The 55,521-nt window shown below is 65.6% G+C and carries 60 protein-coding genes, 4 tRNA genes and 1 pseudogene; 27 read left to right on the forward strand and 38 right to left on the reverse strand.

Going from position 1 to position 55,521, the window contains the following annotated elements:
* Window positions 1–419 (forward strand): hypothetical protein (locus M1248_RS23100; protein WP_317149827.1); only part of this gene is annotated, 419 nt, incomplete at its 5' end.
* Between the two features lie 56 nt (window positions 420–475).
* Here the strand turns inward: M1248_RS23100 and M1248_RS23105 are convergent.
* Window positions 476–892, reverse strand: coding sequence for a lipoprotein LpqH (locus tag M1248_RS23105; protein WP_317149828.1), 417 nt, complete (start codon window positions 890–892; stop codon window positions 476–478).
* Window positions 893–1,074: 182 nt separating this feature from the next.
* On the opposite strand from M1248_RS23105, the gene M1248_RS23110 reads away from it, so the two are divergent.
* The 3 genes from M1248_RS23110 to M1248_RS23120 all read left to right on the forward strand — a co-directional run bounded on the left by M1248_RS23110 (window position 1,075) and on the right by M1248_RS23120 (window position 3,113).
* Entirely contained in the window at window positions 1,075–1,404 is a 330-nt protein-coding gene (locus M1248_RS23110; protein ID WP_317149829.1) for a hypothetical protein, read from the forward strand.
* Between the two features lie 102 nt (window positions 1,405–1,506).
* Window positions 1,507–2,034 (forward strand): hypothetical protein, encoded by a 528-nt coding sequence (locus tag M1248_RS23115; protein WP_317149830.1) that lies wholly within the window; start codon window positions 1,507–1,509, stop codon window positions 2,032–2,034.
* A 2-nt stretch (window positions 2,035–2,036) separates the two neighbouring features.
* A complete protein-coding gene (locus M1248_RS23120; RefSeq protein ID WP_317149906.1) occupies window positions 2,037–3,113 on the forward strand; it encodes an MBL fold metallo-hydrolase in 1,077 nt (358 codons plus the stop codon).
* A gap of 7 nt (window positions 3,114–3,120) precedes the next feature.
* Here the strand turns inward: M1248_RS23120 and M1248_RS23125 are convergent, their stop codons facing one another.
* Window positions 3,121–4,110, reverse strand: coding sequence for an amidohydrolase family protein (locus tag M1248_RS23125; protein ID WP_317149831.1), 990 nt, complete (start codon window positions 4,108–4,110; stop codon window positions 3,121–3,123).
* A gap of 59 nt (window positions 4,111–4,169) precedes the next feature.
* On the opposite strand from M1248_RS23125, the gene M1248_RS23130 reads away from it, so the two are divergent.
* Complete coding sequence (locus tag M1248_RS23130) at window positions 4,170–4,712, forward strand: hypothetical protein (RefSeq protein WP_317149832.1); 543 nt, start codon at window positions 4,170–4,172, stop codon at window positions 4,710–4,712.
* A 38-nt stretch (window positions 4,713–4,750) separates the two neighbouring features.
* Here the strand turns inward: M1248_RS23130 and hisS are convergent, their stop codons facing one another.
* Window positions 4,751–6,016, reverse strand: coding sequence for a histidine--tRNA ligase (hisS, locus tag M1248_RS23135; RefSeq protein WP_317149833.1), 1,266 nt, complete (start codon window positions 6,014–6,016; stop codon window positions 4,751–4,753).
* Window positions 6,016–6,678 (reverse strand): MBL fold metallo-hydrolase, encoded by a 663-nt coding sequence (locus tag M1248_RS23140; protein ID WP_317149834.1) that lies wholly within the window; start codon window positions 6,676–6,678, stop codon window positions 6,016–6,018. Before M1248_RS23140 ends, hisS begins: the two co-directional genes overlap by 1 nt.
* Window positions 6,679–6,780: 102 nt before the next feature.
* On the opposite strand from M1248_RS23140, the gene M1248_RS23145 reads away from it, so the two are divergent.
* Both M1248_RS23145 and M1248_RS23150 read left to right on the forward strand, forming a co-directional pair.
* Entirely contained in the window at window positions 6,781–7,659 is an 879-nt protein-coding gene (locus M1248_RS23145; protein WP_317149835.1) for a peptidylprolyl isomerase, read from the forward strand.
* Window positions 7,656–8,684 carry a peptidylprolyl isomerase gene (locus M1248_RS23150; RefSeq protein ID WP_317149836.1) on the forward strand — a complete coding sequence of 343 codons (1,029 nt, stop codon included), beginning with the start codon at window positions 7,656–7,658 and terminating at the stop codon, window positions 8,682–8,684. Before M1248_RS23145 ends, M1248_RS23150 begins: the two co-directional genes overlap by 4 nt.
* Before the next feature lie 12 nt (window positions 8,685–8,696).
* Here M1248_RS23150 and M1248_RS23155 read toward each other — a convergent pair whose 3' ends face one another.
* The 7 genes from M1248_RS23155 to yajC all read right to left on the reverse strand — a co-directional run bounded on the left by M1248_RS23155 (window position 8,697) and on the right by yajC (window position 17,182).
* Window positions 8,697–8,966, reverse strand: coding sequence for a DUF4333 domain-containing protein (locus M1248_RS23155; protein ID WP_317149837.1), 270 nt, complete (start codon window positions 8,964–8,966; stop codon window positions 8,697–8,699).
* A gap of 75 nt (window positions 8,967–9,041) precedes the next feature.
* The gene (locus M1248_RS23160) at window positions 9,042–11,354 is read right to left on the reverse strand and encodes a RelA/SpoT family protein (protein ID WP_317149907.1); all 2,313 of its coding nucleotides are present in this window, start codon (window positions 11,352–11,354) and stop codon (window positions 9,042–9,044) included.
* A gap of 135 nt (window positions 11,355–11,489) precedes the next feature.
* Window positions 11,490–12,062, reverse strand: a complete 573-nt coding sequence (locus M1248_RS23165; RefSeq protein WP_317149838.1) for an adenine phosphoribosyltransferase — start codon at window positions 12,060–12,062, stop codon at window positions 11,490–11,492.
* Complete coding sequence (locus tag M1248_RS23170; protein ID WP_410506725.1) at window positions 12,017–13,648, reverse strand: ABC transporter substrate-binding protein; 1,632 nt, start codon at window positions 13,646–13,648, stop codon at window positions 12,017–12,019. Before M1248_RS23170 ends, M1248_RS23165 begins: the two co-directional genes overlap by 46 nt.
* Window positions 13,649–13,674: 26 nt before the next feature.
* The gene (secF, locus tag M1248_RS23175; protein ID WP_317149840.1) at window positions 13,675–14,952 is read right to left on the reverse strand and encodes a protein translocase subunit SecF; all 1,278 of its coding nucleotides are present in this window, start codon (window positions 14,950–14,952) and stop codon (window positions 13,675–13,677) included.
* 4 nt (window positions 14,953–14,956) lie between these two features.
* Window positions 14,957–16,777, reverse strand: a complete 1,821-nt coding sequence (gene secD / locus M1248_RS23180) for a protein translocase subunit SecD (RefSeq protein ID WP_317149841.1) — start codon at window positions 16,775–16,777, stop codon at window positions 14,957–14,959.
* 72 nt (window positions 16,778–16,849) lie between these two features.
* Window positions 16,850–17,182 (reverse strand): preprotein translocase subunit YajC, encoded by a 333-nt coding sequence (gene yajC, locus M1248_RS23185; protein ID WP_317149842.1) that lies wholly within the window; start codon window positions 17,180–17,182, stop codon window positions 16,850–16,852.
* Between the two features lie 139 nt (window positions 17,183–17,321).
* Here yajC and M1248_RS23190 point away from each other — a divergent pair.
* The 3 genes and pseudogenes from M1248_RS23190 to M1248_RS23200 all read left to right on the forward strand — a co-directional run bounded on the left by M1248_RS23190 (window position 17,322) and on the right by M1248_RS23200 (window position 20,673).
* A pseudogene (locus M1248_RS23190) lies at window positions 17,322–17,734 on the forward strand (extradiol dioxygenase).
* A gap of 145 nt (window positions 17,735–17,879) precedes the next feature.
* A complete protein-coding gene (gene gabT / locus M1248_RS23195; RefSeq protein WP_317149843.1) occupies window positions 17,880–19,220 on the forward strand; it encodes a 4-aminobutyrate--2-oxoglutarate transaminase in 1,341 nt (446 codons plus the stop codon).
* A gap of 19 nt (window positions 19,221–19,239) precedes the next feature.
* On the forward strand, window positions 19,240–20,673 hold the full coding sequence (locus M1248_RS23200; RefSeq protein ID WP_317149844.1) for a gamma-aminobutyraldehyde dehydrogenase: 1,434 nt from the start codon (window positions 19,240–19,242) through the stop codon (window positions 20,671–20,673).
* A 108-nt stretch (window positions 20,674–20,781) separates the two neighbouring features.
* Here M1248_RS23200 and M1248_RS23205 read toward each other — a convergent pair whose 3' ends face one another.
* Window positions 20,782–21,606: an alpha/beta hydrolase gene (locus M1248_RS23205; RefSeq protein ID WP_317149845.1), complete on the reverse strand. Its 825-nt coding sequence runs from the start codon at window positions 21,604–21,606 to the stop codon at window positions 20,782–20,784.
* 59 nt (window positions 21,607–21,665) lie between these two features.
* Here M1248_RS23205 and M1248_RS23210 point away from each other — a divergent pair, with 59 nt between their 5' ends.
* Window positions 21,666–22,130, forward strand: coding sequence for a MarR family transcriptional regulator (locus M1248_RS23210; protein WP_317149846.1), 465 nt, complete (start codon window positions 21,666–21,668; stop codon window positions 22,128–22,130).
* On the opposite strand, the gene M1248_RS23215 is transcribed toward M1248_RS23210, so the two are convergent.
* Both M1248_RS23215 and M1248_RS23220 read right to left on the reverse strand, forming a co-directional pair.
* Window positions 22,127–22,411 carry a hypothetical protein gene (locus tag M1248_RS23215; RefSeq protein ID WP_317149847.1) on the reverse strand — a complete coding sequence of 95 codons (285 nt, stop codon included), beginning with the start codon at window positions 22,409–22,411 and terminating at the stop codon, window positions 22,127–22,129. The genes M1248_RS23210 and M1248_RS23215 overlap by 4 nt on opposite strands.
* A 100-nt stretch (window positions 22,412–22,511) precedes the next feature.
* Window positions 22,512–23,147: a hypothetical protein gene (locus M1248_RS23220; RefSeq protein WP_163727005.1), complete on the reverse strand. Its 636-nt coding sequence runs from the start codon at window positions 23,145–23,147 to the stop codon at window positions 22,512–22,514.
* A gap of 241 nt (window positions 23,148–23,388) precedes the next feature.
* On the opposite strand from M1248_RS23220, the gene car reads away from it, so the two are divergent.
* Window positions 23,389–26,883, forward strand: coding sequence for a carboxylic acid reductase (car, locus tag M1248_RS23225; protein ID WP_317149848.1), 3,495 nt, complete (start codon window positions 23,389–23,391; stop codon window positions 26,881–26,883).
* Here the strand turns inward: car and M1248_RS23230 are convergent.
* From M1248_RS23230 to M1248_RS23250, 5 genes are all read right to left on the reverse strand, one after another.
* Complete coding sequence (locus tag M1248_RS23230; protein WP_317149849.1) at window positions 26,878–27,264, reverse strand: DUF1304 domain-containing protein; 387 nt, start codon at window positions 27,262–27,264, stop codon at window positions 26,878–26,880. The two genes, car and M1248_RS23230, sit on opposite strands and share 6 nt — an antisense overlap.
* Window positions 27,265–27,275: 11 nt before the next feature.
* On the reverse strand, window positions 27,276–28,346 hold the full coding sequence (gene ruvB, locus M1248_RS23235; RefSeq protein WP_163726996.1) for a Holliday junction branch migration DNA helicase RuvB: 1,071 nt from the start codon (window positions 28,344–28,346) through the stop codon (window positions 27,276–27,278).
* Window positions 28,343–28,930: a Holliday junction branch migration protein RuvA gene (gene ruvA, locus M1248_RS23240; protein WP_163726993.1), complete on the reverse strand. Its 588-nt coding sequence runs from the start codon at window positions 28,928–28,930 to the stop codon at window positions 28,343–28,345. The genes ruvB and ruvA overlap by 4 nt, the downstream gene beginning before the upstream one ends.
* Window positions 28,927–29,493 (reverse strand): crossover junction endodeoxyribonuclease RuvC, encoded by a 567-nt coding sequence (gene ruvC, locus M1248_RS23245; RefSeq protein WP_163726990.1) that lies wholly within the window; start codon window positions 29,491–29,493, stop codon window positions 28,927–28,929. Before ruvC ends, ruvA begins: the two co-directional genes overlap by 4 nt.
* A gap of 131 nt (window positions 29,494–29,624) precedes the next feature.
* Entirely contained in the window at window positions 29,625–29,933 is a 309-nt protein-coding gene (locus M1248_RS23250; RefSeq protein WP_163726988.1) for a hypothetical protein, read from the reverse strand.
* A 140-nt stretch (window positions 29,934–30,073) separates the two neighbouring features.
* Here M1248_RS23250 and M1248_RS23255 point away from each other — a divergent pair, with 140 nt between their 5' ends.
* Window positions 30,074–31,297, forward strand: coding sequence for a mechanosensitive ion channel family protein (locus M1248_RS23255; protein ID WP_163726985.1), 1,224 nt, complete (start codon window positions 30,074–30,076; stop codon window positions 31,295–31,297).
* On the opposite strand, the gene M1248_RS23260 is transcribed toward M1248_RS23255, so the two are convergent.
* A complete protein-coding gene (locus tag M1248_RS23260) occupies window positions 31,255–31,878 on the reverse strand; it encodes a TetR/AcrR family transcriptional regulator (protein ID WP_163726983.1) in 624 nt (207 codons plus the stop codon). The genes M1248_RS23255 and M1248_RS23260 overlap by 43 nt on opposite strands.
* A gap of 66 nt (window positions 31,879–31,944) precedes the next feature.
* Between M1248_RS23260 and M1248_RS23265 the strand changes: the two genes are divergently transcribed.
* On the forward strand, window positions 31,945–32,772 hold the full coding sequence (locus M1248_RS23265; protein ID WP_317149850.1) for an alpha/beta hydrolase: 828 nt from the start codon (window positions 31,945–31,947) through the stop codon (window positions 32,770–32,772).
* Between the two features lie 5 nt (window positions 32,773–32,777).
* Here the strand turns inward: M1248_RS23265 and M1248_RS23270 are convergent, their stop codons facing one another.
* From M1248_RS23270 to M1248_RS23280, 3 genes are all read right to left on the reverse strand, one after another.
* Window positions 32,778–33,536, reverse strand: coding sequence for a YebC/PmpR family DNA-binding transcriptional regulator (locus M1248_RS23270; RefSeq protein WP_163685809.1), 759 nt, complete (start codon window positions 33,534–33,536; stop codon window positions 32,778–32,780).
* 70 nt (window positions 33,537–33,606) lie between these two features.
* Window positions 33,607–34,038, reverse strand: coding sequence for a hypothetical protein (locus tag M1248_RS23275; RefSeq protein WP_232076481.1), 432 nt, complete (start codon window positions 34,036–34,038; stop codon window positions 33,607–33,609).
* Window positions 34,039–34,040: 2 nt separating this feature from the next.
* A complete protein-coding gene (locus tag M1248_RS23280; protein WP_317149851.1) occupies window positions 34,041–34,637 on the reverse strand; it encodes a TetR family transcriptional regulator in 597 nt (198 codons plus the stop codon).
* A 62-nt stretch (window positions 34,638–34,699) separates the two neighbouring features.
* Here M1248_RS23280 and M1248_RS23285 point away from each other — a divergent pair, with 62 nt between their 5' ends.
* Together M1248_RS23285 and M1248_RS23290 are read left to right on the forward strand one after the other, a co-directional pair.
* Window positions 34,700–36,418, forward strand: coding sequence for a CocE/NonD family hydrolase (locus tag M1248_RS23285; protein ID WP_317149852.1), 1,719 nt, complete (start codon window positions 34,700–34,702; stop codon window positions 36,416–36,418).
* Window positions 36,419–36,477: 59 nt separating this feature from the next.
* Window positions 36,478–37,689, forward strand: coding sequence for an acyl-CoA dehydrogenase family protein (locus M1248_RS23290; RefSeq protein ID WP_163726972.1), 1,212 nt, complete (start codon window positions 36,478–36,480; stop codon window positions 37,687–37,689).
* 51 nt (window positions 37,690–37,740) lie between these two features.
* Here M1248_RS23290 and pdxT read toward each other — a convergent pair whose 3' ends face one another.
* The 12 genes from pdxT to M1248_RS23350 all read right to left on the reverse strand — a co-directional run bounded on the left by pdxT (window position 37,741) and on the right by M1248_RS23350 (window position 48,677).
* Entirely contained in the window at window positions 37,741–38,325 is a 585-nt protein-coding gene (pdxT, locus tag M1248_RS23295) for a pyridoxal 5'-phosphate synthase glutaminase subunit PdxT (RefSeq protein WP_317149853.1), read from the reverse strand.
* Complete coding sequence (gene tesB / locus M1248_RS23300) at window positions 38,322–39,158, reverse strand: acyl-CoA thioesterase II (protein WP_163685815.1); 837 nt, start codon at window positions 39,156–39,158, stop codon at window positions 38,322–38,324. Before tesB ends, pdxT begins: the two co-directional genes overlap by 4 nt.
* Window positions 39,159–39,202: 44 nt before the next feature.
* The gene (gene pdxS, locus M1248_RS23305; RefSeq protein ID WP_163726966.1) at window positions 39,203–40,111 is read right to left on the reverse strand and encodes a pyridoxal 5'-phosphate synthase lyase subunit PdxS; all 909 of its coding nucleotides are present in this window, start codon (window positions 40,109–40,111) and stop codon (window positions 39,203–39,205) included.
* A 67-nt stretch (window positions 40,112–40,178) separates the two neighbouring features.
* On the reverse strand, window positions 40,179–41,210 hold the full coding sequence (locus tag M1248_RS23310; RefSeq protein ID WP_163726962.1) for an NUDIX hydrolase: 1,032 nt from the start codon (window positions 41,208–41,210) through the stop codon (window positions 40,179–40,181).
* Entirely contained in the window at window positions 41,207–42,400 is a 1,194-nt protein-coding gene (locus tag M1248_RS23315; RefSeq protein WP_163726959.1) for a glycosyltransferase family 4 protein, read from the reverse strand. Before M1248_RS23315 ends, M1248_RS23310 begins: the two co-directional genes overlap by 4 nt.
* Window positions 42,400–43,332, reverse strand: a complete 933-nt coding sequence (locus M1248_RS23320) for a phosphatidylinositol mannoside acyltransferase (protein ID WP_317149854.1) — start codon at window positions 43,330–43,332, stop codon at window positions 42,400–42,402. The genes M1248_RS23315 and M1248_RS23320 overlap by 1 nt, the downstream gene beginning before the upstream one ends.
* On the reverse strand, window positions 43,329–44,030 hold the full coding sequence (gene pgsA, locus M1248_RS23325; protein WP_317149855.1) for a phosphatidylinositol phosphate synthase: 702 nt from the start codon (window positions 44,028–44,030) through the stop codon (window positions 43,329–43,331). Before pgsA ends, M1248_RS23320 begins: the two co-directional genes overlap by 4 nt.
* A complete protein-coding gene (locus M1248_RS23330; protein WP_163685820.1) occupies window positions 44,030–44,608 on the reverse strand; it encodes an HIT family protein in 579 nt (192 codons plus the stop codon). Before M1248_RS23330 ends, pgsA begins: the two co-directional genes overlap by 1 nt.
* Complete coding sequence (gene thrS / locus M1248_RS23335; protein ID WP_317149856.1) at window positions 44,605–46,659, reverse strand: threonine--tRNA ligase; 2,055 nt, start codon at window positions 46,657–46,659, stop codon at window positions 44,605–44,607. Before thrS ends, M1248_RS23330 begins: the two co-directional genes overlap by 4 nt.
* Before the next feature lie 61 nt (window positions 46,660–46,720).
* The gene (locus tag M1248_RS23340) at window positions 46,721–47,155 is read right to left on the reverse strand and encodes a TIGR02611 family protein (protein WP_317149857.1); all 435 of its coding nucleotides are present in this window, start codon (window positions 47,153–47,155) and stop codon (window positions 46,721–46,723) included.
* Window positions 47,152–47,781, reverse strand: a complete 630-nt coding sequence (locus M1248_RS23345; RefSeq protein ID WP_163726942.1) for a PaaI family thioesterase — start codon at window positions 47,779–47,781, stop codon at window positions 47,152–47,154. The genes M1248_RS23340 and M1248_RS23345 overlap by 4 nt, the downstream gene beginning before the upstream one ends.
* A 47-nt stretch (window positions 47,782–47,828) precedes the next feature.
* Window positions 47,829–48,677 carry an aldo/keto reductase gene (locus tag M1248_RS23350; protein ID WP_317149858.1) on the reverse strand — a complete coding sequence of 283 codons (849 nt, stop codon included), beginning with the start codon at window positions 48,675–48,677 and terminating at the stop codon, window positions 47,829–47,831.
* A gap of 76 nt (window positions 48,678–48,753) precedes the next feature.
* Here M1248_RS23350 and M1248_RS23355 point away from each other — a divergent pair, with 76 nt between their 5' ends.
* The 3 genes from M1248_RS23355 to M1248_RS23365 all read left to right on the forward strand — a co-directional run bounded on the left by M1248_RS23355 (window position 48,754) and on the right by M1248_RS23365 (window position 51,119).
* Window positions 48,754–49,251, forward strand: coding sequence for a DUF1990 domain-containing protein (locus M1248_RS23355; RefSeq protein ID WP_317149859.1), 498 nt, complete (start codon window positions 48,754–48,756; stop codon window positions 49,249–49,251).
* Between the two features lie 83 nt (window positions 49,252–49,334).
* On the forward strand, window positions 49,335–50,039 hold the full coding sequence (locus tag M1248_RS23360; RefSeq protein ID WP_317149860.1) for a GAF and ANTAR domain-containing protein: 705 nt from the start codon (window positions 49,335–49,337) through the stop codon (window positions 50,037–50,039).
* 246 nt (window positions 50,040–50,285) lie between these two features.
* The gene (locus M1248_RS23365; RefSeq protein WP_317149861.1) at window positions 50,286–51,119 is read left to right on the forward strand and encodes a L,D-transpeptidase; all 834 of its coding nucleotides are present in this window, start codon (window positions 50,286–50,288) and stop codon (window positions 51,117–51,119) included.
* Window positions 51,120–51,437: 318 nt separating this feature from the next.
* Here M1248_RS23365 and M1248_RS23370 read toward each other — a convergent pair whose 3' ends face one another.
* Window positions 51,438–51,926 carry a hypothetical protein gene (locus M1248_RS23370; protein WP_317149862.1) on the reverse strand — a complete coding sequence of 163 codons (489 nt, stop codon included), beginning with the start codon at window positions 51,924–51,926 and terminating at the stop codon, window positions 51,438–51,440.
* 358 nt (window positions 51,927–52,284) lie between these two features.
* Between M1248_RS23370 and M1248_RS23375 the strand changes: the two genes are divergently transcribed.
* Window positions 52,285–52,695, forward strand: a complete 411-nt coding sequence (locus tag M1248_RS23375; RefSeq protein WP_317149863.1) for a phage holin family protein — start codon at window positions 52,285–52,287, stop codon at window positions 52,693–52,695.
* Window positions 52,682–52,984, forward strand: a complete 303-nt coding sequence (locus M1248_RS23380) for a DUF3618 domain-containing protein (RefSeq protein WP_317149864.1) — start codon at window positions 52,682–52,684, stop codon at window positions 52,982–52,984. Before M1248_RS23375 ends, M1248_RS23380 begins: the two co-directional genes overlap by 14 nt.
* A 16-nt stretch (window positions 52,985–53,000) precedes the next feature.
* Here the strand turns inward: M1248_RS23380 and M1248_RS23385 are convergent, their stop codons facing one another.
* Both M1248_RS23385 and M1248_RS23390 read right to left on the reverse strand, forming a co-directional pair.
* Entirely contained in the window at window positions 53,001–53,309 is a 309-nt protein-coding gene (locus tag M1248_RS23385) for a hypothetical protein (protein ID WP_317149865.1), read from the reverse strand.
* A 54-nt stretch (window positions 53,310–53,363) separates the two neighbouring features.
* Window positions 53,364–53,438 (reverse strand) — tRNA-Val (locus M1248_RS23390).
* A gap of 250 nt (window positions 53,439–53,688) precedes the next feature.
* Here M1248_RS23390 and M1248_RS23395 point away from each other — a divergent pair.
* From M1248_RS23395 to M1248_RS23420, 6 genes are all read left to right on the forward strand, one after another.
* Window positions 53,689–54,108, forward strand: coding sequence for a DUF6636 domain-containing protein (locus M1248_RS23395; RefSeq protein ID WP_317149866.1), 420 nt, complete (start codon window positions 53,689–53,691; stop codon window positions 54,106–54,108).
* Window positions 54,109–54,331: 223 nt separating this feature from the next.
* Window positions 54,332–54,404, forward strand: a tRNA-Gly gene (locus tag M1248_RS23400).
* Between the two features lie 28 nt (window positions 54,405–54,432).
* Window positions 54,433–54,503, forward strand: a tRNA-Cys gene (locus M1248_RS23405).
* Between the two features lie 16 nt (window positions 54,504–54,519).
* Window positions 54,520–54,594 (forward strand) — tRNA-Val (locus M1248_RS23410).
* A gap of 130 nt (window positions 54,595–54,724) precedes the next feature.
* Window positions 54,725–55,021 (forward strand): hypothetical protein, encoded by a 297-nt coding sequence (locus M1248_RS23415; RefSeq protein ID WP_163726795.1) that lies wholly within the window; start codon window positions 54,725–54,727, stop codon window positions 55,019–55,021.
* 132 nt (window positions 55,022–55,153) lie between these two features.
* Complete coding sequence (locus M1248_RS23420; RefSeq protein ID WP_163726793.1) at window positions 55,154–55,333, forward strand: hypothetical protein; 180 nt, start codon at window positions 55,154–55,156, stop codon at window positions 55,331–55,333.
* Window positions 55,334–55,521 lie beyond the last annotated feature (188 nt).

Consider the following 55,521-nt stretch of genomic DNA (forward strand, 5'->3'; position numbering starts at 1 on the left):
GGCATAGCTTCCAATCCTCCTATGAAGATCGGAACAAAACCTGGGGTAGTTCAGTCGAGAACGCCTACATCGTGCCTTCCTACGTTCCCGGCAGTTGCGTGATTCAACTCAACGCCGGCGGCGAGATTCGGTTCACCGTCACGAACAATCGTCCGGCGGAAGCCGAGCGACTTCTAGGGTTGTCGACGTCTGCGGCGGAGCAGGTGCGTGTGATCGACAGCGTGACTATCGCGCCCAAGTCAACGGTCAGCTTTGGACAGCCGAACACCGACGACCCGAGCGGTCCGGCGGTGCGGTTGGATCGATTGGATCCGGATCTGCGTCCCGCGATGACGGCCGATGTCACATTCCAATTCGAGCGTGCAGGCGAGCTGACATTGCCAGTGCCGGTAGAGGCGTGTCCCGTGCAAGGTCCGTGACGAATCGCTTGCCGACACAATCTCATCGGCGGAATCGGTGCGAACGCTTTGATCACTCAGCAGTCGGTTCGAATCTCGAAGGTAGCGGTGGCGGTTTCAGCGGGATCGTCGTGATAGAACCCCACAGCGGTTCCTGTCACGGTGAAGGTGCCTTTCGTCACCTCGGCGTCGGCCTCGACGGCAGGGACGGTGACAGAGGCGTTCCAGGCAGTGCCGGTGAAGCCGCCGAGGTTGTCGATCCGCACCAGCTCGGCCTGAATGGTGTCGCCGGTGCGTACCTGCGCCGTGAAGCCGGGGGTCTGATCCAAACTTTCGATGAACCACACCCACTGAACCTGTTCACAACTGATCGGCGGCCGATCATCGATTTCCCCGCCGTTGATCAAGACACGTGCAGTGTGGGTGCCGAGCGCTTCGTACCCACTCGTGCATCCCCCCGCGGAGAGTGTCGTGGTCACCGTTACGACGGCCACCGTGACATGCCTGCGATGCCGCTCCGTCCGGGACAATCGTCTGTTTCTCATGTCGAGGGGTACCCGAGCCCTACCACCACATACTGCGCGCACGGCACAAGTTCGGGGCGCGCGCTCGAGGTGTCGAGACCACGTATGAGCATTCCTCAGGCGGGTACGAGTGTCCGATGATGTTGCGAATAATGATTGCGTTCGCTGGCTTCGTGGCTCTGCTGGTGGCGATCGGCGGCCTCGTGGTCCCCGTTTCGGTGTCCCCGGAGCTGGAGATCGTCAGCTGCGGCAGCGCGATGGCTCCTGACCTGACGGAAGCCCGGTCCCACGACGACGCGAGCGCCGCCAATTTTCAAGTTCGTGGCGAGCTGGTTTCCGACACGAACTACACCCGGTTATGTGAGATGGAATTGGAGGACCGAAGGCTCGGGAGTATCCCCTTGGCCATTGTCGGAGTACTCACGATAGGCCTGACAGTCGCCATTGGCGCGCTATCTCGTCGAGAGAAGTCACCGAGCTGACGCCCGCCATTCCCGCGCGAGAAGGCATGTTTCACTAGACACGCCGGTGATTTCTGTACAAACGCGGTCGCTCGCGGGCCACTAGTGGGCATGCTGTGCAGGATGAACGCACCCACCGAAACCCGTGTACTCGTCGACACCGGCGGCCTCGTCGTCACTGACGACGGCCGTCGGGTCAACATCTTCGACCGGTGCACGGGCGCGCTCGCGACGACGGCTTTCGTCCTCGGCATACTGACGCTCGTCGTCGGCGGGTTCGGCCTGGTCGCACTCATCACGGCGGTCCCCTCGACGAGGCTCGGCGCGATATTCATCGGGGTGGGGCTCGCGTTCGCGGTGGTGCTGTACCGCGTGGTCGTGACGATTCTGCGGCGCCGCAGCCAACCGCTGCACAACTGCCGCTCGGTCGCGGTGATCGACCGCAAGCTCGGCCTGTTCAGTTACGGCGGCGGCGCAATCGTCCCGCTGGACCAGGTGCGGTTCGCGCGCAGGATGCAAATCGGTTCCAGCTCGCCCAAACTCGTCGCGCTGACGCCCGGTGGGGTGAAAGTTCTCAAGCGCGGCAACCCTTTCGACGGTGGTGTCGGCAATGTCGATGAGGTTCTCACCAACATCGTCCGCGGCGGGTGAACGTGCAGGTCTCCAGACGGTCCGCGCTCGCCCTGTTCGCAACGGCTGTCGGCGGAGCGGCGTTCGGCGCGTCGGCCTGCGGATCAGCACCGTCAACGACACCGAGGGCCCCGGTGGCGTTGCCGGAGAACGCGCTCATCACCCTCGGCGTCCAAGCCGGACCGCCCCCGGTGCCCAACAAGACCGGGATCTCGTCCGCGCTGAAGATCGGTGACGACGTTTACCAAATCGACTGCGGCCTGGGTTCGTTGAACGCATTCACGAACGCAGGACTCAAGTTCGATCAATTGCGGAGCATCTTCATCACGCACCTGCACACCGATCACACGGTCGACTACGGCAGCTTCTTGTTCTCCGGCGGCTACACGGCCTCCAAAGGCAAGAAACCGGTGACGGTCTACGGGCCGGGCCCCGCTGGTGGGTTGCCGCCCAGCCAGGTCGGCAATGCCGATCCGGCGACGATCGACCCGCAGCACCCGACGCCGGGCCTGGCCGAGATGACGAAGTCGCTGCAGCAAGCGTTCGCCTACACGAACAACATCTTCATCCGCGACATGGGGACCGACGACCTCCAGAAGCTGTTCACCGTTGCCGAGATCGCGGTGCCACCAGAGGCCAACTACCAGAACAGATCACCGAAGACCGCCCCGTTCCCGGTGATGTCGGACGACAACGTGACGGTCACCGCGACGCTGGTGTCCCACTATGACGTCTTCCCCGCGTTGGGCTTGCGCTTCGATCTCAAGAAACCCGGCGTGTCGGTCACGTTCTCCGGGGATACCACCAAATCCGAAAACCTCATCACGTTGGCCAAGGACACCGACATCCTGGTGCACGAGGCGCAGTTCAGCCTCGACGACGCCTACTACGGCAACAGGTTCCCGCCGAACTACCTCAAGAGTTCGCATACCTCGGCCGTGCAGGTCGGTGAGGTGGCCGCCGCGGCCAATGCCAAGCACGTCATCTTGAGCCACTACGAGCCGACCGATCTGCCCGACTCCCAATGGACCGATGAGATCGGGAAGAACTTCTCTGGGGAGATCACCGTCGCGCGCGACGGCCAGGTGTTCGATCTCTGACCGGTCCTCAGGAGCCCAACGCGGCGGGAATCCGCTCGCCGAAGAGCGTTATCGCGTTACCCGAGCTGACTTTCGCCCGTGTCACGGCGTCCATGGGATAGGACGCCAGGAATTCGGCACCGGCCTGATTGTCGTCCATCGGATAGTCCACCGAGAACATCACACGGTCGGCACCCATCACCTCGAGCGTGCACGCGAAGGCCGGCGGGCAGAAGTTGCCGCTTGTGGTGACGTGAAAGTTGTTGCGCAGGTACTCCGATGGCAGACGCTGCAGGCGGTCGCCTGAGCCGCTCCCGCCGAGGCCGTAATACCGGTCGACCCGATAGGCGGCGAACGGGAGCATCTCACCGAGATGTCCGATGATCATCTGCAGTTGCGGGAACTTGTCGAAGAGTCCCGAGTAGATCAGCCGCAGCACATGTGTTCCCGTCTCGGCGGCAAATCCCCACGATGCCAAATGCAGGCCGTCGTCGACATATGGTGCGAACCAGGCGTCCATCACGGCGGGATGCGGCGTCGTCGGGTGAAGATAGACAGGCGCCCCCAGTGACTCGGCACAGCCGAACAAGTCTTCGTACGCCGGATCGTCAAGGTAGCGTCCCTGACAATGCCCGTTGATCAGTCCGCCTACCAACCCCAATTCAGTTACCGCACGCTCGAATTCGGCCGCAGCCGCGTCGGGATCCTGCGTCGCCAACGTCGCGAAGCCGCCGAAACGGCTCGGGTTCGCACGCACCGACTCGGCCAGGTCATCGTTCGCTCGGCGCGCAAGGTCCACCGCGCGGGCGCCATCGGTCTCGTCCTGCACTCCGGGGTCGAACAGCGACAGGATCTGGAAATCGATGCCCGCGGCGTCCATCTGCTCGATTCGAAGTGGGCCCCGGTCGTACAGCCGGTCGTAGGCGACGGGGTTGTTGGTGCGCAGCCACGAACCCACGACGTTGTCAGTGCTGGCCGGATCCCAGGCGAAATGCTCCTCGAGCGCGATCAGCGACATGACACCTCCGTGGTCGGTTCGGGTCAACCCTACGCGGAGAATTGGGCATCCTGGTGGCGATGAACGCGCCTTCGGAACCGATGATCCTCGCCGAACAGGGCGCTCTGGTGATCGCCGAACAGGACCGCAATGTGCTGGTCATCGACCGCGGGCAAGCGCCGACGGAGATCACGGTCCTGGTCTTGACGATGGCGACGCTGATCTTCGGCGGCTTCGGTGTCGTATCGCTGTTCTACGAATTGACCGGATCGCCGTCGCTGCTGTCGACGGTCATCGGCGCGGTGCTTCTCCTCGTGGGGATTGCAGCTTTCCGGGCGATGCTCGCCGCGGGCGAGACACTTCGCCGCGTACGCCTGACCCCGATGAGCGCCTACATACCGGTCGCCGTGTTCGACCGTGAGAACCGGCTGTACCGGGACGGTGGGGGTGAGATCGTCGCGCGCCTGGACGAAGTGCGCTTCGAGCGCCGCACGCAGCTACTGACGGCGAGCATTGTTGCGGTCACACCGTTCGGCACGCGTGTTCTCGCGAGCGGCAACGTTTTCAGGGGCGGTATCGGCACGCTCGACAGAGTGCTCGACAATGCCGTGCACGGAATATGAGCCAGAGGCGTTCGACGCGACGGGCAGGTCTTCGCGCTCTAGGCCCGGTTGAGCCGCGAAAGGACTTCTGCCAGAACGGCATCGATGACGACATCGACCTGCTCACCGGTCGCGAGGTTCTTCACCCCCACGGTGCCCGCCTCGATATCGCGGTCACCGGCGACCAGAGCTATCGACGCACCGGAGCGGTCCGCCGCGCGCATCGCACCCTTGATTCCGCGGTCACCATAGGCGAGGTCGACACGCACACCCGCGGCACGCAACCGCGCCGCGAGCACTGCCAGCGTCACCTTGGCCTGCTCGCCGAGTGGCACAGCGAACACGTCGACGCGGGCTGTACCACCAACGGTCTTGCCCTCGGCCTTCAGCGCCAGCATCGTCCGGTCCACACCCAGACCAAAACCGATGCCGGACAGATCTTTCCCACCGAGCTGCCGCATCAGACCGTCATACCGGCCGCCGCCGCCGATACCCGACTGCGCGCCGAGCCCGTCGTGCACGAACTCGAAGGTTGTCTTGGTGTAATAATCCAGCCCGCGGACCATGCGCGGATTCACGACATACGGCACGCCCAGCGCATCGAGATGCACCAGGACGGTGTCGAAGTGCTGCTTGGCGACGTCGGACAGGTGATCCAGCATGACGGGGGCGTCCGCGGTCATCTCCCGCACCTTGGGGCGCTTGTCGTCGAGTACCCGCAACGGGTTGATCTCCGCGCGCCGACGGGTGTCCTCATCGAGGTCGAGCTTGAACAGGAAGTCCTGCAACAGTTCCCGGTACTGCGGACGGCACGTGTCGTCGCCGAGCGACGTGATCTCCAGCCGGAACCCGTCGAGACCCAGTGACCGGAAGCCGGCGTCGGCGATCGCGATCACTTCGGCGTCCAATGCCGGGTCGTCGACACCGATCGCCTCCACCCCGACCTGCTGCAACTGGCGATAGCGGCCGGCCTGCGGCCGCTCGTAGCGGAAGAACGGCCCCGCGTAGCAGAGCTTGACCGGCAGCGGGCCCCGGTCCAACCCGTGCTCGATCACCGCACGCATCACCCCGGCGGTGCCCTCCGGCCGCAGCGTCACCGAGCGGTCGCCGCGATCGGCGAAGGTGTACATCTCCTTCGACACCACGTCGGTGGACTCCCCCACGCCGCGCGCGAACAGCGCGGTGTCCTCGAAGATCGGCAGTTCGACATCGCCGTATCCCGCGCGGCGGGCCGCGTCCAGCAGACCGTCGCGAACACCGACGAACTGCGCCGAGTCCGGCGGCAGATAATCCGGGACGCCCTTGGGCGCCTGAAAATCACTCACTAGTTCAAGCCTTCGAGGAATGGGTTACTACGGCGCTCGAATCCGATCGTGGTCTTCTCGCCGTGTCCAGGTAGTACCACGGTGTCGTCATCGAGCACCAACAGTTTTGTCACGATCGAGCCGAGCAGGTCGCGCCCGCTGCCACCGGGCAGGTCGGTGCGGCCGACCGACTGCCGGAACAGCGTATCGCCGGTGAAGACCACTTCATCGGTCCCTTCGGAAACGCGGAACACGACCGAGCCTCGCGTGTGGCCCGGGGTGTGGTCGACCGTCACCGTGACATCCCCGAGTTCCAGCTTGTCTCCGTCCTGGTCCAGTTCGATGACCTGCTTCGGCTCTGAGAACAGCGCCCCGAATGCCAGCTGGGCCAGCTTCGGCCCGAAATCCTTGATCGGGTCGGTCAACATGAAGCGGTCCTCGGGGTGGATATAGGCCGGGCAGCCGTACATATCGGCCACCTTCTGGGCCGACCAGATGTGGTCGATGTGACCGTGGGTGAGCAGCACCGCCGCAGGTGTCAGGTGATTCTCGTCCAGAATCCGTCGTAACGGCACCATCGCCCGCTGGCCCGGATCGACGATGATCGCGTCGGCTCCAGGCCGCTGGGCCAGCACGTAGCAGTTGCACGCCAACATGCCCGCCGGGAATCCGGTGACCAACACGGTCCCCAGTTTCCCATCCCCGATGACGTGGGTCGCAACGCCACACTCAGCAACGCCTGGCACACTCGTTGCCGACCGATCGATACGAGGAGGACACGGGCGGTGCCGACCAACGAACAACGGCGGGCGACAGCGAAGCGCAAACTCGAGCGGCAATTGGAGCGCCGGGCGGCCAAAGAACGCCAGCGTCGCATCCTCACGATCGTCGGATCGGTCGTGGGCGTGCTCGTCATCGCCGGCGGGGTCGCGGCTGCCGTCATCCTCACCAGGGGCGATTCGGACAGCGACAACACCGCCGCCACCGAGACGTCGACCCCATCGAGTGAAGCACCCTCGGGGCCGGGCGCGCTGCCCGCGTTCGCAGCACCCGCCGGTCTGGGCGACGACTGCCAATACCCGGCCTCTGCGGAAAAGGCCAGCAAGGATGTCAAGCCACCGCGGACGGGCAAAGTGCCCACCGACCCCGCCGAGGTCAGCGCCAGCATGGAAACCAACCAGGGCAATATCGGCCTGATGCTGGACAACGGCAAGTCCCCGTGCACCGTCAACAGCTTCGCCAGCCTGGCGAACCAGGGCTTCTTCAACGACACCACATGCCATCGGCTGACCACCTCGGACTCGCTGTCGGTGCTGCAGTGCGGCGATCCCACCGGGCAGGGCACCGGCGGTCCCGGCTATCAGTTCCCCAACGAGTATCCGACGAACCAGTACCAGCCCGACGATCCCACGCTGGCGGAGCCGGTGCTGTACCCGCGCGGCACGCTCGCCATGGCCAATGCCGGCCCAGGCACCAACGGCAGCCAGTTCTTCCTGGTGTACAAGGACTCGCAGCTGCCGCCGGGCTACACGGTGTTCGGCACCATCGACGAGACGGGCCTCGCGACGCTGGACAAGATCGCCGCGGCGGGCACGGCCGACGGCGCTCCCGACGGTTCGCCGAAGTCCGAGGTCAAGATCACCAAGCTGCAGCTGGATCCGTGACCAACCCCCCACCGGCTCCGTACGGCGGATATCCACCGCCGTACGGGGCGTACCCGCCGTCCCCGTATGGCGGCTATCCGCCGTACGCCGGCTATCCGCAGCCCCAACCGACGAACACGCTGGCCGTCGCATCGTTGGTGTGCGCGTTTGTCTTCGCGCCGCTCGGAATCGCGTTCGGACACATCTCGCTGTCGCAGATCAAGAAGACCGGTGAAGAGGGCCGCGGCCTGGCCATAGCGGGCCTGGTGATCAGTTACCTGATCACCGCACTCGCCATCCTCGTGGTGGTGCTGAGCGTGCTGTTCCTCATCGCGGTCGGCCGTAGCCTCGAGGATTTGGACGGAACGACGTCCGACTACACCGTGACCCCGACGCAGCCGATCGACGCGCAGCCACTGCCGGAGTTCAAGCCGCCCGCCACCCTCGGATCCAACTGCCAGTACCCCGCCACAACAGAGCCGGCGAGCAAGCCGGCCAAGCCGCCGCGCACCGGACGGGTGCCGACCCAGCCGGCCTTGGTCAGTGCCAGCATCACGACCAACCGCGGTGGTATCGGCCTGCAGTTGGACAACGCCAAGTCCCCCTGCACGGTCAACAACTTCGCCAGCCTCGCCCAGCAGGGTTACTTCGACAACACGACCTGCCACCGGCTGACCACGACCCCGGCGCTCGGCGTCCTACAGTGTGGCGATCCCACAGGAACTGGCCAGGGCGGGCCCGGCTACCGTTTCCCGAACGAGTACCCGACCAACCAGTTCCGGTTGACCGACCCGGCGATGGAGATCCCGAGGCTGTACCCGCGCGGCACACTCGCGATGGCCAACTCAGGGTTGGGCACCAACGGCAGCCAGTTCTACCTCATCTACCGCGACTCGATGCTGCCGCCGACCTACACCGTCTTCGGCACCATCGACAAAACCGGGTTGGCCGCGCTGGACAAGATCGCCTCGGCGGGCACGGCAGACGGCAGCGACGACGGCAAGCCGGCGCTGACGGTGACGATCGAATCGGTGCGCCTGGACTGAGGCGGCACCTGCCTAGCTGCTCGGCTTCGTCTCGATGTAGAACTCGACATCGTCGCCATCGACCTTCGTGATCCGCATATCGGCGGTGTACTCGGTGCCCTCGGGCCCGGTGAACTTGCACTCAAAAGTACCGCCGACTTTGGCTTCGACACCTTCTGGACATTTCACGTCTTTGGGCTCGAAGCCTGTTTGCTTCTTTACCAAATCAACAACGGATTGCGCGGCGCCCTCAGGCTTGATGGTTGAGCCGCAACCGGCGATCAGCAGGGCGACGGCGGCCATCGTCGCCACAAATGCGGTGCGCATCGCCGAATTATGACAGAAATTGACGCTCGGACGAATCTTTGCCGCAAACCGTCACGCCGCGGACGTCACGCGGTACACGTCGTACACGCCCTCGACGTTGCGGACCACGTTGAGCAGATGACCAAGGTGCTTCGGATCGCCCATCTCGAAGGTGAACCGGCTGATCGCCACGCGGTCGTCGGAGGTGGTCACCGACGCGGACAAGATGTTGACCTTCTCATCGGCCAGCACCCGGGTCACGTCCGACAGCAAGCGGTGCCGGTCCAGCGCTTCCACCTGGATCGCGACCAGGAACACCGACGACGGCGACGGCGCCCACTGCACGTCGATGATCCGCTCCGACTGGTCTTGCAGCGACGACGCGTTGGTGCAGTCGGTGCGGTGCACGCTGACTCCGCCGCCGCGGGTGACGAACCCCATGATGATGTCGCCGGGCACGGGAGTGCAGCATTTGGCGAGCTTGGTCAGCACCCCGGGCGCGCCGGGCACGGCCACCCCGACGTCGTCGGTGTGGCGCTGGCGCACTGGCATGGTGGCCGGCGTCGAGCGCTCGGCGATCTCGTCTGCGGCGTCCTCGTCACCACCGAGTTGCGCGACGAGGCGTTGCACGACGTGCCGCGCCGATACGTGACCTTCGCCCACCGCGGTGTACAGCGCCGACACATCCGCATAGCGCAACTCACGCGCCAGGGCCGCCACCTGTTCCGCATTCATCAACCGCTGCAACGGAATTCCGGCGCGGCGCACCTCACGGGCGATGGCGTCTTTGCCGGTTTCGAGCGCTTCTTCACGCCGCTCCTTGGCGAACCACTGACGGATCTTCGCCTTCGCCCGTGGCGAGACCACGAACGTCTGCCAGTCGCGAGACGGGCCGGCGTTGGGGGCCTTGGACGTGAAAACCTCGACCTGGTCGCCGTTTTCGAGCTTGCGCTCCAGTGCGACCAAACGGCCGTTGACGCGTGATCCGATGCAGCGGTGACCGACCTCGGTGTGCACGGCGTAGGCGAAGTCCACCGGCGTGGACCCAGTCGGCAACGTGATCAGATCGCCCTTGGGGGTGAACACGAAGATCTCCTGAACAGCCAGGTCGTAGCGCAACGACTCGAGGAACTCGCCGGGGTCGGCGGCCTCCCGCTGCCAGTCGAGCAGCTGACGCATCCAGGCCATGTCGTCGATCTCGGCGGCGGCGTAGGTCGCCGGAAGTCCGTTGCGGCCCTTGGCTTCCTTGTAGCGCCAGTGCGCCGCAATGCCGTACTCCGCGGTCTTGTGCATGTCGACGGTGCGGATCTGCACTTCCAGTGGCTTGCCCTCGGGTCCCACGACGGTGGTGTGCAGCGACTGATACACACCGAACCGTGGCTGAGCGATGTAGTCCTTGAACCGGCCGGCGATCGGCTGCCACAGCGAATGGACCACGCCCACAGCGGCATAGCAGTCACGCACATCGTCGCAGAGGATCCGCACACCCACCAGATCGTGGATGTCGTCGAAGTCGCGGCCCTTGACGATCATCTTCTGGTAGATCGACCAATAGTGTTTCGGGCGGCCCTCCACCACCGCGTTGATCTTCGACGCTGTGAGCGTCGCGTTGATCTCGGCCCGCACCTTCGCCAGATAGATGTCTCGCGACGGCGCCCGGTCGGCGACCAGCCGCACGATCTCCTCGTACTTCTTCGGATGCAGGATCGCGAACGACAGATCCTCGAGTTCCCACTTGACGCTCGCCATACCGAGCCGATGTGCCAGCGGCGCAATCACTTCCAGCGTCTCGCGGGACTTGGCTGCCTGCTTCTCCGGCGGTAGGAAGCGCATGGTGCGCATGTTGTGCAGCCGGTCGGCGACCTTGATCACCAGCACCCGCGGATCGCGGGCCATCGCGAGGATCATCTTGCGGATGGTCTCGCCTTCGGCCGCGGTGCCCAGCGCGACCTTGTCCAGTTTGGTCACGCCGTCGACGAGGTGGCCCACCTCGGTGCCGAACTCCTCGATGAGCTGCTCGAGGGTGTAGCCGGTGTCCTCGACGGTGTCGTGCAGCAGGGCCGCGATCAGCGTCGTGGTGTCCATTTCGAGCTCAGCCAGAATGTTCGCGACGGCCAACGGATGGGTGATGTACGGGTCACCGGAGCGGCGCAACTGATCGGCGTGCCGTTCGTCGGCCACCTCATACGCGCGTTGCAGCAGCGTCAGGTCGGCCTTGGGATAAAACTGCTTGTGGACCGCGACCAGCGGTTCCAGCACCGGGTTGAGGGTGCTGCGCTGTGCCGTCATCCGGCGTGCCAGCCGGGCCCGCACCCGGCGCGAGGCACTGGTTGCCGCCTTCGCGGAATCCGCCTTGGGAATCTCCAACGGCTGCGTCTCGGTCATCTGCGCATTCGGCGGCGACTGCACGGCCTGGCCCGTGCCGGGAGCCTCTCCGTTCGAAGCCATGGTCACCTCCCGCCTGCTCAACACGCGCGTTCATCGCGCGTTTTCGAAACGCTCAGACTTCGAGAATACGACTCAGATCATCAGCAGCGACGTCACAGGCAGCGGTTCGAGCACCTCGCGCCCGCTCAGCGCCGAAAGTTCGAGCACAACGGCGGCGGCCGGGACCATCGCACCGCAGCGCCGTAGCAGCTTTTCCGTCGCGGCCATCGTGCCGCCGGTGGCGAGAACGTCGTCGATGATGACGACCCTGCGCCCGTCGAGGTCAATGCCGTCGGCAGGCAGCTCCAGCGTGGCCGAGCCGTACTCCAGCTGGTAGGTCTCGCTGTGCACCGGCGGCGGCAACTTGCCGCCCTTACGCACCGCCAGGACCCCGATCCCGAGCCGCAATGCGACCGCGGCGCCCAGCAAGAAGCCCCGGGCGTCGATACCCGCCACCAGGTCAGCGCCCTCCGCGGTCTCCGCCAGAGCGTCGGTGACCTTGGCCAGGCCGTGCGCGTCGGCCAGCAGGGGGGTCAGATCCTTGAACTGGATACCCGGCTCGGGAAAGTCGGGCACTTCCCGCATCAGCGACGCGACGAGCATCGAGATGTCCTGATCCGTCACCCGCCCAGAGCCCAACGATCCATGTTCCACCCCGCGCCCCATCGAGTCGGACTGCTACTTACCGCGTACATGTCTTTCGACGTGAGTACGGTCCGCTGCTGACGATAGAGCGGAATGGTCGGCATGTCAGTCCAGAGGATCGATCCGCCTTCCCCGAGCAGCCGGGACAGTTCCTTGGGGTCCGACGTCACAGCGAGCGCCGCGATGATGCCGTCGACGCGCTCGTTGGAGTAGCGGGACAGATTGTTGCCGTTGGCCGAATGCAGATCGTAGGCGTCCATGGCGTTGGATCCCGACGATCCGCTGCCCGCCGCGCCACCCGTGCTGGCGAGCAGGACGTCGATCTCGCTGTTGCGCAAAGTGAGCGGGCCCGTTTCGTTGGTGGCGACATCCTGCACCGTGATGCCTGCGGGCGCGCACGCCTTGGCGATCGTGCCGACCGTTGCGGCGAGCCGGGCGTTGGGGCTCTGGTATCCGATGCGGACGGTCAAGGGCCGTCCGTTGATCGCGGCCCGCGCCGCCTCGGGATTGGCGACGGTGAACTTGCCGCCCTCGACCGCGCTTTCGGCGGCGCTGTACGCGTCCTCGGTGACGGGGTTCAGTCGCGCGTTCGCAATGGGAACTTGGGCGTTGCGGGCAATGATGTCGCGCGGAGTGCAGTGTGCGAGCGCGCGCCGCTCCGGCGGCTGCGACATCGGGCCCTGGGGGGCGAAGATGAGCTGTTCGATGCCCGCGGACGGGGCGTCGGTCCGGACGTAATCGTCGGGCAGGTTCAGCGTGCCGGACGAACCCGCCGCCACGTCGACGACGTCGTAGGCGCCCTGGTTGATGCGGTCCTGGATGTCGGCTCCACGCGGCCACACGGTGATCCTGGACGTGACCGGTGCGGCCCCCCACCACTTGTCGTTGGCGACGAGCGCGACCGCGCCTTCGTCGGTCACCGAATCGAGCTTGTACGGCCCCGAGGACGGGAACTTCTTGATGTCGATATCCGGCGTCAGGTTCCAGGTGGTGTTCCACGCCTTGGCAATTCGGTCGACGGCCGGCGCGTCGTTGTTCGTGATCGCGGTGGTGACGCCGCCGTCGGGCAGCCCGAGCTCATCGGCGAGCACGTGCGACGGCATCATCGACGTGGCGGCGAACAGCTGGCCATAGTCGACGAACGCGCGGTCCTGCGCGAAGGAAACCCGCGCCTTCTTCTGGCCCGGAGCGCAGTCGACGGACGCGATGTCGGTGTACCCGGCACGGCTGGCGGCATCGAACCCGGGAAACCGTCCCGACTGTGACGCCCAGGCCAGCACCATGTCGTCGCACGTGATCGGCTTGCCGTCCGAGTACACCGCGGCGGCGTTGATCTCGTAGTCGAGGATCAACGGCGCGCGGCCGACGACCGAGATCTTGCCGAAATCGTGATCGCCGACGATCTGGCCGTCAGGACCGTGGTAATTGAAACCCGTCAGAACCCGCGCGAACGCCTGCGGACCACCGGAGGCGGCACCGGCCACCGTATTGGTGTTGTACGTCGTGAGCATGCCGTCCACCGCGAAGTCGATGCTGGCGGCCGGGCCACGCGAACACGCCGACAGACCCGCAGCGCCGACCGTCAGTGCGGTCACCAGGGCAGCCATGCGCCGGCTCCATGCGATCATCTGGGCTACCGCCGCCGGGCGTCGCGCTTACCCGACGGTCGTCCGGCTCGGCTGCCCGTCGGCCGAACCGGCCGCGCGCCGGGCGCCGGCTTGTCCGGTGGCGGAGTGGTGCTCGTCGCCTCCGACGACACAGCCGCCTTCGCCGGCGCCGCACTGTCCTCGACGACGTCCTCGCCGGAGTCCGAAAGCTTCGCGGCACTTCCCTTGCGGCGGTTGAGCACCCGGCGGGTGTGGTTGCGCACCAGCGTGGTGCGCTCCCGCAGCGTCACGAGCAGCGGCGTGGCGAAGTAGATCGACGAATAAGTACCGACGATCACACCGACCAGCTGGACGAGCGCCAGGTCCATCAGCGTGCCGACGCCCAGCAACCAGACCGCGATCACCATCAGCGCCAGAATCGGCAGCACCGAGATCACGCTGGTGTTGATCGACCGCATGAAGGTCTGGTTGACCGCCAGGTTGGCGTGCTCCGCGAACGTCCGGCGGGTGGTGTGCTCGAATCCGTGGGTGTTCTCCTCGACCTTGTCGAACACGATCACGGTGTCGTAGAGGGAGAAACCGAGAATGGTCAGCAGCCCGATGACCGTCGCGGGCGTGACCTCGAAGCCGACGATGGAATAGACGCCGGCGGTGACGACCAGGTCGAACACCAGCGTTGCCAACGCGGCGACGGCCATGTAGCGCTCGTATCGCACGGTGATGTAGACGGCCGCCAGCGCGAGGAACACGACGAGGGCGATGAGCGCCTTCTCGGTGATCTGACCGCCCCAGGTCTCCGACACCGCGGAGTCGCTGATGGCGTTCTTGTCGGGCTGGCCATCGGGGCCGCGCGGCTGGAACGCATCGAACAACGCGGTGCGCAACTTCTCGATCTCTTCGTTGTTCAGCGTCTCCGAGCGAATCTGCACGGTGGCCGAATCACCGCTGCCGACGATCACCACGGCGTCGGCCTGCTTGCCCAATGCCTCGCTGAAGACGTCCTCGACCTGCTGGGCGGTGGCCGTGCCGCTGGCGGTTTGCGCCGGCATGGACACCTTCGTGCCACCCTCGAAGTCGATGCCGAAGGTGAAGCCGCGGATCACGATGCTCAGGACGCACACGGCGACGATCAATCCGCTGATCGTGAACCACAGCTTGCGCTTGCCGACGACCTCGAATGCGCCGGTGCCGGTGTACAGCCGGGTGAAGAACCCGTGCCGCGGCGTCTCGCTCTCGAGGTCGGGTGCCTCGACGGCTTCGGTCAACACGTCGTCGACGTATTTGTCTTTATGCCTGGCGGCCATGTCGCTACCCCCGTCCCGTCACGTGTGAGGCCGCGCGTCGTTCGCGGGCGATCTGCTGCACCGCACCGAGACCGTTGAGCTTCGGCTTGGCCATGGTCGGCGACTTCGACGCGATGTAGACGATCGGCCACGTCACCAGGAACACCACCACCACGTCGAGGATCGTCGTCAGGCCCAAGGTGAACGCGAAGCCCTTCACCTGGCCGACCGCCAGGACATACAGGACGGCGGCAGCCAGGAACGTGACCGCGTTGCCGGACAGAATCGTCTTACGCGCTCTGTTCCAACCACGGGGCACCGCCGAACGGAACGAGCGACCGTCGCGTATCTCGTCTTTGATGCGTTCGAAGAACACCACGAACGAGTCTGCCGTCATACCTATACCGATGATCAAACCCGCGATACCGGCCAGGTCGAGCGTGTATCCGATGTATCTGCCGAGGAGCACGAGGATCGCGTAGACCATTGCGCCCGAAGCGACCAGCGACAGCGCGATCAGGACGCCCAGGACCCGGTAGTAGAGGAGCGAGTAGAGCAGCACCAGGGCCAGACCGACCGCTCCCGCGATCAAGCCCGCCCGTAGCGACGTCAAACCCAAGGTCGCCGAAACGGTTTCAGCCTCCGACGACTCGAACGACAGCGGCAGCGAACCGTACTTCAGCACGTTTGCGAGTTCACGCGCCGTCTGCTCGGTGAACTGACCGCTGATCTGGGTACGACCGCCGGGAATCGGCTCGCGAATCTCGGGGGCACTGACCACCTGGGAGTCCAGCACGAACGCGGTCTGGGTGCCGACGTTGGCGGCGGTGAAGTCCGCCCAGATCTTGGTGGCATCGCCCTTGAACTGGACGTCGACCAGGTAGATGCCTTGCTGCTGGTCGAAGCCCGAGCTCGCGTTCTCGATCTGTTCACCGCTGATGATCGACTTGTCGAGCAGGTAGACCTCGTTGCCGTCCTGCGAGCACGTGACCAGCGGCAGGTTCGGATCGTCGTTACCGGCCAGCACATCGTCCTCACCACAGCGAGTGGCCTGGAACTGCAGCGCCAGGATCTGGATCTGCTGATCGCTGCTCTGGCGCAGTTCCTTCTCGTCGGCGATGCGCTGCGAAAGCGGGACATCACCAGGTGGCGGCGCGGGCGCCTGCGTCCCGGGAGCCGGTGCCGGCTCCTGTCCAGGCGGTGGCGTCGGTTGCGGCGGCGCCGGCGGCTCGGGTGCAGGCTGGGCCGGCGGCTCCACCGGGTACGGACGGGGTTGCGGCGCCGGCGACTGGGCGGGTGGCGCCACCGGCTGCTCGCCCGCGCCCGGGGGAAGCACCTGGGCGCCCGGCGCGCCTGGCGCCCCTGGAGCGCCAGGTAGTCCGGGGATGGCTCCTGGTGCGCCGGGTGCACCCGGAGGGGTTCCCTGTGGTTCCTCGGTGGGCGGCTGCTGTGGCTGTGCCGCGGCGGACGGCATCGCGTGAATCACCGGCCGGATGTACAGCCGTGCCGTCTGGCCGAGGTTGCGGGCCTCGCTGCTCTCGTTACCCGGAACGGTGATGACGAGGTTGTCGCCGTCGATGATGACTTCGGACCCCGACACACCCAGACCGTTGACGCGATCGTTGATGATCGTCTGTGCCTGGTTGAGGGCGTCACGGGTGGGACGGGAGCCGTCCGGCGTGCGAGCGGTGAGCGTTACACGGGTGCCGCCCTGCAGATCGATGCCGAGCTTCGGCTCGGCCTTCTTGTCCCCCGTCAGGAACACCAGCAGGTATGCGCCGACCAGCAGTACCAGAAAGAGCGCAAGGTAGCGGGCAGGGTGCACCGGCGTCGAAGGCGATGCCACGTTTCTAGGGTCTCCTCGAGATCAGTTCGTCAGCACCGCAAAGGGTACGTGCTCAGGCTGAGTAGTCAGCCCTCAGTCCTTGGTGTTCGGGCTTTCGGTGATTTCGGTCGCCGTCGATTCCTCGTCTTCGACGTCCTCGAAATCGTCATCATCGGTGATCTTGTTGCGCACGGCCAGCTTCATCCATGTCGTGACCACGCCGGGAGCGATCTCCAGGTCGATGGCGTCGTCGTGAATTCCGGTGATCGTGCCTTCCAAGCCGGACGTGGTGTGGATGCGATCCCCGATCTGCAGCGATTCGTGCAGATCGATGGTCGCCTGCATCGCCTTCTTCTGGCGGCGCGACGCGAAGAACATGAACGCACCCATGATGATGATGAGCGGCAGGAAGATGACCAGATCCATGGCAGCAACTGTCTTTCGTATCGGTCTCGGTGTCACAGCGCAGACCGGCAGGTCAGGCGCTTCGTCAGTGACCAGTGTGCCATTGCGGCCGCAGATGACCGAGGCCCCCGTCGCCCCGGCGCAGTGTTAGCGTCCTGTAGTGCTCGGGCACCTCGGCATCAATGTTCCCGATCTCGGCGCCGCCAAGACCTACTACGACGCGGTCATGCCGCTGCTGGGATTCGACGAGTTCCTCACGGCATCCGACGAGTTCGCCTATCGTCCCGCGGGCGGCAAGCCGGGCACATATCTGTTCTTCTATCCGTCGGCCGAGACCTCGCGATACTCGCGGCACCGGACCGGCCTTCAGCATCTGGCTTTCATGATGCGATCCCGATCCCTGGTGCGCGACGTTCACGAACTCATCGCCGCGACGTTGATTCCACGATTCGGCGGCGAGGTCCTGCACCGGCCGCGGGTGTTTCCGCAGTATCCCCCGCCCTATTTGCGACGTTCTGGCTCGACCCCTGGGGGCTGATGCTCGAAGCGGTGTGCCATCACGACCGCGACTGAGCGATGGCGACGAAATCCGTTGCCCCGATCAGTGATGACCGACGATTCCGCTAGAAGCTCCCAGAGTTTTCAATCGGATCGGTGCGCTCCCGACTAGGCTCGAACCGCGGCGCGTCGTGCGCCGAATCTACGTCAGGAGGCGGATTTGAGTACCGTCGAGCAGAGCCGATATCTCGCCACCGAGATACCCGGCCCGCTTTCACAAGCGCTGATCGACAGGAAGGCCGCCGCGGTGTCCCGGGCGGTAGGCAACACGATGCCCGTGTACGCGTCGCGCGCATTCGGCGGCATCGTCGAGGATGTCGACGGCAATCGACTCATCGATCTGGGGTCGGGCATCGCGGTGACCACCATTGGAAACTCGTCGCCGGCCGTCGTGGCGGCAGTGCAGGATCAGGCCGCGAGATTCACCCACACATGTTTCATGATCACGCCATACGAGGGATACGTCGCGGTCGCCGAGCAACTCAACCGGCTCACGCCCGGCAGCGGAGACAAGCGGTCGGCACTGTTCAACTCGGGCTCCGAAGCGGTGGAGAACGCGATCAAGGTCGCGCGAACCTACACCCGGAAATCGGCGGTGGTGTCGTTCGACCACGCGTATCACGGGCGGACCAACCTGACCATGGCGTTGACCGCGAAGTCGATGCCCTACAAGCACGGCTTTGGACCGTTCGCGCCGGAGATCTACCGAGCACCGCTGTCGTATCCGTTCCGCGACGCGGAATTCGGCAAGGAAATGGCCACCGACGGTGAGCTTGCGGCCAAGCGTGCCATCACCGTGATGGACAAGCAGGTCGGCGCCGACAACCTGGCCGCGGTCATCATCGAACCCATCCAGGGTGAGGGCGGTTTCATCGTGCCCGCCGACGGCTTCCTGCCCGCGCTGCTGGATTGGTGCCGCAAGAACAATGTCGTGTTCATCGCCGACGAGGTGCAGACCGGTTTCGCCCGGACCGGGGCGATGTTCGCATGCGAACACGAAGGCATCGAACCCGATCTGATCGTGACCGCCAAGGGCATCGCCGACGGCATGCCGTTGTCCGGGGTGACCGGACGCGCCGAAATCATGGACGCACCCCACGTCAGTGGGCTCGGCGGCACCTACGGCGGAAATCCGGTCGCGTGCGCGGCGGCGCTGGCGACGATCGAGACCATCGAGGCCGACGGGCTCGTCGAGCGGGCGCAGCAGATCGAGGCGCTGATGAAGGACCGGCTCGGGCGGCTGCAGGCCGAGGACGACCGAATCGGCGACGTCCGGGGCCGCGGCGCCATGATCGCGATGGAGCTGGTGAAGTCCGGCACCACCGAGCCCGACGCCGACCTGACCAAAGCGCTGTGCGGTGGCTGCCACGCCGCAGGCGTGATCGTGTTGTCCTGCGGCACATTCGGAAATGTCCTGCGGTTCCTGCCTCCATTGACCATCAGCGACGACCTACTCAACGAAGGTCTCGACGTCCTCGCTCTTGTCCTCAAAGATCTTTAACCGAAAGGAAGTTCACGCTGTGACCAAGGTCCAGAATTTCATCGGCGGCGAACTCGTCGACTCCGTCAGCGGCGCCACGATGCCGCTGGTCGATCCGAGCACCGGCGAGGAGTACGCCACCGCGCCCATCTCCAACGAGGTCGACATCGACAACGCGTATGCCGCGGCGTCGAAGGCATTCAAGGACTGGAAGCGCACGACACCGTCCAACCGCCAGAAGGCGCTGCTCGATTTCGCCGACGACGTCGAGCGCAACGCCCAGGCACTCGTGGAGGCAGAGGGCCGTAACACGGGGAAGCCGAACCATGTCACCACGGCCGAAGAGATTCCGCCGATGGTCGACCAGATTCGCTTCTTCGCCGGTGCGGCAAGGATGTTGGAGGGCAAATCCGCCGGCGAGTACATGGAGAACCACACGTCGTGGATTCGTCGCGAGCCGGTCGGTGTGATCGGCCAGGTATCGCCGTGGAACTACCCCATGATGATGGCGATCTGGAAGTTCTGTCCGGCCATCGCCGCGGGCAACACGGTCGTCATCAAACCCAGCGACACCACCCCCGTCACAACCGTCATGCTCGCCGAGATCGCGGCCAAGCACTTCCCGCCCGGTGTCCTGAATGTCGTGTGCGGCGACCGGAATACCGGCGCTGCGGTGGTCGCGCATCCGACGCCGGAGATGGTGTCGATCACGGGCTCGGTGGCCGCGGGCCGCGCGGTCGCCGTGAGTGCGGGTGGGCACTTGAAGCGCACGCACCTGGAGCTGGGCGGCAAGGCGCCGGTGATCGTGTTCGATGACAGCGACATCGCCAGTGCCGCAGAGGGAATCGCGACGGCCGGATACTTCAACGCGGGCCAGGACTGCACGGCGGCAACCCGCGTGCTCGCGACGTCCAAGGTGGCGTCGGACCTGACCGATGCGCTCGCCGAGCAGGCGCGCGGCGCCACGACGACGTTCGGCAAGGCCTCCGACGACGAGGACGCGTGGGTGCCGCCGGTCAACAACGTCAACCAGATGGAGCGGGTGCTGTCGTTCTTCACCGATGTGCCGTCGCACGCGAATGTGGCCGCGGGTGGAGAACGCCAGGGCGACAAGGGATTCTACGTCGCGCCGACGGTCATCGGCGGCCTTCGCCAGGACGACCGACTGGTGCAGCAGGAGATCTTCGGCCCGGTGATCACGGTGCAGTCGTTCTCCGACGAGGACGAGGCGATCGCGTGGGCCAACGGAACCGAATACGGCCTGGCGTCATCGGTGTGGACGAAGGACGTGTCGCGAGCACTGCGGGTATCCGCGGCGCTGGACTTCGGATGCGTGTGGATCAACACGCATATCCCGCTGGTCGCCGAGATGCCGCACGGCGGGTACAAGTCGTCGGGCCACGGCAAGGACCTGTCGATGTACGGCTTCGAGGACTACACGCGCATCAAGCACGTCATGGCCTTCACCGGCTAGCCTCTGCGCCGCTGGCTACCGACACTTCATCGCTTTTGACGTTTTGCAGCGAAAATGCGAGACGCGGTCTGCATTTCGTCGATAGCGATGCAGACGCGAAACAAAGCCCTACTTCGCGGCGACCGAAGCCCAGAGCTCGGTGATGGACTGAAGGACTCGGTCGCGGTCGATCAGCAGCGGTGAGGAATGGCCTGAGCCGGCGGTCGCGACCACCTTGGCGTCGGCCATGGTCTCCGCGATGGCCTGCGCGTCCTCGGGTCGCCATCCGGTGATGTCCCCGCGACCGGCGATGATCAGCGTCGGCGCCGCGATGCCCGCCATGTCGGTGGTCATGTCGGGCCGGCTGAGCATCATCGACCGCATGGCGTGGAACATCGCGCCCTTCTGCGCTTCGGTGAACCCGCTCATCACGGTTTTCGCGAGATCGGGTGCGAGTTGGAACGATTCGGCCCCGACGAGCGCATCGGACAACGGTTTCAAGAGCAGCGGATTCGGACCAATGAACCGGTAGAGCTGCACCAAAGGCCATACCTTGGTCCAGCGCTCCCCCGTTCGCAGTGGATGGGCAGGTGTGCCGATGGTGGTGAGCGTCCGGATCCTGCTGGGCTGGTGCGCGGCTAGCTGAATGCCGACATGACCTCCCCAGGCGTTGCCCACCCAGTCGACGGGCTGATCGAGGCCGAGCGCATCGAGGACCTGCGAGGCGGCCGACACGCACTCACCGAAGGTGAAGTCGCGGCCGACCGAGTCGCTGCGGCCATGGGACGGACCGTCGATGACGTACACCGAGTGGTTGCGCGCGAGGTCGGCTTCGAGGCCGCACCAGGATCTTGAGTCGAGAAACAGGCTGTGCCACAACACGACCGGCGACCCGCTACCCAGGCGCTCAACGTGTAGCCGGCCCAGGTCGGTGGCGATGAGTTCGGTGGCCATCACATTCTCCATTTACTTCGGAATCCGAAACTTCGGTATCCGTAGTATCCTCATCAACCATGGCTGCGTCAAGTGATCCGCCGCCCGATCGTCTGGCGATCGGGCAGCTGCTGGTGCGGCTGTTGCGAGAGTTTCGCGACGACCTCGCCGCTCCCCGCGCGGACGCCGGCTACGGGGACGTTCGCGAGACCCATTTTCAAATCTTCGGCAACATCCGGATGGGCGGCATCCGCCTCACCGAACTCGCCGACCGTGCGCAGTTGAGTCTCGCGGCCACGTCGGAAATCGTGAACGACCTTGTGGACCTGGGCTATCTGACCCGTCGACCCGACCCGGCCGACGGCCGCGCGAAACTCATCGATCTGACCAAGCGAGGGCGGTCACTGATGGCCGATGCGGGTGGTCGCGTTACAGATATCGAGGATCGTTGGTCAAAGCTGGTCGGCGAGAGGAACTTCGCGCAGATGACCAGGACGATGCAGCGTCTGCTCGATGAGCTCGATCCGAAGGACTCGCGAAGCTAGCGGGCCCCAGCCACCAGTTCGACCACGAAACTGCGGATGTCGTCGACGGTCAGTTCCCTGCCGTCGACCTCGAGGGTGACCAGCGTGGTGAGCAGATCGTCGGCGGGCCTGCGGCACCGCTCGGCGATCATGACGTCGACGTATTGGTGCAGCACGTCGGTGGCCTTCGGCGTCAATGGCCCTGCGGCCCAGCGGTAGAAAAGCGGCCAATCCTCCTGGGGCACACCCAGCGCCTCGCACACTGCCGCAGTGGAGGCTTGACGGGTACTGGCGGTGGTCATGAATTCAATGATCCGCCGGCGGACGTAGATCTGACGTGATCGAGGCGAAGATCACCACGAAAATGGGGCCCCACGAAGTAGGGGCCCCATTTCGACAAAGTTAGTGGACGGCGGTGCGCTTGCCGAATGCACCACGCCAGCCGCGGTGTCGGCCGGTGTCGGTGCCCGTCGGCTGGATCTCGGTGACCTCATCGGAGTCCGAGAACGCGGGCTGCGGCTGCACGGTCTCAGCAACCGGCGTGTCGACGTACTCGACGTCTCGCACACTGCGAACAGAGATCCGACCCACGGCCGCTGCGGCCACGAACACGATCAGCGCGCCGAGGCCGTAGAAGTACGCCAGTTCCAGCGCCACGGACTTGGCCTCCGTCGCCGCCACGGGGGCGCCCGCGTCACCGATGCCCAGCAGTCCCGCCGACGCGCGGCCGACGATGAACCACACGCCTGCGATTGCGCCAAGCCACGCGCCGAGCATCGCCGTCGCGCGGTTACGGGAAACCAGCAGCAGCAGACCGCCGACGACGGCGACTGCGCCGGGCAGCACCTGCAGCCATCCGCGCGCATCCGTCCACGCCCACGCCGTATCCGGGCTGAACGCGAAGTCGAAGTACGGTCCGACGAACGGGATGAGCGCACCGAAAGCGCCCAGCAGAATCAGGAGCAATCCGCTCATTGCACCGCGGCTGCGCTGCATCTTCAGGCGTCCGCCACGGGTCCGAACTCGCGTATCAGTCATGGGCGTGGAATACCCGAACGGCGAGCGCCGTAATCCGCTGCACCGGGTCAAAAGCAGCGCCTCGTCGAGGCTGTGATGAAAGCCACCGGGGCGACGCAACCGCCTCACCTGCAATCACCTGCCGCTCACAGGCAACTACCAGCAAGCTGACGGAATAGCTTTAGCTTTGCTAACGATCCTTCTACTAGTGGGCTCGACGAAGCGCCCGACCAAATCATTTGTGTTATCGAAGGGTTCCTCGATGTCCACTGATACTCGTGAAGAGCGCCTTGCGCGACGCATCGCAGACCTAACCGCCACCGACCCCCAGTTCGCCGCGGCCAAACCCGATCCGGCCGTCAGCCAGGCAATCGAGAATCCCGAGCTGTCGCTGGATGCCGTCGTGCGAACCGTGTTGGAGGCCTACGCCGACCGTCCCGCCCTCGGGGAGCGCGCCGTCGACTACGTAGAAGACCGTCGGGGTCGCACCTCCGCCAAGCTTCTGCCCCACTACAACACCATCACGTATCACGAACTGGACGACCGCATCAGCTCGTTGACCAGGGCCCTCACCGATGTGCATCCGGGTGACCGCGTGGCGATTCTGGGATTCGGCAGCATCGACTACACGGTCATCGATGTCGCAACCATTCCGTTGGGCGCCATCGCGGTGCCACTTCAGACAAGCGCTCCCTTGACGGCGCTGCGACCCATCGTCGCCGAAACCGAGCCTGCCGTCATCGCGTCGAGCATCGACTACCTCGATGACGCAGCCGAACTCGTCCTGACGGGCTACGCGCCGTCCAGCCTCGTTGTCTTCGACTACGACCCGGAGATCACCGACCACCGCGATGCGTACGATGCCCTGCGCGCACGGCTCGCCGACGCCAATAGCACGGTCGTGGTGGAGACCTTGCAGGATGCGTTGGAGCGCGGAAAGACGTTGCCCGCCAGGCCTGCCGCCCATCGTGAGGCCGACGACATGGCACTCCTGATCTACACGTCCGGCAGCACCGGTGTGCCGAAGGGCGCCATCTACACCCGGAATATGACCGGGAAGTTGTGGCGGCCGGCGAGCTGGGGCTGGGCCGACAGCGCGGAACCGTCGATCGTGCTGAGCTTCATGCCGATGAGCCATGTCATGGGTCGATCGGGCCTCTTCGGTGCGCTATCCCACGGAGGCACCGCGTATTTCGCGGCCAATAGCGACCTGTCGACCTTCCTCGACGACCTGGCCCTGGTGCGACCCACGCAGCTGTCATTTGTCCCCCGCGTCTGGGACATGCTGTCCGCGGAGGTGCGCAGCCAGCTCGACCGTCATGCATCTGAAGGCACCGACACCAAGTCGGACGCCGAGTTTCTCGCGGATGTGCGCGCGGCTGTGCTCGGCGACCGCTACCTGACCGCGGTCACCGGATCGGCGCCAACGTCTTCGGACCTCAAGGCGTGGGTCGAGTCGTTCCTGGACCTGGATCTGCTCGACGGCTACGGCTCGACCGAGGCCGGCGGAGTCCTGCTCAACGGGCAGATCAAGAGGCCCCCTGTCATCGACTACAAGCTCGCGGATGTCCCCGATCTCGGCTATTTCAGCACCGATCGTCCTCATCCCCGAGGCGAACTGCTGCTCAAGACCGTCAACATGTTTCCCGGGTACTACCGGCGTCCCGAAGTCACCGCCGAGGTGTTCGACGAGGAGGGCTTCTACCGAACCGGCGACGTCGTGGCCGAGCTCGGGCCGGATCGACTGCAGTACGTCGATCGGCGCAACTTCGTGCTCAAACTGTCCCAAGGCGAGTTCGTCACCGCCTCCAAGCTGGAAGCGGTCTTCGAAACCAGCCCGCTGGTGCGGCAGATCTACATCTACGGCAACAGCGCCCGCTCCTACTTGTTGGCCGTGATCGTGCCGACACCCGAGGCGTTGTCCCAGCACGACACGTCCGAATTGCGCGTACTGATCAGCGAGTCGCTGGCTGATGTCGCCAAGGAGGCAGATCTCCAGTCGTTCGAGGTGCCACGCGACTTCATCTTGGAGACAACGGCGTTCACGCTCGAGAACGGTCTGCTGACCGGCATTCGCAAGCTGGCACGACCCAAGCTGAAGGAGATCTACGGCCCGCAGCTGGAGGAACTGTACGAGGATCTGGCTCGGGGTCAGGCGGCCGAGCTGCGCGAGCTGCGGCAAGGCGGCGCGACTCGGCCGGTAATCGAGACCGTCACTCGGGCGGCCGCTGCGCTGTTGGGCAGCGCGGCTTCGGACTTGTCACCCGATGCACACTTCACAGATCTGGGCGGGGATTCGTTGTCGGCGTTGACTTTTGCCAACCTGCTACGCGAGATCTTTTTTGTCGAGGTTCCGGTGGGCGTGATCGTCAGCCCCGCCAACGACCTAGCGGCGCTGGCCGAGTACATCGAAACAGAACGATCCGGTAGCACCCGTCCGACGTTCGCGTCCGTCCACGGGCGCGGAGCCAACGAGATCCACGCCCGCGATCTGACGCTGGGCAAGTTCCTCGATGCCCACACCCTGACGAACGCGCCGGCACTGCCCTACCCCCGCCAGGAGGTACGCACCGTGCTGCTGACGGGCGCGACCGGTTTCCTCGGCCGCTACCTCGCACTGGACTGGCTGGAACGGATGAGCCTCGTCGGCGGCAAGGTGATCACTCTGGTTCGCGCCAAGGACGACGCGACGGCGCGGCAGCGCCTGGACGAAACCTTCGACAGCGGCGATCCCGCCTTGCTCGATCACTACCGGCGTTTGGCTTCAGGGCATTTGGAGGTGCTTGCGGGCGACAAAGGCGAACCCGGGTTCGGGCTCGACGAAACGACCTGGCAGCGGCTCGCCGACACCGTCGACCTGATCGTGGATCCGGCCGCACTGGTCAACCACGTCCTGCCCTACGACCAGTTGTTCGGTCCCAACGTCGTCGGCACCGCGGAACTCATCCGGCTGGCGCTGACCACGAAGTTGAAGCCGTTTGTGTACCTGTCGACCGTCGGTGTCGGCGATCAGATCGAACCGACGGCATTTGTCGAAGACGCCGACGTGCGCCAGAGCAGCGCGACACGCGTGGTCAACGACAACTACGCAAACGGCTACGCAAACAGCAAGTGGGCGGGCGAGGTGCTGCTGCGCGAAGCGCACGATCTGAGCGGTCTGCCGGTCCAGGTGTTCCGGTGCGACATGATCCTCGCGGAGCCGAAATACGCCGGCCAGCTCAACGTGCCCGATATGTTCACCCGACTGATGCTCAGCCTGGTGGCTACCGGTATCGCACCGGATTCGTTCTACGAACTGGACGCCGCGGGCCATCGCCAGCGGGCCCACTACGACGGTCTACCAGTCGATTTCATCGCCGACGCGATCTCCACGCTAGGGGCACACCACATCCACGGGTTCGAGACCTTTCACGTGATGAACCCGCACGACGACGGTGTCGGTCTCGATGAGTTCGTGGACTGGCTGGTCGATGCCGGGTATCCGATCGACCGGGTCGCGGACTACGGCCAGTGGCTGCAGCGGTTCGAGATGAGCATGCGGGGCCTACCAGACCGCCAGCGTCAGGCCTCGCTGTTGCCGTTGCTCCACAGTTACGCGCAGCCCGCCAGGCCGCTTCTCGGTTCGTTCGCGACGACCGACCGATTCCGCGCCGCGGTGCAGGACGCGAAAATCGGCCCGGATAAGGACATTCCACACGTCACGGCCGAGATCATCGTCAAGTACATCACCGACCTGCAGCTGTTGGGTCTGCTATAGCGTCAGCCCGATGATGAGCAGGATGATCGCGATCAACGGCAGGATTCCTTGTGTCACAGCGGCGCGCGCCTTATCGGGAGAGGACAGCAGCAGCACCAGCGCCGCGGCAAGCATGGAACCGGTGCCGGCGAAGATCAGCGCGAGGCCGATGTAGTTGTGGCCGAGTCCGCCGATGACGATGCCCGTCACGGTGACGATCGCCAGAAACAGGTTGTAGAAACCCTGGTTGAACGCCATCTCCTTGGTGGCCAGCGCCTCCTCCTCGGTGATGCCGAAGGTTGCTCTGGTGCGCTTGGAGGTCCACGTCAGTGACTCCATCACCCAGATGTAGACGTGCAGCAAGGCCGCCAGAGCGGCGAAGAAGAGTCCCGCGAACCCCATGTCACTGCCTCCTATTCGAACAGGCCGGGCTGCCCGAAACCGGTCGCTCCGGCCGGGGGTGTCATTCCGAGATGGGTCCAGGCCTGTGCGGTGGCGACGCGCCCGCGCGGCGTGCGGGCGATCATGCCGGCACGCACCAGGAACGGCTCGCACACCTCCTCGACCGTCGTGGCTTCCTCCCCCACCGCGACCGCCAGCGTCGACACCCCGACGGGGCCACCACCGAAACTACGTGTGAGTGCGGACAATACGGCCCGGTCGAGGCGGTCCAACCCCAGCTCGTCGACGTCGTACACCGCCAGCGCGGACTTCGCGATGTCACGGGTGATGACACCGTCGGCGCGTACTTCGGCGAAGTCGCGTACCCGTCGCAACAACCGGTTGGCGATACGCGGAGTCCCGCGCGAGCGCCGCGCGACTTCGGCACCCGCGTCGCTCTGGAGTTCGATACCGAGGATGCCGGCCGACCGCGTCAGCACCCTCTCGAGTTCCGCCGGTTCGTAGAAGTCCATGTGCGCGGTGAAGCCGAACCTGTCACGCAGCGGACCTGTCAGCGCCCCCGAACGGGTCGTGGCGCCGACGAGGGTGAACGGCGCGACCTCGAGCGGAATGGAGGTGGCACCCGGCCCCTTGCCGACCACGACATCGACGCGAAAGTCCTCCATCGCGAGGTACAGCATTTCCTCGGCGGGCCTGGCGATGCGGTGTATCTCGTCGATGAACAGCACGTCGTGCTCGACGAGATTCGACAGCATGGCCGCCAGGTCGCCCGCCCGTTCCAGCGCGGGTCCGGAGGTGACCCGCAGCGAGGTTCCGAGCTCGGCGGCGATGATCATCGCCAGCGAGGTCTTGCCCAGCCCCGGCGGGCCGGACAGCAGGATGTGATCCGGCGTGCCACCGCGGTTCTTCGCGCCCTCGAGAACCAGCTGCAGCTGCTCGCGGACGCGGGGCTGACCGATGAACTCACCGAGCGATCGCGGCCGCAGACTGGCGTCGATGTCCCCCTCGCCGACAGTCAAGGCGGCCGACACCTCCCTGTCGGCGGTGTCGCCGGGTTCCGCGTCCTCGAAGCGACCGCTCACTTCTTACCCAACATGGACAGCGCCAGGCGCAGCGCACTGGTGGTGCTGGCTTCCGGGTCATTGGCGAGCACCTTGTCGGTGGCCTCTTCGGCCTGCTTGAGCGCAAAGCCAAGGCCGACAAGCGCTTCGACGACAGGGCCGCGCACGGCATGTCCGTTCATCGCGGGGGCGCCGGACGGTGTGTTGGCCCCCATCTTGTCGCGCAGGCTCAGCGCCATCAGCTCGGCGGTCTTCTTGCCGACCTTCGGGATCCGGGTCAGCGCGGTGATGTCGGCGTCGGCGATGGCACGGCGCAGCGTGGGTCCGTCGTACATCGCCAGTGCGCCCAGCGCGATGCTTGGCCCGATACCGGACACCGCGAGCAGCGTCAGAAACAGGTTGCGGGCGTCGGCGTCGGAAAAGCCGTACAGCGTCATCGAATCCTCGCGCACGATCATCGCGGTGATGAGCCGGGCTTCGTCGCCGCGGTGCAGCGTCGCCAGCGTGGTCGGCGTCGCCATCACTTTGTATCCGACACCCGCAGCCTCGATGACAACGTGATCGAGAGCTATGTCGAGGACCTCTCCGCGAACGGATGCAATCATCGTGCCGCCTTTGCCTTCGCCTTGATCGTGGCCTGGTACTTGCGTTGCTGCTCGGCTGCCATGGCCTCGGCCGCGGCCATTCGCGCGATCATCGGAGCCCGCCAGCAATGACAGATCGCCAATGCCAGCGCGTCGGCCGCGTCGGCGGGCGTCGGCTTCGCCTGTAGGGCAAGGATTTTGGTGACCATCGTGGTGACCTGCGCCTTATCGGCCCGCCCGTTTCCGGTGACGGCGGCCTTCACCTCGCTGGGTGTGTGGAAATACACGTCGATGTCGCGCCTGGCGGCGGCAAGCGCAATGACACCGCCGGCCTGCGCGGTGCCCATCGCTGTGTTCGCGTTCTGGTTGGCGAAGACGCGCTCGATCGCGATGACGTCGGGGCGGTGGGTGTCCATCCAGTACTCGACGGTGTCGCTGATGGTGAGCAACCGGCGGTGCAGCGGCTCGTCGGACGGGGTGCGGACGACGTCGACGTCCAGCGCGATGACGCGCCGCCCGGTGCCGCCCTCGATGACGGACAGCCCGCACCGCGTCAACCCAGGGTCGACACCCATCACCCGCACGTGGCAGCTCCTTGCCTGTGAACACCTGTTCGAAGAGCTTAGCGTCGGCAGCGGACACCTCAGGGTCTCGACACGCCCCCATCACCGGGTGGACTGCCCGGCGCAGCGGAGAGTCGAGGCGTCGTGCACGGCTAGATCACCATGTGCCCTGAACGGCCGCCGGAAGCGACCTCGCGTGCGATCTCGTCGACGCGGCGCTTGGACCCGTTCCATCCGCGCACGAGCTCCCGGCCCACCTGATGGCCGTTGCGCTCGACGGTGATCACCCACCGCACACCGCAGAACTTGGCCAGCAACCAGAAGGGCCACAGCAGCGCGAACACGATGCCGATGAGCACCTCGAACATGCCGAACGTGAGGTCAAGCGCGTCGCCCGGAAACGGCCACATCCGCCGGTTGATCGACCAGACGGTGCCGTTGGGGTCTGTGAGAACTGCCACGTCGATTATTTTCCTTGCAGGACCGGGTATTCCGCGCGTTCAACGCGGCAAATCGCGACGCGTCGATGTGACGACGCCGGTGCGCGACGCTACCGTCGCGAAGAGACCCGACCTCGACTCAGTGGAGCTGATCTCACCCAATGCCCGACGAGAACGAACTGGAAACCGCAACAAATCTCGCCGTCACCTTCGCGTGGGCCGCAGGCGCCATGGTCGCCGCGTACCTGTTGGGAGTGGTGCTGACCTGGGCGCTGGGCCGCATCGGTCGCCGTAGTGCCATGCTCTGCGACGTCGCCGAACTCACGCGGATGCCGGTGCGGTTCACGCTGATGGTCGCTGCGGCGTCCATCTCGGTGCAGCGGACGTCGGATCCGGCCGACTCCTGGCGCAGGATGGTCGACCATTCGCTGGTGATCCTGCTGATCCTGGGGGTGACCTGGCTGCTCACCGGCCTCGTCCGGGTCGCGGAACGGCGCATGATCGCCAGATTCGGCGGTGGCGGTGAGCAGATCTCCGACGCCGATCGCCGCTGGCGACGGGTTCGCACGCAGGTCACGGTCCTGCGCAGGCTCGCGATCGCCATCGTGGTGGTCTTCGGCGGCGCCGCGGTACTGATGACGTTCCCGGCGTTCTCCGATATCGGGACCACGGTGTTCGCGTCGGCCGGCGTCCTGTCCGTCGTCGCGGGTCTGGCGGCGCAAACCTCTCTCGGCGCGGTGTTCGCAGGTATGCAGATCGCGTTCTCCGGCGCCATCCGCGTCGGCGACGTCGTCCAACTCGAGAACGGCCAATGGTGGGGTCGCGTCGAGGAGATCACCCTGAGTTACGTCGTGGTGCGCCTCTGGGACGAGCGCCGCCTCGTGCTGCCGTCGACGTACTTCACGACGGAACCGTTCGAGAACTGGACCCGCAGCGACACCGAGATCATGGGCAGCGTCGAGTTCGACGTGGACTTCTCCGTGCCGTTCGACGACATGCGTGCCGAACTGGACCGGCTGCTCGCAGAGAGTGAGTTGTGGGACGGCAGGCGTGGCGTCCTGCAGGTGACCGACGCCGTGGGCGGCATGGTGCGGGTACGAATCGTGGTCAGCGCCCCGAACGCCGGCGCGCTGTTCGACCTCCGGTGCAATGTGCGCGAGGGCATGGTGGATTGGGTTCAGCATCGGCAGGTGCTGCCGACCCAGCGCATCGAACCCGCCGCGCCCACTGAACCACGCAAGCGCAGCGACGAAGACGGCGCGACGCCTCGAGTGGCGTCCGGCATGTTCTCGGGCAGCCCCGAAGCCGAGGAACGCGCCAGGGCTTTCGATGAGCACGCCGACTACGACGACGAGTTCGCCCGGTCCTCCAACGGCAGCCGCTGAGCCGGCTCGGCCAAGGCGATGCCCCGGTATTGCGGGCCCAGCGTCGCGCCCGCGGCCAGCAGCGGCGCGGTATCGCGCATCGTCCGCGCCAACACGAACGCGCCCTCCAATGCGCCGATGAGCGCCAAGGTCACCTCGCGCGCCAACTGTGGCGCCAGACCGCGGGCGGCAAAGTAGGCGGCACCGCCGTCGATCCAGCCCCGGAACACCGCGGCTGAGGTCTCGCGCAGTTCTTCGACGGTGTCGGCCACCTCAGCGGCGACGCTGGCGACCGGGCACATATTCGCGAACCCTGTCGCGGCCATGTCCTGCGCGGCCTGGGCAAAGACGCCCTCGAACGCCTGGCCGAGGTCGTTGTATTCGTCGATGAGCGTCGGGATGAGTAGCCCGTACGCCGCTCCCGCGTTGATCAGCGCTTCACGCGCGATCTGCACCTTGCCGCCGCGGAAGTGGTGGTACAGCGAGCCGATCGGCGCACCCGAGGCCTGGGCGATGTCTTTCATGCCCACCGCCGCGTACCCGCGGTGCCGCATCAGCTCCGCGGCGGCGGTGAGGATCGATTCGCGCGTGGATCTTGCCATTGACGCCTCCTGCGGACAGACTAGAGCATACGTTCTAGAATCAACGTTCTAATGAGAGGAATAGAGATGGAAATCCTCCTGCCTTCCGGGACCATCGAATACCGCGAGGAAGGCGACCCGGACGGCCCGCCGGTCGTGCTGTTGCACGGTCTGCTGATGAACGACACACAGTGGGACCTCGCCCTACCGCACCTGCCGGCCGGCTACCGCTACCTGCTGCCGGTGCTGCCGATCGGCGGGCACCGCATCCCGATGCGCGACGATGCCGATCTCACGATGCCCGGCATGGTCGACGTCGTCGCCGATTTCCTCGACGCACTGGATCTCACCGACGTCACGCTCGTGGTGTCCGACTGGGGCGGTCCGCTGTTCCTCACCGACGTCGGGCGCGACAAACGCATCGCCCGACTCGTGATCTGCCCGTCAGAGGCGTATGACAACTTCCCTCCCGGGTTCCCCGGCAAGGTCACCTGGGTCGGCACTCGCACCACCGGGACCGTCAAGATGGCGATGCAGCAGTTGCGCATCGGCTGGCTCCGTCGCCGCTTCTTCCTCTTCGGCATGATGGCCGCCAAGCCCATCCCCCAGCACATCATCGAGGCGTGGACGAATCCGGGAATCGCCGACGTGCGGATTCGCCGCGACCTGCTCAAGTACGCACGGACCAGGTTCGACAAGTCCTCGCTCGTGCGCGCGACCAACCGGCTCGCGGACTTCTCGGGCGACGTGCTGGTGCTGTGGAGCCGCAATCGTGTGATGCCCGTCGCGCACGCTGAGGCCTTGGCCGAATTGACCGGTGGCACTTTGCGTTACGTCGACGATGCCAAGGTACTGATCATGCTCGATCAGCCCGAGGAAACCGCCCGGGCAATCGGCGAGTTCCTCAAGGGCTGACGCGACTATCCCTCGTCGTCGAGTTGAGCCGCGACGTCGTCGGGAATGTCCATGTTGGTGAAGACATCCTGGACGTCGTCGCTGTCTTCGAGCGCGTCGACGAGCTTGAGCACCTTGCGTGCGCCGTCGAGGTCGACCGGCACCGTCACCGACGGCTGGAAGCTGGCCTCCGCGGACTCGTAGTCGATGCCAGCCTCCTGTAGCGCGGTACGGACGGCGACGAGATCGGTTGGTTCGCAGATGATCTCGAAGCTGTCATCGAGGTCGTTGATCTCTTCGGCGCCGGCTTCGAGCACGGCGGTCAGCACGTCATCCTCGGTCTGACCGTTCTTCTCCAGGGTCACGACGCCCTTGCGGGAGAACAGATAGGCCACCGAACCCGGATCGGCCATGTTGCCGCCGTTGCGGGTCATCGCGACGCGCACCTCGCCCGCCGCGCGGTTGCGGTTGTCGGTGAGGCACTCGACCAGCACCGCGACACCGTTGGGCCCGTAGCCCTCGTAGGTGATGTTCTGGTAATCGGCGCCACCGGCTTCTTCCCCGGCGCCGCGCTTGCGGGCGCGCTCGATGTTGTCGTTCGGGACCGACGATTTCTTCGCCTTCTGGATCGCGTCGTAGAGCGTCGGGTTCCCGGCAGGGTCACCGCCGCCGACTCGCGCGGCCACTTCGACGTTCTTGATCAGTTTCGCGAAGTTCTTGCCGCGGCGTGCGTCGATGACGGCCTTCTTGTGCTTTGTGGTCGCCCACTTGGAATGGCCGCTCATGCGTGTACTACCCGCTTCCTAACAGTCGTGCTCAAGCTTCGACCGACGAGTCTACGTGGACGTTTGCGCCCTATCGAACCGCGTCGGGAGGGGTGAGCGCGACGACGCGGTAGCCGATGCCTGCCGGCCAGCCGATGTTCGCCCGCAGCGCCAGCTGAATCCAGGTCGGTGAACCCGAGGGATCGTCGGCGAATGCCGCAGTGGCATCGACGATGGCGCTCGATTCGCCCCCGGAGCCGCGCAATACGACCGAGGCGCTGAGCACCGCGTCGCCGAGCGCGCCGCGGTCATACGGCAGGCTGTCCGGCACGAAGAACGTTGACTCGAACGAGGTGCGGCGGAAGCCCCGCGGGGCGTGCGGAGAGCGTTGCAGGGTCAACCCATTGATGAGCGGCTTGCCGTCGAACCACGCTGTGCCGACGTATTCGGTGCGCCTGGCCTCTCCGCCGTGAGGTAGGCGCACGATCGTGTCGATTCGTGGTTGCGGTTCGAGCTCGACCATCGTCACGTGAGGTCCCCCTGGACGTAGTGCTGCAGATTCGGCGCGACCGCGGCGACGAGTTCGTCGTCGGCCATGGACGCGACCGGTTCGATCTTCCAGACGAACCGCATCATCGCCAACCCCATGATCTGCGAGGAGATCAGACCGCTGCGCACCAGGCGATCCCGCTCGTCGACACCGAGCTGCGAGACCCCCATGAGGCTGCTCTCGACGACTCGGCGCAACTTCTCGCGCGTTGCCTCGTCGTGGGCGGCGGTGAGCAGAACGGCGCGCAGCACGGGGCCGATCTCCTCGTCGGCCCACGCACCCAGCATCAGCCGCAGCAGCGCGGCACCCAACTCGTCCACGGGCGTGGCCCACGTGTTGGCGACGCTCTCCAACCAGCGCTGCGGCGGGTTGGTCGAGGCGTCGAGCAGCGCCTCCTTGGAGCCGAAGTAGTGATACACGAGCGCGGGGTCGACGTCGGCCGCCCTCGCCACGGCCCTGATCGTCGTGCCGGCCCACCCGTGCTGGGCGAATTCCTCTCGGGCGGCCGCGAGGATGCGCGCGGACAGCACCCCCCGCTCGTCGCGGGGTCCGGGCGGTGCGTTCTTCGGCACGGTCGACAGCCTAGCAAAGTTTCACGTTGCGTTGAGACTAGTTTCAACGTAGCGTGAAACTCATGACCGAGCGCCACCTCAACGGGCCGCAGACCACCGGGCGTGACTACCGGAACCTCAGCCGGCCGCAGTTCGAGATCCGCAACGACGACAACACCCAGGTGCCGATGCGCGACGGCGTGACCCTGCTGGCCGACGTCCACCGCCCCAAGGCGGACGGCAAGTACCCGGCGCTGATCGCCGCGTCGCCCTATCCGCGTCAGATGCAGGACTTCGGTGCGCCCGCAGGGTTCATCGAGGCCGGCGCCACCGACTTCTGGGTATCGCGCGGATACGTCCACGTGATCGCGAACGTTCGCGGGACTGGCGGGTCCGGGGGCACCTTTGCATTCTTCGACCCGCAGGAACGCCAGGACATGTACGACCTCGTCGAATGGGCCGCCGCCCAACCCTGGTGTGACGGCAACGTCGGGATGATCGGCATCAGCTACTTCGCGATGACCCAACTCGAAGCGGCCGTTGAGAAGCCACCGCATCTCAAGGCGATCTTCCCCGTCGCAGTCACCGCGGATCTGTACGAGGCTGCCGCCCACCACGGCCTGGTCAGCACGTCCTTCATCACGCCATTCCTGTCGATGATGGGTCTGACATCTGATCGCAGCGACGGCTTCTGGCGCCGCAACCCCGCAATCGCCCTGGCGCGCAAGGTGCTCAACGCGCCGCCCCTGCATCGCAAGTTCGCGACCATGAACGGTGAGGCCGCGGTGACGATGATGCGCGCGCTGCTGAAGCTGCCGCACAGCCCCCATCCGTGGGACGACCTGTGGCTGGACACCGTCGTCAAGCATCCGGTGCGCGATGACTGGTGGGAGGCGCGAAACCTGTTACCGCTCTTGAAGAACATCGACATCCCGGTATATCTGGGTTGCGACTGGGAGAACGTGCCGTTACACCTGCCGTCGACCTTCGCCGCATGGGAAGCGTTGGCGGACAACCCGAATGTCCGGATGGCGCTGCTCGGGCCGTTCGGCCTCACCTGGCCATGGGAAAGCCTCCATCACGAGGCACTGGCGTGGTACGACCATTGGCTCAAGGGATACGACACCGGCGTCATGGACGGATCGCCGATCCGATACGTGCTGCCCGGCGCCGAATGCTGGCACACCGCCGACCAATGGCCGCCCGCCGCGACGTCTCTCACTGAATTCGCGCTGCGCGCCGACGGGACGCTCGATACCGCAGAAGGCACGCCCGGTCGCCGGGAGTACCTCACCCTCGGCGCGGGCCTCAACCGGGCGAAGGCCAGCCCCATCGACCCTCCTTCGCAGCTGAGATGGACCAGCGCGCCGCTGACCGCGACGATCGATGTCGTCGGCGATGCGGAACTGCGCCTCGTCGCGTCGGCCACCGCCTTCGATACGGCGTGGATAGCGACGCTCGAGCACGTCGCCGCCGACGGAACCACCAGCGAGGTGACGGCCGGATGGCTCAGGGCGAGCCTGCGCGACGTGGACGAAGACGCAAGCCGCCCGGGAGCACCGGCGCTGCCGTGCCGGCGGTTCATCCCGGTGCCGATCGGCGAAGAGGTCGAGTATCGGATTCCGTTGGTGCCCAACGCCCGCCGCTTCGCTGCCGGGGATCGCATCCGACTTACCCTCACCAGTGACGATCAGGACCCGAACACCCCCGTGATCATGAATTTTCGGCACGCGAGTGTGGGAACCAGCAGCTTGAATACGGTGTCGTCCGCGTCTCGGCTGGTGCTGTCGGTCCAGGGCTGAGGTGTTAGGTCGAACACACACGTCTTTCGCTGTATCTTACTCCGGAGTAAGATACAGGTATGTCGTTCGACCTCGAACTGTCAGCCGACCTCGTCCACATTCGCGACTGGGTCCACGAATTTGCCACCGACGTGATCCGGCCGGCCGCCGCCGAATGGGATGAGCGCGAAGAGACACCGTGGCCGATCATCCAGGAGGCCGCAAAGGTCGGCGTTTACTCGATGGAGTTCTTCGCCGAGCAGGCGGGCGAACCGTCCGGCCTTGGCATGCTCGTCGCGTTCGAGGAGATGTTCTGGGGCGACGCGGGAATCGCACTGTCGATCCTCGGCACCGGCCTGGCGGCCGCATCGCTGGCCGGCGGCGGGACGCCCGAGCAGATCGCCGAGTTCTTGCCACAGATGTTCGGCACAGTCGACGACCCCAAGGTCGGTTCCTTCTGTTCGTCGGAGCCGGGCGCCGGCTCGGATGTCGGCGCGATCTTGACGCGCGCACGCTACGACGAGGCAACCGACGAATGGGTGCTCAACGGCACGAAGACGTGGGCGACCAACGGCGGCATCGCCGAGGTGCATATCGTCGTCGCGTCGGTGTATCCCGAGCTGGGCAGCCGCGGTCAGGCGTCGTTCATCATCCCGCCCAACACCCCCGGATTCCGGCAGGGCCAGAAATTTCTCAAGCACGGCATCAGGGCATCGCACACCGCCGAGGTGGTGCTGGACGATGTCCGCATCCCCGGCCGCCTGATCATCGGTGGCAGAGAGAAATTCGAGGAGCGGATCGCGAAAGTCCGCGAGGGCAAGCGTTCGAAAGGGCAGGCCGCAATGGCCACCTTCGAGCGCACCCGCCCCACAGTCGGCGCGATGGCGGTCGGCGTGGCCCGTGCGGCATATGAGTACGCGCTGGACTACGCATTGCAGCGTGAGCAGTTCGGCCGCAAGATCGGCGAATTCCAGGCCATCGCATTCAAATTGGCCGACATGAAAGCTCGCATCGACGCTGCGCGCCTGCTCGTGTGGCGGGCGGGCTGGATGGCCCGTAACGGCAAACCGTTCGAGAACGCCGAGGGCTCGATGGCAAAGCTTGTCGCGAGCGAAACCGCCGTCTACGTTACCGACGAGGCGATCCAGATCCTCGGCGGCAATGGCTATACGCGTGAATATCCGGTCGAGCGGATGCATCGCGACGCCAAGATCTTCACCATCTTCGAAGGCACCAGCGAGATTCAGCGGCTGGTCATCGGTCGCGCGGTGACGGGTTTGCCCATCCGCTGATTGCGAATTCGGCGCGCGTATCGACCGCTACGGTTGCTATGCGCGCCCGATTCACAGTAAGTCGACGAAGAGTTGGTGGATGCGACGGTCGCCGGTCACCTCCGGGTGAAACGACGTCGCTAGCATCTTGCCCTGACGCACCGCGACGATATGGCCTGCGGCCTGCCCCAGCACCTCGACGTCCGGGCCGACGCGCTCGACCCACGGCGCACGGATGAACACCGCGTGCACGGGCTTCTCGAGACCCGTGAAGTCGATATCGTCCTCGAACGAATCCACCTGACGACCAAACGCGTTGCGTCGCACCGTCATATCGATCGCCTTCAACGGCGTTGCGTCACGCCCGGCGGTGCCGGCGTCCAAGATCTCGGTGGCAAGCAAAATCATGCCCGCGCACGACCCGTAGGCAGGCATACCGTCGGCCAACCTCGCGCGCAGTGGTTCGAGCAGCTCGAACTCCCGAAGCAGATGGCTCATCGTGGTGGACTCCCCGCCGGGGATCACCAGCGCGTCAACGGATTCCAGTTCGCGCAACCGGCGGACGGTCGAGGCCTCGGCGCCCGCGGCGCGCAACGCCGCAAGATGTTCGCGTGTGTCGCCCTGGAGCGCCAGCACGCCGACATGCGGGGTGCTCACGGCGTGAAGTCGCGCTTGTAGCGGGTGAGACCCTCCTGCATCACCGCCGCCACCATCTCACCGTCCTGGTTGAAGATCTTGCCCTGACACAGCGAACGGCCGCCCGACGCCGACGGCGACGACTGGTCGTACAGCAGCCATTCGTCAGCGCGGAACTGACGCATGAACCACATCGCATGATCCAGCGATGCGACCATCAGATGTCCGCGCTCGTCGGCGTGATGCACCTGCGCCGACCCGAGCAGCGTGAGGTCGCTCATGTAGGCCAGCGCGCAGATGTGCAGGACGTAATCGTCGGGCAGCGGATCGCGGTGGCGGAACCACACCTGCTGCTGTGACGCCTTGCCGGGTAGGCGGGTCAGCTTGTCCTGCGGCACGATTCGCACGTCCCACTCCGCGAACTGTTTGAACCCCGCGTCGTCGAATGCCTTGATGTCCGACAGCGCGGGCAGATCGTCAGGCGGCGCCGCCGACGGCACCGCGTCCTGATGCTCGATGCCGCTCTGATCGGTCTGGAACGACGCCGACATCGAGAAGATGTTCTCGCCGTGCTGGATCGCGTTGACGCGACGCGTCACGAAGGAACCGCCATCACGCAACCGCTCGACGATGTACACCGTCGGCGCCGTCGCATCTCCCGGCCGCAGGAAGTAGCCGTGCAACGAATGCACCTGGAACTCGGGGTTGACCGTGCGGACGGCGGACACCAGCGATTGGCCGGCCACATGGCCGCCGAACGTGCGCTGCAGGAATCCCGACTCGGGGCTCCACATGGTGCCGCGATAGATGTTGACCTCGAGTTGCTCGAGATCAAGGATCTGTTCGATCGACATGCGGTTATCGTTGCTCTTCGCGGAAACGGCTCATCGGATGGTTTCTACCAGCCGCGTTCGGCGAGCCGGTGCGGGGCCGCGACATCCTCCACGTTGATACCGACCATGGCCTCACCCAAGCCGCGCGACACCTTCGCCAGCACGTCGGGGTCGTCGTAGAAAGTGGTGGCCTTCACGATCGCGGCGGCGCGACCAGCCGGATCCCCGGACTTGAAGATGCCCGAACCGACGAACACTCCCTCGGCGCCGAGCTGCATCATCATCGCCGCGTCGGCCGGGGTCGCGATACCGCCGGCGGTGAACAGCGTGACCGGCAACTTGCCTGCCCGCGCCACCTCGACGACAAGATCGTAGGGCGCCTGCAATTCCTTTGCCGCCACGAACAACTCGTCCTCTGACAGCGACGTGAGGCGACGGATCTCACCGCCGATCGCGCGCATGTGGGTGGTCGCGTTGGACACATCTCCGGTGCCGGCCTCACCCTTGGAGCGGATCATCGCGGCGCCCTCGGTGATGCGGCGCAACGCCTCCCCCAGGTTGGTCGCACCGCACACGAACGGCACGGTGAACTTCCACTTGTCGACATGGTGGGTGTAGTCGGCGGGAGTGAGCACCTCGGATTCGTCGATGTAGTCGACACCCAGGCTCTGCAAGATCTGCGCCTCGACGAAATGCCCGATACGCACCTTGGCCATCACCGGGATGGTCACCGCTTCGATGATCCCCTCGATCAGATCGGGATCGCTCATCCGCGCGACCCCGCCCTGGGCCCGGATGTCAGCGGGCACCCGCTCGAGCGCCATGACGGCGACCGCGCCGGCTCCCTCGGCGATGCGGGCCTGCTCGGGGGTGACCACGTCCATGATGACGCCGCCCTTGAGCATCTCCGCCATCCCGCGCTTGACCCGGGCGGTTCCGGTTTGGGTCACCGACCCGTTAGGTGCGGTATCCACTGCTATCTCCTCCGAATCGCTACTGATCCAGTCTAATGAGGGCCGCAAATACAAAAGAATCCGCAGATCAACGGATCGATTGCAACTGCCTCCGCGCCATTTCAACCGGGTGATCGGCCAAGTTCGTCGCTTCGCCGAGGAGCTCACCCAACTGCAACGGATATACGGTCTCGCCCTTGGCGACCAGCTCGGCAATCATTGTCTCATCGCACCACCGGTGACCATGAATCGTGCGCCGCTCGAGGTCGTTGTGACCGGTTGTCGACGGTTCGAAACGGTCGGTCCGGTAGACGAAGAACTTCTCCTCGCTGCGGATGAGCACGCCGTTGAACTCGAAGACCGCGCCCCGGCGCCACACCGGCCCGATCAGATCGGCGGAGCTGACCCGCAGGCCGGTCTCTTCGGCGATCTCCCGCGCGGCGGCGTCGGCGAGCGCCTCCCCCGGCTCGACGGCGCCGCCGACCGTGAACCACCAGATCGGTGCGTCGGCGACGGCGGGATCGGATCCGCGAAACAGCAATACCGCCCCGTCGCGGTCGAGCAGGACGACGCGCGCTGACACTCGCTGGTCGGGCGCGGGCACCATCTCATCGGATGCCGTCGCACGCTCGGCGATCTCGAAATAGGTTGGTAGCGGCGCGGTTCCACCGAGCCGCAGCAGCCTGACCGCGGGGCGCTCACGCAGAGCGAGGGTATCGCGGACAGCGTCGTTGTGAAATCGACGAGCCAACAGGACCCGCGCCTCGGCGTCGGCCAGCTCGGCGACCAGCGCGTGCGGGAGCGACGACGGCTCGACCATCGCCAACGCCGCGGACAGCTCGTTCTCGGCCGCCTCACGCCGCTGCCGTGGGGCACGCTCGGCCGCGTCGGCCAGCGCTGCCAGTCGCTTGCCCGCCGGCGCGCCCCCGTAGGCGTCGACAGCCACCGCACGAGCCACCACGGCCCGCCGCGCCAGCGCGCCGTCCAGGGCCTGCCAGGAGAGGTCGGAGCGCACGTGCAACCGGTCCAGCCGGTTGGCGGTTTGAAAGGCCCAGGCGCCCACCAACAGCAGCACCACGAGAAGCAGCGCCAGCGCGATCACGAGGATCCAAGTGATCACCTAAAACCCCTGGCCTTTCCCCTGGTACTCGCGAGCCCGGTGCCCGCCGCAGCGCTCGCCGTTCCCGCCACCCGAACCTTCGCTCCCGCCCCGGCGACGGTCTCGTAGACACGCATGATCTGTCGCGCCACAACCGACCAGTCATAGCGGCGTACCACCTCGGCAGCCGTCTGGACGTAACGCGCCCGGACGTCGTCGTCCTCCAGTACCTCGATCAGTCCTGCCGCCAATTCGGCCGGGTCGTCGACCGGCACCAGCCGGCCCGCGGTCCCGTCCACCAACACGCGGCGGAACGCGTCGAGGTCGCTGGCCACCACGGCAGTACCCGCGGCCATCGCCTCGACGAGCACGATGCCGAAGCTCTCTCCCCCCGTGTTGGGCGCGCAGTACACGTCCGCACTGCGAAGCGCCGAGGCCTTCGCGGCGTCGTCGACCTGGCCCAGGAACCGCAGATGCTTCGCGAGTTTGCCTGCCGAGCGACGCAGCTCCTCCTCTTCGCCGCGGCCGACGATCAGGATCTCGATGTCGCCGAACCGCTCGACGAGGCGCGGCAAGGCCCGCAGCAGCACGGCCATGCCCTTGCGGGGCTCGTCAAACCGCCCCAGGAACAGGACTGACTTGCCTGCGCGCGGGTAGCCGTCCATCGCCGGCGCCGACGCGAACGAATCGACGTCCAGCCCGTTCGGTATCTCGACGGCATCGCTGCCGAGCGACTCCATCTGCCAGCGTCGCGCCAGGTCCGACACCGCGATGCGGCCGACGATCTTCTCGTGCATCGGCCGCAGAAACGGCTCGAACACACTGAGCGTCAACGACTTCGTGGTCGAGGTGTGAAAGGTGGCGACGATAGGACCTTCGGCGATGTTCAGTGCCAGCATCGAAAGACTCGGCGCATTGGGCTCGTGCAGATGCAACACGTCGAATTCGCCCTGCGCGAGCCACTTCTTGACCATGCGGTGGGTCGCCGGGCCGAAACGCAGCCGCGCCACCGACCCGTTGTACGGAATCGGCACCGCCTTACCGCCCGACACCACGTAGTCGGGCAGCGAACCTTGTGCTCGAGACGACGTCGGTGCCAGCACGCTGACCACGTGGCCGCGGTCGTGCATCACCTCGGCCAGCTGCAACACATGCGACTGCACGCCGCCCGGCACGTCGAACGAGTAGGGGCAGACCATGCCGATGCGCATCAGGTCGCCTCGAGTTTGGCGCGCCGCTCGTCGGAGAGGTCGGCCAGCCACTGCGGCTGCATCATGTGCCAGTCGGCCGGATGCGCGGCGATGTTGTGCTCGAACCGATTCGCCAACGCCTGGGTGACGGCGGTGACGTCGTTCGAGCTGGTGTCGAGCGGCTCCTGAAGGTCGATGACGCAGTCGCCGCCGTCGTAATAGACGTGCGCCGGAATCAGGTGGGCGCCGGTGGTGATCGCCAATTTGGCCGGTCCAGCGGGCAGGCGGGTGGCTTCGCCGAAGAAGTCGACCTCGACTCCGGACCGAGTGAGGTCGCGGTCGGACATCAGGCAGACGAGCTTGTTCTCGCGCAGCCGCTCGGCAAGCAACTCGAACGGTGGGCGCTCGCCGCCGGACGCCGGAAACACTTCGAAGCCAAGGCTTTCCCGGTACTCGATAAAGCGACGGTACAACGATTCGGGCTTCAGCCGCTCGGCGACCGTGGAGAAGGTGCCGTGTTTCTGGACGAGCCAGACGCCCGCCATGTCCCAGTTGCCGCTGTGCGGCAGCGCCAGGATCCCGCCGCGGCCGGCGTCCAACGCGGCTTGAGGCCGGTGCGTTCCGAGGCTCACTTCGTCGAGCCGGCGGGCGACCGCGGCCAGGTCCATCGTGGGCAGCCGGAATGCCTCGCGCCAGTACCGGGCATAGGAAGCAAGTGACGCGTGCATGAGCCCGTCGGGCACTCGCTCGGGCTCTACACCGATCACGCGGGCGAGGTTTTTGCGTAGTTGTTCAGGTCCACCGCCACGTGCGGCGTAGTACGCACCGGCACCGAAGGCGTTGCGCGCCAACACCTCCGGCATCGCACGAACAACCTGCCAGCCTGCAGCGTATCCCCAGTCGGCCAACCTGCCGCTCAGCGAGTTGCCCAGCTCCCACAGGGGCGCCGTCATGACTCATCCCCGGGTCCACCGGCCGGCTGGTGTCCCGACGTCTCCGGTTCTTCCCCGGCAGCGCTGTCGGGCTTCGTCAGCCGGTCCATCGCTCCGGGTGAGGTACGCACGCTGTGCACGCGCTGACCCAGGGTGACGAGGCTCAGCACCGCGAGCACCCACATCGCCACATGCAACAGCCACGGAATGCCGAACAGGCCTGAGAGCCCGGCGCCCAGCAGCACGATGATCAGCCGTTCTGGCCGCTCGATCATGCCGCCCTCGGCGGACAACCCGCTGGCCTCGGCGCGCGCCTTGATGTACGAGATCACCTGCGAGGTAACGAGACAGATCAACGTGGCCACCACGAGGGACGTGCTGCGCATGCCGAACGCGACCCACCACAACAGGCCACAGAAGATCGCACCGTCACCGATCCGGTCACAGGTGGCGTCGAGGACCGCGCCGAAACGCGTACCGCCGCCCCGCTGACGAGCCATGGCACCGTCGAGCATGTCGGCGAGCACGAAGATCCAGACGGTGAAAGCGCCCCACCACAGCTGGCCGATCGGGAACAGGGTGAGTGCGCCCAACACCGTCCCCGCGGTGCCGAGGATGGTGATGCTGTCGGGGGTGAGCCCGGCGCGCAGCGCGACCTTGGCAAGCGGCCGAGAGAGCTTCTCGTATGCCGCACGCGTCATCAGGTACAGATTGCTCATTACTGCTTCGCCCACTCCGTCGCCAGCAGTTCACGCGTCTCGCTCAGCAGCTGAGGGACCACCTTCGCGCCGCCGATGATGGTGATGAAGTTCGCGTCGCCGATCCAACGCGGCACCACGTGCATGTGCAGGTGCTCGGCCAGCGACCCGCCCGAGACCTTGCCGAGGTTCAGCCCGACGTTGAAGCCCATCGGGTTGGACACACTCTTGATGACACGGATCGCCTTCTGGGTGAACGCCATCAGTTCCGCGCTCTCCGCGTCGGTGAGATCCTCGAGCTCGGATACCCGGCGGTACGGGACGACCATGAGATGTCCCGGGTTGTACGGGTACAGGTTCAGTACGACGTAGACAAGCTCGCCGCGCGCCACCATCAGCCCGTCCTCGTCGGCCATCTTCGGGATGTCGGTGAACGGCTCCGACGGATCGGAACTGTTGCGTCGAAACGGGGACTCGGCGATGTAGCTCATCCTGTGCGGGGTCCACAGCCGTTGCAGGTGATCAGGCTCGCCGACGCCGTGGTCGACGATTCTGTGCTCGTCATCCCGCTCTTCGTGCTGACGCTCGTCACGTGTCACGGCTGAGCGCCCACCTTGACCAGTTCGGCTGTCGGAGCGGCGTTTTCCCGACTTTCGATCCACTTGGCGATGGCCGCCACCGCCTCGTCGCGTGGCACACCGTTGATCTGCGTACGGTCACCGAAGCGGAAGCTGACAGCGTTGGCTTCGATGTCGCGATCACCGGCCACGAGCATGAACGGCACCTTCTGGTTGGTGTGGTTCACGATCTTCTTGGCCATCCGGTCGTCACTGGCGTCGACCTCGGCCCTGATACCGGCCATCTTCAGCTGATTCGCAAGGCCATTGAGGTACGGGATGTGATCGTCGGCGACGGGGATGCCGACCACCTGCACGGGGGCCAGCCACGCCGGGAAAGCGCCGGCGTAATGCTCGGTGAGGACACCGAAGAACCGCTCGATCGAGCCGAACAACGCACGGTGAATGAGCACCGGACGCTTGCGGGTGCCGTCGGCGGCGGTGTACTCCAACTCGAAGCGGTCGGGCATGGTGAAGTCGAGCTGGATCGTCGACATCTGCCAGCTGCGGCCCAGCGCGTCCTTGACCTGAACGGAGATCTTCGGTCCGTAGAACGCCGCGCCACCGGGATCGGGCACGAGGTGCAGCCCGGAGGCCTCAGCGACCTCACGCAGCGTCTCGGTGGCCTCGTCCCAATCCTCGTCGGAGCCGACGTACTTCTCGGGGTCCTTCGTCGAGAGCTCGAGATAGAAGTCGTTCAGCCCGTAGTCGGCGAGCAGGTCGAGCACGAACCGAAGCAGCGACGCCAGCTCGTCACGCATCTGCTCACGGGTGGTGTAGATGTGCGCGTCGTCCTGGGTCATGCCACGCACCCGGGTCAGGCCGTGCACCACTCCGGACTTCTCGTAGCGGTACACCGAGCCGAATTCGAAGAGCCGCAACGGAAGTTCCCGATACGACCGTCCGCGTGACCGGAAGATCAGGTGGTGCATAGGGCAGTTCATCGGCTTGAGGTAGTAGTCCTGCCCCGGCTTGCGCAGCGTGCCGTCCTCGTCGAACTCGGCGTCCATGTGCATTGGGGGGTACATGCCGTCGGCGTACCACTCGAGGTGCCCCGAGGTGATGTAGAGCTGTTCCTTGGTGATATGCGGGGTGTTGACGAATTCGTAGCCTGCCTCGATGTGCTTGCGGCGTGAGTATTCCTCGAGCTCTCGGCGGATGATGCCGCCCTTGGGGTGGAAAACCGCCAGCCCCGAACCGATTTCGTCGGGGAAGCTGAACAGGTCCAGCTCCACACCGAGCTTGCGGTGGTCGCGGCGCTGCGCCTCCTCGATGAACTCCAGGTGGCGGTCAAGGGCTTCCTGCGACTCCCACGCCGTGCCGTAGATGCGCTGCAGGCTCGCGTTGTTCTGGTTCCCCCGCCAGTAGGCGGCCGAACTGCGGGTGAGCTTGAACGCCGGAATGTAGCGCGTCGTCGGGATGTGCGGGCCGCGGCACAGATCGCCCCACTCCCGTTCGCGGGTGCGCGGATTGAGATTGTCGTACGCGGTCAGCTCGTCGCCTCCGACCTCCATGACGTCGGGGTCACCGGACTTGTCCTCGATGAGCTCGAGCTTGTACGGCTCGTTCGCAAGTTCCTGGCGCGCTTGCTCTTTGGACTCGTAGACCCGGCGTGAGAAGAGCTGCCCCTCCTTGACGATCTGGCGCATGCGCTTTTCCAGCACTTCGAGATCCTCGGGGGTGAACGCGCGTGGGACGTCGAAGTCGTAGTAGAAGCCGTCGGTGAGGGGGGGACCGATGCCGAGCTTTGCCTCAGGGAAGATTTCCTGCACAGCCTGGGCCAGCACGTGGGCGGCGGAGTGGCGGATGACGCTACGGCCGTCGTCGGTATCGGCGGCGACCGGGACGACGTCGACATCAGCGACGGGAGCCCACGACAGGTCGCGCAACCGCCCGTCGGGATCGCGCACCACGACCACGGCGGCTGGATCACCGCGACCCGGCAGGCCCGCGTCTCGCACAGCGGCACCCGCGGTGGTCCCGGCAGCGACCCGGATAGGGGCTGCTGGGGCGGGGATGACGGCGGCGCTCATCGGGATGTCTCCAATTGGTCGGGGCTGTGGTCGAACGCGACCATGCTATCGGTGCTTGTCCTCAAGACCCCAGGCCAATAGGACTGTTCAGCCAGGGCCAATCGAAGCCGAAGAGTTCGGCGGTCCAGTCCGCCGCGCCCAGCAGCCACAGGGTGCCCGCGACGACCAGCGCCGTGAAGATGCCGCCGAGGACCTGAATGGACCAGTGTCGCGCCTGGAACCAGTCCATGACCTTGTCGTAGCGCTCCTTCGCGTAGGCCAGCAGCCGTCGTGCCCACTCGAATTCGGTGGCCAGAATGCCGAGTCCGACGAACAGAATGGCCCAACCCGGTCCCGGATAAGGGATGGCGACGATGCCGACGGCGAAGACCGCCAGGCCGACGATTCCGACCCCGATGCGGTAGAAGAACTCGATTCTGGGACGTTCACGGAGCCGGTCGCGGTAACGCGCCCACCGACGGACGCGGCTGGGCTGTTCCTCTTCGTCCTGCTTCACGGCTGGCCCGGCTTCAGCTTCACGAAGAGCGCGTGCGATTCGGCGAGCACGTCATCGCCGTCCAGCAGCCGGCCGGACACGAAGATCTTGCGGTCCACGATGTCGTCGATGCGGGCGTCGACTCCGAATTCCTTCTCGACAAGCGCGATCTTGCGATAGTCGACATGCAGGAACGCGGTGCGCTGGGCTCGGCTGCCGCTGAGCGTGAACGCGGTGTATCCCAGCAGCCCGTCGAAGAGCTGTGCGACCGCGCCACCGTGTGCGGCGCCGTTGCGACCGAGGTGGAAGCGGCGGAACCGCGCCGTGCCCTCGATCCGCCCGTCATCTGTCTTGTGCAGGTCCAGAGGGATCGCGAGCAGGTTGCCGCGGTTGGGCAGGTCCATGCGTCGCCCCGATGGCGAGGCCCACTCGTCGGCGTAATAGGGCGCCAGCAGTTGGGTGACCTTCTCGACGAGGGCGGCGGCCTCGGTGATCACGTCGTCGGGCGCGTCGGCGGCGCGGGCGTGGTCCTGCAGGGTGCGGACGGCATCGACGAACCGGCCGTAGTCGGGTCCACCCTTGGTGGTCGGGACCGGCGGATTGAATCCGCCGCCGGGGTGCTCACCCGAGGAATGATCGGTCGTCACACCGACCACCGTATTGCCTGGCTCACCCTCAGGCCGGATTGCCTGGGTCAGGCGGAAGCAGACCCGGCTTCGCTGAGCGTCTCGAACTCCTCGTCGGACAGTTCGATACCCGCGGCCGCAACGTTCTCCTCGAGATGGGCGACCTTTGACGTGCCGGGGATGGGCAGCATCACTGGCGACCGCTTGAGCAGCCAGGCGAGTGCGAGTTGCGACGCCGTCGCATCGTGTTCGGCCGCGATGCGCTGCAGCGGACCGTCGGCAGCAGCCAACGGCCCGGCAGCCAGCGGGAACCACGGAATGAAGCCGATGTTCTGGGACTCGCACGCCTCGAGGACGGGTTCGGCGGATCGGACCGTGAGGTTGTACATGTTCTGCACCGACACGATGGTCGCGACCTTCTGGGCGGCCGCGAGCTGGTCGACATTCACCTCGGACAGCCCGATGTGGCGGATCTTGCCCTCCTGCTGCAGCTTGACCAATTCGCCGACCTGGTCCTCGGCGGGGAACTTGTCGTCGATCCGGTGCAACTGAAAGAGGTCGATGGTGTCTACGCCGAGGCGACGCAGGCTCATCTCGCACTCCTGACGCAGGTACGCGGGGAAGCCGAGCACAGGCCATTCGTCGGGTCCGGTGCGCAGCAGACCGGCCTTGGTCGCGACGACGAGCCCGTCCGGGTATGGGTGCAGCGCTTCCTTGATCAGCTCCTCGGACACGTACGGACCGTAGGAGTCGGCGGTATCGATGAAGTTCACGCCGAGCTCGACAAGGCGGCGCAGCACGCGGATGCATTCGTCGCGATCGTCGGGCGGACCCCACACGCCCTTGCCCGTCAGACGCATCGCGCCGAATCCCAGACGATTGACGGTGAGGTCACCGCCGACGTTGAAGGTGGTCATGATTGGCACCGTACGCCGAGATTGTTAATCCCCGGCTCATGCGTGGGCCCACCCCGAGCGATAGCGTCTGGCCGCAATGAAACTGAGCGATCTTCCCGCCCTGCCGTTGACCTATACAGAAGTCGGTGCCACCGCAGGACCACTGCCCGCGGGATACCACCACGTGCAGAAGACGGCGGTGATCGGCCGGGGCCGCCAGCGGTTCGACGACGCTGCAGCTCGCGGGATGAGGTGGGGGATGTTGCGCGGCGCCGGCGTCAAGGTCCAGGCGACGACGGACGTCGCCGCTGTGAGGTCGGACGTGATCGTGGGCCTGGGCCCGGTGCAGGCGCCGTGCCGGGTCGTCTACGTCGTCGACGAACCCGATCGCCGTGGTTTCGCATACGGCACGTTGCCCGGCCACCCCGAGTCCGGCGAGGAGCTGTTCCTCGTCCGCTACGACGCCGCCACCGAGACGGTGTTCGCCGTGGTCACGGCCTTCTCCCGGCACGCCACGTGGTGGAGCCGGCTGGCATCGCCTGTCACGTCGCTGGTGCAGGCCGCCGTCACGACGCGCTATTTGCGTGCCCTCTGAGGCCCGGCCTGGCGATCGCTGTCACCCGGCGCGTTCACCACGCGTAATCTGGTAAAACCCATCAAGTGTGCGGACGGTGAACGTTGAACAATCCAACCCAGGTCGAAGCGACCCACCTGCGTATTGCTGAGCTCGTCCAGAGCCTGCACGGCCGCCCGGATGCGGACTCCGACACTGTGGTCGCCGAGCTGGCAGAGCACGCCGCGGTGGAAATTCCGGGCGCGCAGTATGCGGGCATCACCATCACACGCAACGGCAAGCACATCGACACCCCGGCGGCGACACACATCTATCCGATGTTGTTGGACAAGATCCAGCAGCGGCACCAAGAGGGCCCGTGCCTCACCGCGGCGTGGGAGGAAAAGACCGTCCATGTCGCCAACCTCGAGACCGACGATCGTTTTCCGCTCTACCGGCAGGACGCGCTCGCCGAGACACCGATCAAGTCGATCATGGCGTTCCAGTTGTTCATCGCCGGCGAGACGATGGGGGCCCTCAACGTCTACAGCGAGGAGCCGAACGTCTTCGACAGCGAATCGCGCAACATCGGCTTGGTCTTCGCCGCGCACTCATCGGTCGCCTGGAACTCGGCGCGCCGCGACGAGCAGTTCAAGAGGGCGTTGTCCAGCCGCGACGTCATCGGTCAGGCCAAGGGCATGATCATGGAGCGTTACGACGTCGACGCGGTGCAGGCGTTCGAGCTGCTGCGCAAGTTGTCTCAGGATTCCAATGTGCCGCTGATCAGGGTCGCCACCGAACTCGTCGCCGACAAAACCGCCGCCGAATAACGTCGCAGTACCGTCTCGGTGTCGTCGCGGGAAGGTCTCAGTCGACCGGATCCGCAGCGGCCCATCGAAACCCGTTGTGCGACTTTGCCCATCAATTCCCCTCGTAGTTTGCTCGGTCTGCTCGCCGTTGCGCAAGCGTGACGAACCGGTGACCGAATTGCGAAGGCGGGCCTGAGCTTCGAATCGCCTTGGCAGCCCTACGATCACTAATTGACAAGGTTGTAATTTCAACAGGAATCGGAAGCCATGCGTGGGGTTGTTCGGTGTTTTCTTGCCGCAGTCGTGACGACTGCGAGCGTGGTTGCGGGGCCGACCGCGTCCAGCTCGGCGGCCAGCCAGTCGTATCGACCCGCCATCGCGTCGGTGCAGCCCGCAACAGACGCGGTGGTGGGTATCGCCCACCCCGTCGTGGTGACGTTCAAGACGCCGGTTGTCGACCGGCGGGCAGCCGAGCGCACCCTCAACATCAAGTCGACACCTGCCATGACCGGCAAGTACGAATGGCTGGAAAGCACTGTGGTGCAGTGGGTTCCGGATGGTTTCTGGCCGGCGCACAGCACCGTGTCGCTGACGATGCGCGGCGGTCTGGCCACCACGAATTTCAGGACCGGGCCCGCCGTCATCGGCGTCGCCAACATCTCGGACCATACCTTCACCGTCACGATCGACGGCGTGGACGCACCTCAGCTTCCGTCGCCCCACCACCGGCCCCGCTGGGGAGAACCGGGCGTGTTCCCCGCCTCGATGGGTAGGGAGAAGTATCCGACGCCTGTCGGCACCTTTGCCGTTTTGGGCAAGGAACGCGACGTGATGATGGATTCGAGCAGCGTCGGCATCCCCGTCGACTCCCCCGACGGCTATCTGCTCGATGTGGAATATGCCGTCCGCTTCACCCAGCGCGGCCTCTTCGTCCATTCAGCGCCGTGGGCTGTCAATTCAATGGGCTACGAGAATGTCAGCCACGGCTGTATCGGACTGAGCACCGAGGACGCCGAGTGGTACTTCAACACTGTCAACGTCGGTGATCCGATCATCGTGCGGGAGAACAGCATCGAAGTTCCCCGGACAATAACCGGCTGACGAGTCTGCGCGTTCGGATTGTCGTAGGCGCACCAACGCCGGGGTAACTCCTCGACCACGAGTGCTTGTCCAGCGTGACACTCCATGCCGTATCACGCTGGACCCTGAGATGGATTCCGAAGCGTTACATGACAATCGAAGACATAGCAGACCACACCGCCTGTGGCCGACGATGGTGACCGCCTGAGGATTGTGCGCAAACCCGCTGGCTACCAGTGGATTCATGCACCGCAGGCGGCGCACCACGCATTCGGATGAGAATGCAAAACAACGACCCGCCCCCACGCGGTGGGGGCGGGTCGTCGCGGAATTGCAGAGTCAGTGCCCGGTGGGGCCAGGCGCGATCGGCTGACCGGCCACCGGCGCTCCGGCCGGTGCCGGACCGGTCGACTCACCTTTGCCGCCGGCCGCACCGCCCATGGTGGTCAGCGGCGCAAGTGGAGCACCCGCCGCGATCGGCGCTCCGATCGGCGCGATCGGCAACGGTGGAGCCAAAGGCGGAACCACCGGTGGTACCAACGGCGGGACGATCGGCGGAACCAGCGGTGGGGGAACTATCGGCGGCGCCAGTGGAGGCCCGGGGAGGGCCATCGGTACGCCTGCCATCTCGGTGACTGGAGCGCACGCGGGTGCTGCGCCAGCTACGGGAGCTGCGGGAGCTGCGGGAACCGGACCGGCCTCACCTGCCGACGTCTGCAGGCATTCGTAGCCGCCAGCTGCCGCAACGCCGGGGCTCAACGCAATAGCGACGCCACACAACCCCCCGACAGCAATTACTTTGAGGTCGAATCGATCAAAGATCGCCATCGCCCATCGACTCCTTCATTCGCACTCTGACATTCCGCATTCACGTGGAGCAGCACAACCCGTGCCGTACCAGGGCCGTCGTTGGACGACCTCGTCAATTATCTGTACGAAGGACGCCGGCGGGACACGCCGCACCGTGCCGTATCCAAATGGTGACGTAGTACTTCCAAACGGTGATGTTCGGCGACGCTTGGCACCGGAATTACTGCGCCCGTTGAGGTTTGGCCACTGATACCGAGATGCTGTGGTGATCGTTCTGTGCCCGAAGCGTGCCCTGCCGCCAGCAAGCAATAGGTAGGCGTTTCAAAGCCGCACGCGCGGGCATGCCTGTGGGATGGAGCGAGAAAGGAGCCGGACCATGACAGTTGAATCCAAACCCGCTGCGGACGCGTCGACCGGCGAGTTGTTGAGCCAGTTGTCGGCGCAGACTTCGCGGTTGATCCGCGACGAGTTGCGGTTGGCGCAGAAGGAATTCCACGAGTCAGCAAAGCACGCCGGTATCGGTGCCGGGCTTTTCAGCCTCGCAGGTTTGCTGGCCCTCCTGGGCTTTATGACCCTGATCGGCGCGGCGGTGGCCGCGCTGGCGTTGGTTTTGCCGGTGTGGGCCGCAGCGGTCATCGTCGCAGCACTGCTGTTCGTCGTAGCAGGCGTCGCGGCTCTGGTCGGTAAACGCGAGGCGGGCGAGGTCACCCCGGCAGCGCCGAAGACGGTCGAAACCGTCAAAGCCGACATCGAGGAAGTGAAGGAAGCACGCCATGGCAGCACCTGACCCCAATCGTCCCGAGCCAGGTCCCGACGCGGGTATCGAAGACATCGAGGCTGATGTCGAGCAGACGCGCAAGGAACTCGGCGAAACCGTGGAGGCCCTGGCCGACAAGCTCAACGTCAAAGCGCGCGCCAAAGAGAAGGCGACGGAGACCAAGGAACAGGTCGTCGAGAGGGCCGACGCCGTGCGGCAAACCGTCACCGACAATCCGAACCGAACGGTGCCGATCGCCGCGGTCGCGGTGATCGGCGTGCTGGCGGTGGGATTCGTGGTCTGGCGGCGACGCCGCTAGCTGCGCGTGTCGCTTGTTACTCGCGATCTCGGACGCCAGGCGCCGGCACCTCGGCCTGCCACCGTGCGCGGCGGCCTCCGTCATCCTGCTCCCACCATGGCGGAGAGCCGCGCTCACCCAATGCAACCTTCGCGGCCTGCACACCCGCCCGGGCCGCCGATTCCTCGGTGGTTCCCTTGGTTCGTCGCACCTCGCGGCGCCAGGCCATCAGAATTTGCACCAGCTCGGTTCGCCGCCCGTCCGGTATCAGCGGGTCGGTTGCTCGCCACCGGCGCCCGTTGATGACGATGTAGCGCCCGTCGTCGGTGATCGTCGGTTCGCCCACCTGGCGATCGTATGGTTTCGGGCCCGGCGGCGACTGCGAAGCGCAGCGAAGTGGTGGTGGTCCCGACTGGGATCGAACCAGTGACCTTCCGCGTGTGAGGCGGACGCTCTCCCCCTGAGCTACGAGACCGGGGAGCTCGACCGAAGGTCGAACGAGGTCGAAGATTAGCACGGTCGCGGCTTTCGGCCCGAATTCGTTTTTCGCAATGGGTGTCCCCGCATTTCACTGTTCGTCGCCCCCTCCCGCGTTGCCGGGCTATCGTCGCGCCGTGGCTCGACCTGGCAGACGTCCGACCTCCGCAGTTGCCAGTGTGGTCGCCTTGCTCGTCCTTTCCGGATGCGCCAACTCCCCCAGCCCTGAGCCCACAAGCTCCGCCTCGGTGGCGACAAAGGGGTCCGTGCCGCGGTCCTCGCCGCCGACGTCGACGGCCAAGCCCAAGCCGGTGGACCGAGAGGTGTCCGAGTTCACCGGCTTCATTTCTCCGACGGGCAACGTCGCCTGCATGATCGACGCAAATCTGGCCCGCTGCGACATCATCGACCGCGACTGGTCGCCGCCGCCGCGCCCTGCGGATTGCGAGTTCGACTACGGACAAGGCATCGAGATCGTCGCCGGCCAACCGGCCTCCTTCGTATGCGCCGGTGACACCGCCTTCGGCCCCGACGAGGTGCTGCCGTACGGCGAAGCGATCACCGCGGGCCCGTTGCGGTGCGAAAGCGCGAACTCCGGCATCACGTGTCGCGACGAAGACACCGGACACGGCTTCACCCTTGCGTTCAAGGCCTACCAGCTGTTTTAACGCATTGGCGTTCGGAGACAAGATCGTTGCGGGTTCGATCGTGTGCTCGAGCGCCCCGTCGGACATCACCTGCTGGATTTTCAGTACCGCGGAGAGTTCTCGCTCTCCCGCGACACCTACCATCTGGGTTGACACAAACGGTTTCGAAGCAAGGGATTTGTGGTGTCTTGCTCGGGTCGACTATTGTCGTCCTTCGCGACGGGCGGCACGCCGTTCGTGGCGTGCGGATGTAGCGCAGTTGGTAGCGCATCACCTTGCCAAGGTGAGGGTCGCGGGTTCGAATCCCGTCATCCGCTCGAAGGGTGCAGTGGCATCAACCCCCGCGGTGGAGTGGCCGAGTGGTGAGGCAACGGCCTGCAAAGCCGTGCACACGGGTTCGATTCCCGTCTCCACCTCCGACGAGGTTTCCCGGCGCGATTAGCTCAGCGGGAGAGCGCTTCCCTGACACGGAAGAGGTCACTGGTTCAATCCCAGTATCGCGCACCACATAGCCGCTGTTCAGCGGCTATTTCTTTGCCCTGGTGCCGGGCTTTTAGAAACTTCCAAGGTCTGCCGAGAAGACTCGGCCTGCTACGGGTGTCAGGCGATACCGAGCTGCAACGAGAGGCACAGCACCATGAAGGCAACAAAGAGAATCGCGGTCGCAGGCGCCATATCAGGCGTAATGGGTTTGGCCGCAGTTGGATTCGGGTCGGGCGCGGCGAATGCCGACCCCGGCCTGGATGACATCGCACCCCTCATTCCCGGAGGGCTCAGCGAGGACTGGCAGTCCTATCTGCCGTTGCTCGACGACGTCGCCGACGTCGGCAGCATCGCGGGACTTGGAGAGCTCGGCAACATCCCGGTCCTTGGCGACATCGGCAACATCATTCCCGCGCAGGATCTTCTGGGACTCGCAGCGGGGCTGGGTTAGACAGCCGCGCGCAACAGACACCGGCCCGCTACTACCCCCCGAGTGGCGGGCCGGCCCATGTTTCCAAGAAAGATCCAAGGCCGACGACCGATGCTGATGGCAGTCAGTCAGCCAACTCGTCGGGAGCAAGTCATGAGCATCAAGCACGCCGCCGCCGCCACCGCAGCCGTCGCATTCGTCGGGTTCGGCGCATTCGCGTCGGCTCTGACCTCGAGCGAGTCGGCCGCCACCAGCACGACACCCGAGATGGCCAGCGTCCACTCCTGGGGCGAACTTTTCGCGTCTGCCCCACAGGATGAAATCAACCGCTGAGCGCAGCACCCTCGCCCGGCCATCCGAGCAGCGTTCCCTTACGGAACGAAAGTTGCGCCGTACCGGGATCTTGGCCGGTCGTTGACTGTACAACTAGGCAAATTGGTTTGCCCTGATGATTAGGCTCCCTGCGTTCGGGCTACCTAAGTTAACGGGCCTTCCGCCTTGCATCCAATTCGCACACCCGG

Source organism: Mycobacterium sp. 29Ha (genome assembly GCF_032883055.1).
GTDB classification, from domain to species: Bacteria; Actinomycetota; Actinomycetes; order Mycobacteriales; family Mycobacteriaceae; genus Mycobacterium; species Mycobacterium gallinarum.

Excerpts from the sequence above, each read along its gene's own strand:
- M1248_RS23110 (WP_317149829.1), top strand. The coding sequence starts at position 1,075 with ATGATTGCGTTCGCTGGCTTCGTGGCTCTGCTGGTGGCGATCGGCGGC.
- M1248_RS23115 (WP_317149830.1), top strand. The coding sequence starts at position 1,507 with ATGAACGCACCCACCGAAACCCGTGTACTCGTCGACACCGGCGGCCTC.
- M1248_RS23125 (WP_317149831.1), bottom strand. The coding sequence starts at position 4,110 with ATGTCGCTGATCGCGCTCGAGGAGCATTTCGCCTGGGATCCGGCCAGC.
- M1248_RS23130 (WP_317149832.1), top strand. The coding sequence starts at position 4,170 with ATGAACGCGCCTTCGGAACCGATGATCCTCGCCGAACAGGGCGCTCTG.
- M1248_RS23155 (WP_317149837.1), bottom strand. The coding sequence starts at position 8,966 with ATGGCCGCCGTCGCCCTGCTGATCGCCGGTTGCGGCTCAACCATCAAG.
- M1248_RS23160 (WP_317149907.1), bottom strand. The coding sequence starts at position 11,354 with ATGACCGAGACGCAGCCGTTGGAGATTCCCAAGGCGGATTCCGCGAAG.
- M1248_RS23165 (WP_317149838.1), bottom strand. The coding sequence starts at position 12,062 with ATGGGGCGCGGGGTGGAACATGGATCGTTGGGCTCTGGGCGGGTGACG.
- M1248_RS23170 (WP_410506725.1), bottom strand. The coding sequence starts at position 13,648 with ATGGCTGCCCTGGTGACCGCACTGACGGTCGGCGCTGCGGGTCTGTCG.
- secF (WP_317149840.1), bottom strand. The coding sequence starts at position 14,952 with ATGGCCGCCAGGCATAAAGACAAATACGTCGACGACGTGTTGACCGAA.
- yajC (WP_317149842.1), bottom strand. The coding sequence starts at position 17,182 with ATGGATCTGGTCATCTTCCTGCCGCTCATCATCATCATGGGTGCGTTC.
- M1248_RS23205 (WP_317149845.1), bottom strand. The coding sequence starts at position 21,606 with ATGGCCACCGAACTCATCGCCACCGACCTGGGCCGGCTACACGTTGAG.
- M1248_RS23210 (WP_317149846.1), top strand. The coding sequence starts at position 21,666 with ATGGCTGCGTCAAGTGATCCGCCGCCCGATCGTCTGGCGATCGGGCAG.
- M1248_RS23215 (WP_317149847.1), bottom strand. The coding sequence starts at position 22,411 with ATGACCACCGCCAGTACCCGTCAAGCCTCCACTGCGGCAGTGTGCGAG.
- M1248_RS23220 (WP_163727005.1), bottom strand. The coding sequence starts at position 23,147 with ATGACTGATACGCGAGTTCGGACCCGTGGCGGACGCCTGAAGATGCAG.
- car (WP_317149848.1), top strand. The coding sequence starts at position 23,389 with ATGTCCACTGATACTCGTGAAGAGCGCCTTGCGCGACGCATCGCAGAC.
- M1248_RS23230 (WP_317149849.1), bottom strand. The coding sequence starts at position 27,264 with ATGGGGTTCGCGGGACTCTTCTTCGCCGCTCTGGCGGCCTTGCTGCAC.
- ruvA (WP_163726993.1), bottom strand. The coding sequence starts at position 28,930 with ATGATTGCATCCGTTCGCGGAGAGGTCCTCGACATAGCTCTCGATCAC.
- M1248_RS23255 (WP_163726985.1), top strand. The coding sequence starts at position 30,074 with ATGCCCGACGAGAACGAACTGGAAACCGCAACAAATCTCGCCGTCACC.
- M1248_RS23260 (WP_163726983.1), bottom strand. The coding sequence starts at position 31,878 with ATGGCAAGATCCACGCGCGAATCGATCCTCACCGCCGCCGCGGAGCTG.
- M1248_RS23265 (WP_317149850.1), top strand. The coding sequence starts at position 31,945 with ATGGAAATCCTCCTGCCTTCCGGGACCATCGAATACCGCGAGGAAGGC.
- M1248_RS23270 (WP_163685809.1), bottom strand. The coding sequence starts at position 33,536 with ATGAGCGGCCATTCCAAGTGGGCGACCACAAAGCACAAGAAGGCCGTC.
- M1248_RS23275 (WP_232076481.1), bottom strand. The coding sequence starts at position 34,038 with ATGGTCGAGCTCGAACCGCAACCACGAATCGACACGATCGTGCGCCTA.
- M1248_RS23285 (WP_317149852.1), top strand. The coding sequence starts at position 34,700 with ATGACCGAGCGCCACCTCAACGGGCCGCAGACCACCGGGCGTGACTAC.
- M1248_RS23290 (WP_163726972.1), top strand. The coding sequence starts at position 36,478 with ATGTCGTTCGACCTCGAACTGTCAGCCGACCTCGTCCACATTCGCGAC.
- tesB (WP_163685815.1), bottom strand. The coding sequence starts at position 39,158 with ATGTCGATCGAACAGATCCTTGATCTCGAGCAACTCGAGGTCAACATC.
- M1248_RS23315 (WP_163726959.1), bottom strand. The coding sequence starts at position 42,400 with ATGCGCATCGGCATGGTCTGCCCCTACTCGTTCGACGTGCCGGGCGGC.
- M1248_RS23320 (WP_317149854.1), bottom strand. The coding sequence starts at position 43,332 with ATGACGGCGCCCCTGTGGGAGCTGGGCAACTCGCTGAGCGGCAGGTTG.
- pgsA (WP_317149855.1), bottom strand. The coding sequence starts at position 44,030 with ATGAGCAATCTGTACCTGATGACGCGTGCGGCATACGAGAAGCTCTCT.
- thrS (WP_317149856.1), bottom strand. The coding sequence starts at position 46,659 with ATGAGCGCCGCCGTCATCCCCGCCCCAGCAGCCCCTATCCGGGTCGCT.
- M1248_RS23350 (WP_317149858.1), bottom strand. The coding sequence starts at position 48,677 with ATGACCACCTTCAACGTCGGCGGTGACCTCACCGTCAATCGTCTGGGA.
- M1248_RS23355 (WP_317149859.1), top strand. The coding sequence starts at position 48,754 with ATGAAACTGAGCGATCTTCCCGCCCTGCCGTTGACCTATACAGAAGTC.
- M1248_RS23365 (WP_317149861.1), top strand. The coding sequence starts at position 50,286 with ATGCGTGGGGTTGTTCGGTGTTTTCTTGCCGCAGTCGTGACGACTGCG.
- M1248_RS23370 (WP_317149862.1), bottom strand. The coding sequence starts at position 51,926 with ATGGCGATCTTTGATCGATTCGACCTCAAAGTAATTGCTGTCGGGGGG.
- M1248_RS23375 (WP_317149863.1), top strand. The coding sequence starts at position 52,285 with ATGACAGTTGAATCCAAACCCGCTGCGGACGCGTCGACCGGCGAGTTG.
- M1248_RS23380 (WP_317149864.1), top strand. The coding sequence starts at position 52,682 with ATGGCAGCACCTGACCCCAATCGTCCCGAGCCAGGTCCCGACGCGGGT.
- M1248_RS23415 (WP_163726795.1), top strand. The coding sequence starts at position 54,725 with ATGAAGGCAACAAAGAGAATCGCGGTCGCAGGCGCCATATCAGGCGTA.
- M1248_RS23420 (WP_163726793.1), top strand. The coding sequence starts at position 55,154 with ATGAGCATCAAGCACGCCGCCGCCGCCACCGCAGCCGTCGCATTCGTC.